General features: G+C 45.8%; 46 protein-coding genes, 1 tRNA gene, 1 pseudogene and 1 other annotated feature (1 of these 49 running past the window's edge). Of the genes and pseudogenes, 18 read left to right on the top strand and 30 right to left on the bottom strand.

Features of this window, described 5'->3' with window-relative positions; genetic code table 11:
* Positions 1–349 carry the 3' portion of a 30S ribosomal protein S4 gene (rpsD, locus tag C1T21_RS13430; protein WP_013310919.1) on the top strand. The gene continues 251 nt to the left of window position 1, outside the view, so 349 of the gene's 600 nt are visible here — the last part of the coding sequence; its start codon lies off the left edge, out of view; its stop codon occupies positions 347–349.
* Positions 350–428: 79 nt separating this feature from the next.
* Here rpsD and C1T21_RS13425 read toward each other — a convergent pair whose 3' ends face one another.
* Positions 429–1,298 (bottom strand): AraC family transcriptional regulator, encoded by an 870-nt coding sequence (locus C1T21_RS13425; protein WP_103048628.1) that lies wholly within the window; start codon positions 1,296–1,298, stop codon positions 429–431.
* 201 nt (positions 1,299–1,499) lie between these two features.
* A complete protein-coding gene (tyrS, locus tag C1T21_RS13420) occupies positions 1,500–2,753 on the bottom strand; it encodes a tyrosine--tRNA ligase (protein ID WP_103048627.1) in 1,254 nt (417 codons plus the stop codon).
* Between the two features lie 66 nt (positions 2,754–2,819).
* Positions 2,820–3,086, bottom strand: a binding site (T-box leader).
* Positions 3,087–3,221: 135 nt separating this feature from the next.
* On the opposite strand from tyrS, the gene C1T21_RS13415 reads away from it, so the two are divergent.
* A complete protein-coding gene (locus C1T21_RS13415) occupies positions 3,222–6,245 on the top strand; it encodes a penicillin-binding protein 1A (protein ID WP_103048626.1) in 3,024 nt (1,007 codons plus the stop codon).
* Between the two features lie 123 nt (positions 6,246–6,368).
* Here the strand turns inward: C1T21_RS13415 and acsA are convergent, their stop codons facing one another.
* Positions 6,369–8,084 (bottom strand): acetate--CoA ligase, encoded by a 1,716-nt coding sequence (acsA, locus tag C1T21_RS13410; RefSeq protein ID WP_103048625.1) that lies wholly within the window; start codon positions 8,082–8,084, stop codon positions 6,369–6,371.
* 239 nt (positions 8,085–8,323) lie between these two features.
* On the opposite strand from acsA, the gene C1T21_RS13405 reads away from it, so the two are divergent.
* A complete protein-coding gene (locus C1T21_RS13405; protein WP_103048624.1) occupies positions 8,324–8,956 on the top strand; it encodes a GNAT family N-acetyltransferase in 633 nt (210 codons plus the stop codon).
* 12 nt (positions 8,957–8,968) lie between these two features.
* On the opposite strand, the gene C1T21_RS13400 is transcribed toward C1T21_RS13405, so the two are convergent.
* The 4 genes from C1T21_RS13400 to C1T21_RS13385 form a co-directional block, all read right to left on the bottom strand.
* Positions 8,969–9,667, bottom strand: coding sequence for a 5'-methylthioadenosine/adenosylhomocysteine nucleosidase (locus C1T21_RS13400; protein WP_025724019.1), 699 nt, complete (start codon positions 9,665–9,667; stop codon positions 8,969–8,971).
* 114 nt (positions 9,668–9,781) lie between these two features.
* Positions 9,782–10,789: a catabolite control protein A gene (ccpA, locus tag C1T21_RS13395; protein WP_061828996.1), complete on the bottom strand. Its 1,008-nt coding sequence runs from the start codon at positions 10,787–10,789 to the stop codon at positions 9,782–9,784.
* Between the two features lie 107 nt (positions 10,790–10,896).
* Positions 10,897–11,238, bottom strand: a complete 342-nt coding sequence (ytxJ, locus tag C1T21_RS13390; RefSeq protein WP_061828995.1) for a bacillithiol system redox-active protein YtxJ — start codon at positions 11,236–11,238, stop codon at positions 10,897–10,899.
* Between the two features lie 101 nt (positions 11,239–11,339).
* Positions 11,340–11,786, bottom strand: a complete 447-nt coding sequence (locus C1T21_RS13385) for a hypothetical protein (protein ID WP_103048623.1) — start codon at positions 11,784–11,786, stop codon at positions 11,340–11,342.
* 338 nt (positions 11,787–12,124) lie between these two features.
* Here C1T21_RS13385 and C1T21_RS13380 point away from each other — a divergent pair, with 338 nt between their 5' ends.
* A complete protein-coding gene (locus C1T21_RS13380; protein WP_103048622.1) occupies positions 12,125–12,661 on the top strand; it encodes a type 1 glutamine amidotransferase domain-containing protein in 537 nt (178 codons plus the stop codon).
* Positions 12,662–12,911: 250 nt separating this feature from the next.
* Here C1T21_RS13380 and ptsP read toward each other — a convergent pair whose 3' ends face one another.
* The 4 genes from ptsP to aroA form a co-directional block, all read right to left on the bottom strand.
* Positions 12,912–14,657, bottom strand: a complete 1,746-nt coding sequence (gene ptsP / locus C1T21_RS13375; RefSeq protein ID WP_103048621.1) for a phosphoenolpyruvate--protein phosphotransferase — start codon at positions 14,655–14,657, stop codon at positions 12,912–12,914.
* Positions 14,654–16,537, bottom strand: coding sequence for a glucose PTS transporter subunit IIA (locus C1T21_RS13370; RefSeq protein WP_103048620.1), 1,884 nt, complete (start codon positions 16,535–16,537; stop codon positions 14,654–14,656). Before C1T21_RS13370 ends, ptsP begins: the two co-directional genes overlap by 4 nt.
* Positions 16,538–16,841: 304 nt before the next feature.
* Positions 16,842–17,276, bottom strand: coding sequence for a CoA-binding protein (locus C1T21_RS13365; RefSeq protein ID WP_103048619.1), 435 nt, complete (start codon positions 17,274–17,276; stop codon positions 16,842–16,844).
* 33 nt (positions 17,277–17,309) lie between these two features.
* Entirely contained in the window at positions 17,310–18,602 is a 1,293-nt protein-coding gene (gene aroA, locus C1T21_RS13360) for a 3-phosphoshikimate 1-carboxyvinyltransferase (RefSeq protein ID WP_103048618.1), read from the bottom strand.
* Positions 18,603–18,872: 270 nt separating this feature from the next.
* On the opposite strand from aroA, the gene C1T21_RS13355 reads away from it, so the two are divergent.
* On the top strand, positions 18,873–19,178 hold the full coding sequence (locus tag C1T21_RS13355; protein WP_010345522.1) for a rhodanese-like domain-containing protein: 306 nt from the start codon (positions 18,873–18,875) through the stop codon (positions 19,176–19,178).
* 247 nt (positions 19,179–19,425) lie between these two features.
* On the opposite strand, the gene gndA is transcribed toward C1T21_RS13355, so the two are convergent.
* Both gndA and C1T21_RS13345 read right to left on the bottom strand, forming a co-directional pair.
* Positions 19,426–20,832, bottom strand: coding sequence for an NADP-dependent phosphogluconate dehydrogenase (gene gndA, locus C1T21_RS13350; protein WP_013310934.1), 1,407 nt, complete (start codon positions 20,830–20,832; stop codon positions 19,426–19,428).
* Positions 20,833–21,005: 173 nt separating this feature from the next.
* Complete coding sequence (locus C1T21_RS13345; protein ID WP_103048617.1) at positions 21,006–21,605, bottom strand: hypothetical protein; 600 nt, start codon at positions 21,603–21,605, stop codon at positions 21,006–21,008.
* A 279-nt stretch (positions 21,606–21,884) separates the two neighbouring features.
* Here C1T21_RS13345 and C1T21_RS13335 point away from each other — a divergent pair, with 279 nt between their 5' ends.
* Positions 21,885–22,517, top strand: coding sequence for a YktB family protein (locus tag C1T21_RS13335; RefSeq protein WP_103048615.1), 633 nt, complete (start codon positions 21,885–21,887; stop codon positions 22,515–22,517).
* A 13-nt stretch (positions 22,518–22,530) separates the two neighbouring features.
* Here the strand turns inward: C1T21_RS13335 and C1T21_RS13330 are convergent, their stop codons facing one another.
* Positions 22,531–23,826, bottom strand: a complete 1,296-nt coding sequence (locus C1T21_RS13330) for an MFS transporter (RefSeq protein ID WP_103048614.1) — start codon at positions 23,824–23,826, stop codon at positions 22,531–22,533.
* 187 nt (positions 23,827–24,013) lie between these two features.
* Here C1T21_RS13330 and C1T21_RS13325 point away from each other — a divergent pair, with 187 nt between their 5' ends.
* Positions 24,014–25,489, top strand: coding sequence for an aminotransferase class I/II-fold pyridoxal phosphate-dependent enzyme (locus C1T21_RS13325; protein WP_103048613.1), 1,476 nt, complete (start codon positions 24,014–24,016; stop codon positions 25,487–25,489).
* Positions 25,490–25,598: 109 nt separating this feature from the next.
* Here C1T21_RS13325 and C1T21_RS13320 read toward each other — a convergent pair whose 3' ends face one another.
* Both C1T21_RS13320 and C1T21_RS13315 read right to left on the bottom strand, forming a co-directional pair.
* Positions 25,599–25,904 carry a DUF1292 domain-containing protein gene (locus tag C1T21_RS13320; protein ID WP_061828984.1) on the bottom strand — a complete coding sequence of 102 codons (306 nt, stop codon included), beginning with the start codon at positions 25,902–25,904 and terminating at the stop codon, positions 25,599–25,601.
* Positions 25,905–25,983: 79 nt separating this feature from the next.
* Positions 25,984–26,541 carry a hypothetical protein gene (locus C1T21_RS13315; RefSeq protein WP_013310940.1) on the bottom strand — a complete coding sequence of 186 codons (558 nt, stop codon included), beginning with the start codon at positions 26,539–26,541 and terminating at the stop codon, positions 25,984–25,986.
* A 201-nt stretch (positions 26,542–26,742) separates the two neighbouring features.
* On the opposite strand from C1T21_RS13315, the gene C1T21_RS13310 reads away from it, so the two are divergent.
* The gene (locus C1T21_RS13310; protein ID WP_103048612.1) at positions 26,743–27,501 is read left to right on the top strand and encodes an MBL fold metallo-hydrolase; all 759 of its coding nucleotides are present in this window, start codon (positions 26,743–26,745) and stop codon (positions 27,499–27,501) included.
* A 121-nt stretch (positions 27,502–27,622) separates the two neighbouring features.
* Here C1T21_RS13310 and C1T21_RS13305 read toward each other — a convergent pair whose 3' ends face one another.
* Both C1T21_RS13305 and C1T21_RS13300 read right to left on the bottom strand, forming a co-directional pair.
* Entirely contained in the window at positions 27,623–27,859 is a 237-nt protein-coding gene (locus C1T21_RS13305) for a DUF3892 domain-containing protein (protein ID WP_013371899.1), read from the bottom strand.
* Positions 27,860–27,946: 87 nt separating this feature from the next.
* Positions 27,947–28,390 carry a GNAT family N-acetyltransferase gene (locus tag C1T21_RS13300; RefSeq protein WP_103048611.1) on the bottom strand — a complete coding sequence of 148 codons (444 nt, stop codon included), beginning with the start codon at positions 28,388–28,390 and terminating at the stop codon, positions 27,947–27,949.
* 141 nt (positions 28,391–28,531) lie between these two features.
* On the opposite strand from C1T21_RS13300, the gene C1T21_RS13295 reads away from it, so the two are divergent.
* Positions 28,532–28,603 (top strand) — tRNA-Val (locus tag C1T21_RS13295).
* Between the two features lie 289 nt (positions 28,604–28,892).
* On the opposite strand, the gene nirD is transcribed toward C1T21_RS13295, so the two are convergent.
* Complete coding sequence (gene nirD / locus C1T21_RS13290) at positions 28,893–29,222, bottom strand: nitrite reductase small subunit NirD (protein WP_103048610.1); 330 nt, start codon at positions 29,220–29,222, stop codon at positions 28,893–28,895.
* 12 nt (positions 29,223–29,234) lie between these two features.
* Entirely contained in the window at positions 29,235–31,667 is a 2,433-nt protein-coding gene (gene nirB / locus C1T21_RS13285) for a nitrite reductase large subunit NirB (protein ID WP_103048609.1), read from the bottom strand.
* A gap of 443 nt (positions 31,668–32,110) precedes the next feature.
* Here nirB (C1T21_RS13285) and C1T21_RS13280 point away from each other — a divergent pair, with 443 nt between their 5' ends.
* Positions 32,111–32,713: an ANTAR domain-containing response regulator gene (locus tag C1T21_RS13280; protein ID WP_103048608.1), complete on the top strand. Its 603-nt coding sequence runs from the start codon at positions 32,111–32,113 to the stop codon at positions 32,711–32,713.
* Between the two features lie 19 nt (positions 32,714–32,732).
* A pseudogene (locus C1T21_RS13275) lies at positions 32,733–33,730 on the top strand (anthranilate phosphoribosyltransferase).
* Between the two features lie 127 nt (positions 33,731–33,857).
* Here C1T21_RS13275 and nasC read toward each other — a convergent pair.
* Both nasC and nirB (C1T21_RS13265) read right to left on the bottom strand, forming a co-directional pair.
* The gene (gene nasC / locus C1T21_RS13270; protein ID WP_103048607.1) at positions 33,858–36,038 is read right to left on the bottom strand and encodes an assimilatory nitrate reductase catalytic subunit NasC; all 2,181 of its coding nucleotides are present in this window, start codon (positions 36,036–36,038) and stop codon (positions 33,858–33,860) included.
* Between the two features lie 83 nt (positions 36,039–36,121).
* Positions 36,122–38,296: a nitrite reductase large subunit NirB gene (gene nirB / locus C1T21_RS13265; RefSeq protein ID WP_103048606.1), complete on the bottom strand. Its 2,175-nt coding sequence runs from the start codon at positions 38,294–38,296 to the stop codon at positions 36,122–36,124.
* A gap of 418 nt (positions 38,297–38,714) precedes the next feature.
* Here nirB (C1T21_RS13265) and C1T21_RS13260 point away from each other — a divergent pair, with 418 nt between their 5' ends.
* The 4 genes from C1T21_RS13260 (at position 38,715) to C1T21_RS13245 (ending at position 45,202) form a co-directional block, all read left to right on the top strand.
* Entirely contained in the window at positions 38,715–39,956 is a 1,242-nt protein-coding gene (locus tag C1T21_RS13260) for a nitrate/nitrite transporter (RefSeq protein WP_103048605.1), read from the top strand.
* A 379-nt stretch (positions 39,957–40,335) separates the two neighbouring features.
* A complete protein-coding gene (locus C1T21_RS13255) occupies positions 40,336–42,054 on the top strand; it encodes an NAD-dependent malic enzyme (RefSeq protein WP_103048604.1) in 1,719 nt (572 codons plus the stop codon).
* Between the two features lie 99 nt (positions 42,055–42,153).
* Complete coding sequence (locus C1T21_RS13250; protein WP_103048603.1) at positions 42,154–43,113, top strand: AEC family transporter; 960 nt, start codon at positions 42,154–42,156, stop codon at positions 43,111–43,113.
* A gap of 325 nt (positions 43,114–43,438) precedes the next feature.
* A complete protein-coding gene (locus C1T21_RS13245; RefSeq protein WP_103048602.1) occupies positions 43,439–45,202 on the top strand; it encodes a methyl-accepting chemotaxis protein in 1,764 nt (587 codons plus the stop codon).
* A 95-nt stretch (positions 45,203–45,297) separates the two neighbouring features.
* Here the strand turns inward: C1T21_RS13245 and C1T21_RS13240 are convergent, their stop codons facing one another.
* The 7 genes from C1T21_RS13240 to C1T21_RS13210 all read right to left on the bottom strand — a co-directional run bounded on the left by C1T21_RS13240 (position 45,298) and on the right by C1T21_RS13210 (position 55,851).
* The gene (locus C1T21_RS13240) at positions 45,298–46,350 is read right to left on the bottom strand and encodes a glycoside hydrolase family 53 protein (protein ID WP_103048601.1); all 1,053 of its coding nucleotides are present in this window, start codon (positions 46,348–46,350) and stop codon (positions 45,298–45,300) included.
* A 102-nt stretch (positions 46,351–46,452) separates the two neighbouring features.
* Positions 46,453–48,540, bottom strand: coding sequence for a beta-galactosidase (locus tag C1T21_RS13235; RefSeq protein WP_103048600.1), 2,088 nt, complete (start codon positions 48,538–48,540; stop codon positions 46,453–46,455).
* Between the two features lie 28 nt (positions 48,541–48,568).
* On the bottom strand, positions 48,569–49,447 hold the full coding sequence (locus tag C1T21_RS13230; protein WP_069010559.1) for a carbohydrate ABC transporter permease: 879 nt from the start codon (positions 49,445–49,447) through the stop codon (positions 48,569–48,571).
* Between the two features lie 27 nt (positions 49,448–49,474).
* The gene (locus C1T21_RS13225; protein WP_103048599.1) at positions 49,475–50,365 is read right to left on the bottom strand and encodes an ABC transporter permease; all 891 of its coding nucleotides are present in this window, start codon (positions 50,363–50,365) and stop codon (positions 49,475–49,477) included.
* A gap of 246 nt (positions 50,366–50,611) precedes the next feature.
* Positions 50,612–52,294: a type 2 periplasmic-binding domain-containing protein gene (locus C1T21_RS13220; protein WP_103048598.1), complete on the bottom strand. Its 1,683-nt coding sequence runs from the start codon at positions 52,292–52,294 to the stop codon at positions 50,612–50,614.
* Between the two features lie 136 nt (positions 52,295–52,430).
* Positions 52,431–54,056: a response regulator transcription factor gene (locus C1T21_RS13215; RefSeq protein ID WP_103048597.1), complete on the bottom strand. Its 1,626-nt coding sequence runs from the start codon at positions 54,054–54,056 to the stop codon at positions 52,431–52,433.
* Complete coding sequence (locus C1T21_RS13210) at positions 54,031–55,851, bottom strand: sensor histidine kinase (protein WP_103048596.1); 1,821 nt, start codon at positions 55,849–55,851, stop codon at positions 54,031–54,033. Before C1T21_RS13210 ends, C1T21_RS13215 begins: the two co-directional genes overlap by 26 nt.
* Positions 55,852–55,965: 114 nt before the next feature.
* On the opposite strand from C1T21_RS13210, the gene C1T21_RS27345 reads away from it, so the two are divergent.
* Positions 55,966–56,118 (top strand): hypothetical protein, encoded by a 153-nt coding sequence (locus C1T21_RS27345; protein ID WP_180984588.1) that lies wholly within the window; start codon positions 55,966–55,968, stop codon positions 56,116–56,118.
* A gap of 5 nt (positions 56,119–56,123) precedes the next feature.
* Here the strand turns inward: C1T21_RS27345 and C1T21_RS13205 are convergent, their stop codons facing one another.
* Positions 56,124–56,561: a NucA/NucB deoxyribonuclease domain-containing protein gene (locus C1T21_RS13205; RefSeq protein ID WP_023989364.1), complete on the bottom strand. Its 438-nt coding sequence runs from the start codon at positions 56,559–56,561 to the stop codon at positions 56,124–56,126.
* A 140-nt stretch (positions 56,562–56,701) separates the two neighbouring features.
* On the opposite strand from C1T21_RS13205, the gene C1T21_RS13200 reads away from it, so the two are divergent.
* Together C1T21_RS13200 and C1T21_RS13195 are read left to right on the top strand one after the other, a co-directional pair.
* The gene (locus C1T21_RS13200; RefSeq protein ID WP_061828457.1) at positions 56,702–56,896 is read left to right on the top strand and encodes a hypothetical protein; all 195 of its coding nucleotides are present in this window, start codon (positions 56,702–56,704) and stop codon (positions 56,894–56,896) included.
* Positions 56,897–57,283: 387 nt separating this feature from the next.
* Positions 57,284–57,586 carry a hypothetical protein gene (locus tag C1T21_RS13195; RefSeq protein WP_013310964.1) on the top strand — a complete coding sequence of 101 codons (303 nt, stop codon included), beginning with the start codon at positions 57,284–57,286 and terminating at the stop codon, positions 57,584–57,586.
* Positions 57,587–57,671 lie beyond the last annotated feature (85 nt).

The raw sequence follows: 57,671 nt of genomic DNA, 5'->3' as shown, positions 1-57,671 counted from the left end.
CTTTATGTTCTTGCTGGAAAGCCGCCTGGACAACCTTGTATTCCGTCTTGGCTTTGCTAATTCCCGTGCAGGCGCACGTCAATTGGTAGCTCACGGTCACGTTACTGTGAACGGTAAAAAAGTTGACATCGCTTCTTACCAAGTAAGCCCTGGCGACGTGATCGGTCTTCGTGAAAGAAGTCGTTCACTGTCTTCCATCAAAGAAGCTTTGGAAAACCGCAACCACTTGGTAGCTTACCTGGAGTACAATGACGCAGCTCTGGAAGGTAAATTCATTCGTTTGCCTGAGCGTGGCGAATTGTCCCAAGATATCGATGAAAAACAAATCGTCGAATTCTACAACCGCTAATCCTTGCATTAGCACCAAAAAGCACCCGAATTTATTCGGGTGCTTTTTTTATATTCCCTATGCATCGAGCCTGAGGGTTTTATTCAATGGGAATGTATACCTTCATACTCAAATGATCTGGATAGGAGGAATTCATCACGTCCGTAATTTCAAAATCAGGCCCCTCCCTCCGTTCAAAATTAGAATTAGGAAGCCATGTGCCATAGATAAAGTCTCGTATATTCTGAACGCGTCCATCTGAACCTGAAGCGTCAAACTCAGCATACTTCCCTGCTGGAATCTCCACATATATGAAACCTTCTGCCAGTTCTTTTGACTCTTTTTCAACTGCCTCGCCCACCACAAATGAAAATGCACCATTGTCTTCAAATCGACAGGCAACCCCATATGACATTCCCGGTGCAATTTTTTTCGGGATACACATAAAATATTCATTTGCTCCAAAGTGCCCATAAAATCCTGGGATTTCTTTATAGTGCTGCTCATTATTCAGATTTGTTTTATATTCATATCCTACAATTTTTAACGTTTCGAGCTGCAATATCACCGGCTTATTCACATCCAAATCCCCCATCGTATTTTTTTGGTAATCCAGAAAATTGATTTTACTTTGCGCAGGAAGCTCAATATCACCGTTACGATACTTCCCAGGGGTGATCCCAAAATTCTTTTCAAAAGCGCGGGTAAAAGCTTCTTGTGAGTTGTACTGATACTCAATAGCAACGTCCAACACTTTTTGATTGGATTGTTTTAGCTGTTCAGCCGCCTCGGACAATCTTCTCCTTCTTATATATTGTTGAACCGTAAAACCCGAAATGGCCTGAAAAACCCGCTGGAAATGAAAAGCTGAAAAGCATGCCTGTGAAGCAATCTCGGCAATTTTTAGATCCTCCCGGAGATTCAATTCAATAAACTCAATCGCACACTGAATTCGTTTAAAGTAGTCCATATAATCCTTCCCCGCACTTGTAATAGTTTTGGTTATCGATCCTACACCCAAATTGTGCAACCCACGTTTTCATTATGTATAACTCTTTACCTACATGTTTGATTATTTGTGCTAAGTTTACCATGACTTTTCACTTTGCAGAAATAAAAAAGCAGCGCTGAGATCGATACAATCTTAGCGCTGCTTTTGAATATATTTTCATTATCCAAGCTTGATTTTAGCAAATTTCCGTTTACCTACCTGTACAATGTCGCCTTCTTGCGGCTTGTATGCTTCGTTCACATCGGTCCACTTCTCTTCATTAATTTTAACCGAACCCTGCTGAATACTACGCTTGGCCTCACCGTTAGATGCTGCAAAGCCTAGATGAGTCAGCAACTGGATCACACGAATGCCGCCTTCTTCTAGCTGATCTGCTGTCAAGGTGAATTCTTCAATATCGTCAGGCAGCGCGCGTTGTTGGAATACGGTCACAAAATGCTGCTTGGCCGCTTCCGCCGCCTCTTCACCGTGGTACATGCGGACTAATGTTCCGGCCAGCTTCATTTTGGCATCACGTGGATGCACTGAACCGTCCTTAACATCTTTCGCCAGCTCTGCCAGCTCCTCATTGGTAATATCCGTTGCAAGCTCAAAATATTTCAGCATCAGCTCGTCAGGAACGGACATCGATTTACCGTAAATTTCGTTTGGCTCCTCATCCACACCAATGTAGTTCCCCAAACTTTTGCTCATCTTCTGAACGCCATCAAGCCCCTCAAGCAGTGGCAATGTAATAGTTGCCTGCGGCTCTACTCCGTATTCCTTTTGCAGGGTTCTGCCCATCAGAAGATTAAACTTTTGATCTGTCCCTCCCAATTCTATATCGCTTTGGAGAGCCACAGAGTCCATGCCCTGCATCAGCGGGTAAAAGAACTCATGGATGCTGATCGGCAAGCCGTTTTGGTACCTTTTTGTAAAATCATCCCGCTCCAACATACGGGCAACCGTTACTTTGGCAGACAGAGTTACCACATCCGCAAAAGACATCGGTCCTAACCATTCGGAATTGTAGTATACCTTTGTTTTTTCAGGATCGAGAATCTTAAAAATTTGTTCCTTGTACGTTTGTGCATTACGCTGCACATCTTCCTCAGTCAGTTGCTTGCGGGTCTCCGATTTACCTGTCGGATCACCAATTCTGCCTGTAAAATCTCCGATAATCAGTTGCACTTGATGCCCTAATTCCTGGAACTGGCGCAGTTTGTGCATAACAACCGTATGTCCGATGTGAATGTCGGGCGCAGACGGATCTAGACCCAGCTTAATTTTGAGTGGCTCGCCGCTAACAACCGATTTAATAACCTTACGCTTCAGCTCATCCTCAGGTACAATTTCTGCTACTCCACGACGTATCACCTCTAGCTGTCGCTCGACCTCTACCTGTTGCTCCGGCTTCAATTCTTCCCACTTCATCCTGTATACCTCCTATTTTTCATCCAAAATATTACATATTAGACAAACCAAAAAGCCCCTTTCATCCCAAGGGACGAGAAGGAGCTGCTCGCGTTACCACCCTAATTAAAGAAACGCATGTCAAAGACAGACATTTCTTTCACTTCATTCCTATAACGGGCCTACACCCGGTACTGGATTACTATGATAGCTTCGCAAACCTGCAAATGCTTTCCATTCATCCAGACAGCTCCAGACGGTAATTCAAAGGAGGGACGTTACCGATTCACACCACCCATCGGCTCTCTGTACAACGTGAATCCGCCTTCTACTGAAGTCTTTCTCTGCTTTTCACGATATTTACTTTGACCTATTTATAACACACTGCTTTTATGTAGTCAACGACACCAAAAGACAGGCTTTTTAGCATATGGGTTCATTTTGTAATTTTATGCTATAATAATGGCTGTTATAAAGGAGGAAGACTTAATGGTTGAAGAAAAAAACAATGTATCAGAGCCAAAGCCTTCCCGCTTGCGGACAACCATGCGAAGGCTCGGCCGTGTCATAAAGTGGGTCGTCATCATCGGTTTTATGGGGGCACTATTTGCAGGAGGGGCCGCCGCTGGCTATGTTGCTTCTATTGTAAAAAGCGAACCCGTGCGTTCCAGATCCATGATCCTACAGGAAGTAGATAAGAATGCAATCACAGGCTTCGCTTATTTCAATGATGGCTCTCCCATCGGACAACTCCGGACAGAAGAAGATCGAAGACCTGTCACGTTTAAGGAGATTCCACAACTCGTCATTGACGCAGTCATTGCCATTGAAGATAATCATTTTTACGAGCATAAAGGTGTCGATCTGTCGGGAACGCTGCGTGCTGTGAAGCAAAAGGCACTGCATGAATCCGTACAAACCGGGGGTAGTACCCTCACCCAACAGCTTGCGCGTCGTGTCTTTCTAAATCTCGATCGCACGGATGACCGCAAGGTCAAAGAAATTTTGCTGGCTCTGCGCCTTGAGCGCTTCCTAAGCAAGCAACAAATTATTACGGCCTATCTCAATAAAGTACCTTTTGGTAATGGTTCAAGCGGTTACAACGTCTTTGGCATTAAAGCAGCGGCCAAAGGTATTTTTAATGAGAATGATCTGAACGAGATTAATGTAGCCCAGGCCGCCTATCTGGCAGGTTTGCCACAGCTTCCTTCTTCTTATTCTGCTTACAACGGTAAGGGTGAGTTTAATGAAGCTGGCTTTAAAAGAGCCATCAACCGCCAGCACCTGGTGCTCAGTCGAATGCTGGAGGAGAACAAAATCAATAAAGCACAGTATGATGAAGCGATGGCTTTTGATATCAAAAAATCTCTCGCACCACGCACTGTTAAAGCTTATAACACCTATCCATACCTTATGATGGAAACAGAACGACAGGCTGCGCAGGCACTCATGTCTGTCACCAATCCGGGTCAAGCAGCTAATGCCAGTGCAGATGCCAAGACCAAGGATGATAACGATTTACTCAAAGAAGCCGAACAGCAGCTTCGCACAGGTGGTTATATGGTGTACACCACCATTGATAAGAGCGTATACAAATCTATGCGTCAAATTGCAGAAAATAAAAACAACTTCTCTGCCACTAGTAAAACCAAGGGTGACGAACAAGCAGCGGCTATTCTGATTCAGCATAAAACAGGCGCCATTCTTGGAATGATGGAAGGTCGGGACTTCCAAAAGGAGCAGATGAATTATGCCACCCAGATGGTACGTCAGCCGGGTTCGGCAATGAAACCGATTGCTGCCTATCTCCCTGCATTGGACAGCGGTCTTGTGCAGCCTGGTAGTATCGTGGATGATGCCCCTATTATTTTGAAAGATGGCAGTAATGGATATCACATTCCGAAAAATGCTAACAACCGCTATCAAGGATTGGTCACGGCGCGTTATGCACTGAATCAATCGCTAAATACGATAGCACTCAAGCTGTTTAACGAAAAAGTAGGGATTAGCAATGCTTGGGCTTTTGCTAAAAAACTGGGTATTACCACCTTGGAATCCAGTGATAACAACGCCCAAACGGGTGTACTTGGCGGCTTGGCCCACGGAGTGACCGTCGAAGAGCTCACGAATGCATATGGAGCCATTCCAAATGGCGGTGTGTTTAATGACGCCTATATGATCGAAAAGATTGTGGATTCGCAAGGCAATATTGTATATAAGCATCAGCCTAATCCTGTGCAGGCCTTCTCACCGCAAACCGCCTACCTGATGACAGATATGTTGCGTACAGCCGTGTCGGAAGGCACAGGCAGACTGGTGAAACGGAACTTTGATCAATCCGGCAAGATCCCGATTGCCGGCAAGACAGGCACTACGCAATCCTACACTGATGTTTGGTTCGAGGGCTTTACGCCTGACGTCACGCTGGGTGTATGGGTTGGTTACAAGCAACCTGTCAATAAGCTTGAAACGAAAGTCCAAAAAGAGCGGGCTCGTCGCTTATGGGCTCTAATCATGAATGAAGTAACAGCTAAAGATGCTCAGCTGTTCCAAACGGACAGCTTCAAGAGACCTGACGGCATTGTAAGCCGTACAGCATCCGCGTATGGTTCGGACATTTATAACAGTAAGTATCCACCTAAAAACAGTGAAAATGGTGTGAGCCGTGCGAAATATATTACCTACCAAGGTGTGAATTATATTCCACGCGATGGTACACCGGATGATATGTTATATGAACGGACCGTTAGGAAACGGGAAAAGTCAATCTCAGAATTGATTAAAGAGCTTCAGCAAGCCTTTAAGGTGATGAGACGGCATAATTCGTTGTCCTACTATCTGCCTCAGGATGCAGATAAGGAAGCTCCTACTCAGATTGATCCACGCAAGGACGATGGAGCAGCCCCTAACGCTCCATCTAGCGTCAACGTAAGCTATAGTGACGGCAAAGCCATCATCAGCTTTAGCCCAAGCGGAAATAGCGACGTCGTAGGATACCGTTTATATCGTTCTACAGATGGGGGTAGCTTCCAACGGCTTGGCAAGGTCGTTATGGCTGACGGCTCCAAGGTGTTCTCTGACAGCCCTGGAGGCAGCAGCTCCAGCTACTACGTGACTGCCGTTGATGTAGGCGGCCATGAGTCCGGGCCAAGCACGAAAGCAAGCGCAGAACCTGTGGTGCCACCTGCAGATTCTGAGTCTCCAGATGTTCCGGGCGAGGGAGATGGAACAGGTGTGCAGCCTACAGAGGTTCCTACTGCCCCTGGACAGCCTCAAGCTAAAGCCGCAGGCTCATCCGTAGCGCTCCAATGGAGCGCAGGTAAGTCTGCGGACGCTATTACAGGCTATAACGTGTATTACAGCGAAAGCGGTGCGGAGCCTTTTACAAACATAGGCTCTACCGCATCTACCAGCTTTGAATATAAGTCGGGAAAAAAGCCAAAAGGCTGGTTCCGTGTCACTTCCATGAATGCAATGGGGGAATCGGCTCCTTCCGGAGCCGTCCGTCCATAACTGAAGACAAAAGCAGAAAGTGATAGGTTGGGTGAAGATGAGATTCACCCTAACAAAAAGGGAGTCCCCTTAGCCATTAAGGCTTTGGAGACTCCCTTTTTTAATTCTAATATGCACAGCACTTCAATCCTCTATGGTGGATAAGTCACCAGTAGGAAGGTTAAGCTCCCAGGCTTTCAACACGCGTCTCATAATTTTACCGGAACGGGTTTTGGGTAACTTTTCCTTAAATTCAATTTCGCGTGGAGCAGCATGAGCAGACAGCCCTTCCTTAACGAAGCGATAGATGTCCTGCTGTAAAGCTTCAGACGGTGCATAGCCTTCACGCAGTGCAACAAAAGCTTTGATAATCTCTCCCCGCACGGTATCTGGTTTTCCAATGACTCCGGCTTCCGCTACAGCAGGATGCTCCAGAAGCTTGCTCTCCACCTCAAAAGGGCCGATACGCTCCCCGGAGGAGTTAATGACATCATCAATCCTACCCTGAAACCAGAAATATCCGTCCTCATCCATGTAAGCTGAATCACCCGATACATACCAACCGGGAAAGCGGAAATATTCCTGAAACTTGTTCGGATTGTTCCATATACGATTCATCATGGATGGCCATGGTGTACGGATCGCCAAGTGGCCCATCCGGTTAGGAGGCAACACCTGCCCTCTGTCGTCCAAAATAGCAGCCTGAATACCTGGGAGTGGCTTTCCCATCGAACCCGGCTTAATCGGCAGCTCAGGGTAATTACAGATCAACTGTGCTCCTGTTTCTGTCATCCACCAAGTATCATGAATGCGCTGTGTATACACTTGCCATCCCCATCGCACCACTTCTGGATTCAGCGGTTCCCCGACGGATAATACATGCCGAAGACTGCTGAGATCATATTTGGAAACAACCTGCTCCCCTGCGCTCATCAGCATTCGAAAAGCTGTAGGAGCACTATACCATATGGTCACTTCGTGACGCTCAATCGTGCGGTACCAGTCTTCCGGGCTGAAACGCCCCCCACGAATGACGTTCGTCGCTCCATTTAGCCATGGAGCAAAAATACCGTATGATGTTCCCGTGACCCAGCCAGGATCAGCAGTACACCAATACACATCATCTTCACGCAAATCCAGCACCATTTTCCCAGTATAGTAATGCTGAATCATTGCATTTTGCACATGATACACGCCTTTGGGCTTGCCTGTTGAGCCTGATGTATAGTGAATAATTAATCCATCTTCACGATTCAACCATTCTGGCTCAAGTTCCTCTGAGGATATAAGCATTTCTGTCTCAAAATCGATAATTCCCTGCTCGCGTGCATCCATATCACCAACCACAAAAATATGCCGCAGTTCAGGAAGCTCCTCACGTTTTACCCGTGACAGAAGCGCAGGTGTGGTCACTAATGCCACTGCCCCACTATCCTCCAATCGATCCTTAACCGCAGTTTCCATAAACGCCTCAAACAATGGACCGACAACAGCCCCTACCTTTAGAACACCAAGTAAACTAATAACCAGCTCGGGTGAACGCGGCATGAAAATAAACACCCGCTCCCCTTTACCAATACCGTATTTCCGCAGCACATTTCCGAACCTGTTAGAGCTAGCACGAAGCTGAGAGAAGGTGTAGGTTTCATGACGGTTTGCGTCACAATACAATAGTGCCGCTTTCTCACCTCGTCCTTCCTGTACATGTCGATCAATGGCTTCATGTGCCATATTTACCTTGCCTGTTTCATACCACGTAAAATGACGCTCTGCATCTTCCCACTGAAAGTTGTTGTAAGCTTGTTCATACAGGCCCATGTTGGATGTGGGAACTACAGTCTGGAGTTCTTCAATCTTCATGCGTTCAGCCTCCTCACAATGGATTAATGAGAATCACACGGAACAAGATAACGCTTACAAAATCAATAAAGCAGATGAAGTCCTTTGGTTTACTGATTGATTTAAATTGTGAACATTTTATGTCTAAAACAGTATATCATAGGTCAGGATGTGACGACCATCCTTTTCATTTAATTGTTTTTTTGCTATAAGTAGGGGATATGAGGAACGAGCTTATGGCGAACAAGGAGGGCGTACGCATGCAGCATTTAAAACTGTACCACTTGGATACGCTGGATCATAACGGACACACAATCTATGTAGAAGGCCCCGTATCCGCGGATCAACTGCGTTCATTTCAAATGCACAAGCAATTAGATGCCTTTCGCAAACCAAAGGAACAGTTCGACGCGTTAGTGGATATTTCGGAACTGCCAGAAGGGAGAATTATCGTTGCCCACAACGGGGAAACCATTCTGGGTTACGTTACTTTTCATTACCCAGATGAGATGGAACGCTGGTCGGAAGCTGGCATGAAGGATTTACTAGAACTTGGAGCTGTTGAGGTAGCCGATGACTATCGTGGTCTGGGCCTAGGTAGCCGAATGATTCGGATTGCCTTTGAGGACGGTCAGCTTGAATCCTATATTATTTTTACGACCGAATACTATTGGCATTGGGATTTAAAAGGCAGCGGTCTCTCCGTATGGGAATACCGCCGCATGATGGAACGTCTGATGAAAACTGTAGATATGGTCTGGTACGCCACGGATGATCCTGAAATATGCTCACATCCTGCTAACTGTCTGATGGTACGAATGGGAAAGGATGTGCCCCTCGCATCACAGGAGCAGTTTGACCATATCCGGTTTGTCCGAAGATTCATGTATTAAAAAATTATACCATTAGCCCAAATGCTTGAGCATGAACTCCACAATACGATGCGAACGATGTGAAGCTTCTACCGTAAATTCAGCATAATTAACGTGAGCCGATCCATCAGCCTTATCTGACATAGACCGTAGGACAACATAAGGCACAGCGTTCATATGAGCTGTCTGAGCCACAGCTGCACCCTCCATTTCGGTACAAGCACCATCCATTTCCTGATGCAATGCAGTCACTAACTCACGATTTGCAACAAATTGATCGCCAGAAAGTACCTTCCCGACAATATACCGATCGCCAAACGATTTGCAGGCTTGCTCAGCTAGACTTACAAGCTCGGGATCAGCCACAAACTCTGAGGTGTCCTGATAAGGAATGACCCCTCTGGCATAACCCAAAGGTGTTACATCCATATCATGCTGCATACATGTTGATGAGATGACAATATCCCCAATGTTTAAATCGGGATGAACTGCCCCTGCCACTCCCGTAAATATAATCTGTTCTACACCAAAATGATCAATCAGGATTTGTGTTGTTACCGCAGCATTAACCTTGCCTACACCGGATTTGCAGACAACGACTCTTTGCCCGTGAATGATTCCTGTAGTGTACGTGATTCCAGCCTTGACCGTCTTGCTCGCTTCCGTCATCGCTGCCAGCAGCAATTCAATTTCTTCATCCATAGCACCCATTAATCCGTAAAGTCGGCTCATTACGCATCCCTCTATTCTTGGTTTGATGATGATGTCCATAAGAAGCTTTATATCCGCGAAAAAAGCTCCATCAAAGGAGCTTTCATCGAAGGTATATCCTATTCAGCACTGCGTCTAGTCTAAATAATTAACTGACAACCGCAAAATAGTTTCATGCGGCAAAATAACGCGAGGGTTCTCCACGTTTTCCTTTTTCATCAGCTTGGTCAGCAAACGCATCGCTACCGCACCCAAATCGTACATCGGTTGCGCAACGGTTGTCAGCTGAGGACGAACCATAGAGGCCATACGAATATTGTCAACACTGATTACCGAAAAATCATCAGGAACTTTCAATCCCTCATCCTGAATACTGTGGATCGCACCAATTGCCATTTCATCCGTAGCAGCAAAAATCGCACTTGGCTTCTTCTTCAAGCCGAGAAAATATTTCATTGCTTCGACACCGGATTCATAACGGTAGTTCCCGATTCGCACGAGATCCTCTTGATAATCAATTCCGGCTGTTTCCAGTGCTCTCTTGTAACCTTGGAAACGTGCATAGCCGTTTGCAGGGTCTTGAAGCGTACCACTGATCATTGCGATTTGACGGTGTCCATGGCGGATCAACGTGTTCACTGCATCATAAGCAGCGGCTTCATGGTCGATATCGACCGAAGGATAGCTTCCTTTTTCATCACTCGTTGCACATAGAACAATAGGGACCGCAGCTGTATGGAACGCCTGAATATGCTCGTCCGTTACTGTACCACCCATGAACAGAAGACCATCCACTTGCTTTTCAAGCAATGTGTTGATGACACGAATCTCTTTTTCTTTTCGTTTGTCGGCATTACACAAAATAATATTATAGTGATACATATTCGCTATATCCTCAATACCGCGCGCAATTTCTGCAAAAATTGAGTTCGATATATCCGGTATAACCACGCCGACGGTCGTTGTCTTCTTGCTGGCCAGACCTCTAGCGACCGCATTTGGACGATATCCCAATTGTTCAATCGCTTCGTACACTTTCTTGCGGGTCTGAGGTTTCACATTAGGATTATTGTTAACTACGCGGGACACTGTGGCCATTGAGACACCAGCTTCGCGAGCTACATCATAGATCGTTACCGTCACATTCCTTCTCTCCATTGCCAATAAATTTTCAACCGAATCCTAGATCAACTAATTAGAACCATGATACGACAAAATACTACTTTATGCAACGACAGCACACATTCTATCTATGTGAGATGATCGTGGAGTGCACGGGCTGTAATATTCGAATGGGATGTATGCCAAACAGCCTCTCCGTCCTTGATTAAAATGGCCTGCGGGGATTCATGCTTCACCTGGAGCCTGTCCGCGGTTTCATTAGACACCGGCCGATCTTCTACTACATAAATGATACCGTATTCAATATTTTCGTTGGGAGCGCCATGCAAATAGGACTCCACTTCCTGATATGCGCCTGCACTTATTGGACAACGTGTGCTATGTTTAAAGAGAAGCAACGGCTTGTCTGATGACGCTTCCAGAGCCGTATTTAATTGTTGAACAGTAGTCATTTTTGTCATCGTCGCCATTGGATATACATTCCTTTCTGTGTCTTGTCGTATGGCCTGTTCTCATCGTAACAAAAAGAACATGTAAAATCCAATGGTGACCATGAAAATTTTCATATTTTTTAGTTTTTTGTATTCGTAAATACCGATTCACTGGTAAAACCGGATAATTGAACCAATTTTTTCTCTACATCATTCATCCAATCCTCGTCTCCCAGACTTCTCGCATAGCGATAAAGATCCAGTAAGAGATTAATTCGAAGCTCCATGCGCTCCTCCAAAGCAGATTGCCAATCCACATTGGGTTTGTCCGCTTCCTCCAGTACAAGCTTGCGAATGATTTCTGCCAGTTCATTATTGCGAGCAAAAGATATTCTCCGTGCCGTAGGTTTGCTCCCTAGACTTTGTAATAGTGCCTTAATGTCCTTCGTCACATGCTGCAAAACCTCACTGGAAAAGCATGAAGAGCATGAGAATACAGGGACGTGCAAAATTTCAACCTTGCCCGCATAGATTACCTTTCGCAGTTCCAGTCCCATCGGTTTGCCACATTGACATTGCTTATGCATTTAACCACCTCATTACGTAGGATCAAACTATACGAGGATCTCATCAGAATCCAAATATATCTATCTACTAGTCTAATAAATATTTGTTAACTCCATTAAATCTATCATACCTTGTTTTATTTCGACTTTGGGACCTCAAATCCTTCCACAGATTGCAGCTATGAACAAATTACCAAAGCTTTGGCGGGTCAGAAAATGACGACAATTGCTGTCGAAGAGCAGACTACTAACGTAAGAATCTGCAAAGGAATGGACTTCGGGCGTTCTTTTTCTTAAGATGTAAAAGTACAGATTACAAAACAGAGGTGTCATCATGTGACGCACGAAAGGATGGTTGGATGTCAAGACTTGCCGGAAAAAAGGTTATCGCCCTAGTGGATGAGGAATTCGAGGATCTGGAGCTGTGGTATCCGATTTACCGTGTTCGTGAAGAAGGCGCAGAAGTGCATTTAGCCGGTGCGGAAAAGGGTAAAAAATATATTGGAAAATATGGCGTACCTGCGGAAACGGAATATGCCTTTGAGGAACTGAATAGTAGTGATTATGACGGGATTCTCGTCCCTGGCGGTTGGGCACCTGATAAACTGCGCCGCTATCCCAAAGTAATTCAACTCGTACAGGAGTTTCATGCTGCTCATAAGCCGATTGGACAAATCTGCCATGCAGGCTGGGTACTGATCTCTGCTAAAATTTTGGATGGTGTTACGGTAACCTCCACACCAGGTATTCGTGATGATATGGAGAATGCAGGAGCTATTTGGAAGGATGAGGCAGTTGTAACGGATGGACATATTGTATCTGCTCGTCGGCCGCCTGATCTTCCACCTTACGGAAAAGCGTTCTGCGATTTGTTAGCAGATAACACCCGGAAATAAGAGAATAAGTCCTGACACTCAGGACTTGAATAACCCAATCTAATGGAATCAGGATAATTGCTAATTATGAATTTTCCGTAACCACAAGAGGCTGTCAACAAGATGAAAAAAAGAACCATCAAAACCATGAATAAAGTGGTTTTGATGGTTCTTTTTCGTTTAAACCATGCTACGCCATTAAGGTTTGCTACGACAAGCCTAACAGTAAGGAGTTCTGGCTCCTCCTGAAGATGTATGCAGACATTACATATTACTGCCGTCCAGGCCCGGCCGGAGTGCAGCTGACATTAGCTGCAGTGAGCTTGTCTTCGATCGCTGCACCAGTGGACATGCCAAAGCAAACCTGAGCGACTGTCGTTGCCTCAGATGCAGTCGTATTCAGCACACGATGCTTGACCCGCAATAAAGATTGGGGAGACATGCTGAGTTGATGTATCCCCAGTTCCAGCCAAAGAGGAACGGACCGTTCATCTCCAGCCATCTCACCACATACACTCACATCAATTCCTGCTTGATGTGCCGCTTGTGCAGTCATGCGCAGCATTCGAAGTACAGCTGGATGGTATGGATGGTACATATGTGCAATCTGCTCATTCATACGGTCTACAGCCAGCACATACTGAACCAGATCATTCGTTCCGATACTAAAAAAATCTGTTTCAGCTGCCAATAGATCAGCGATCATCGCTGCAGCCGGTACCTCAATCATAATACCTCGCTGAATGTTCGGATTATAGGCAAGCCCTCTTGCATCCAAATCCGCCATAGCCTCTTTCAAAAGAGCATCTGCCTGGCGGACCTCCTCCACGGATGAGATCATCGGATACATTACCTTGATATTTCCCGTTGCACTGGCTCTCAAAATTGCAGTCAACTGGGTTTTAAACAATTCCTCCCAATCTAGACTGATCCGTATAGCACGGTAACCTAGAAAAGGGTTTTCTTCCTCTGGTAGTTGAAGATAGTCCAACGGCTTATCTCCACCGATATCCAAGGTACGGATGACTACGGAGTGGTTTCCTGCCTTTTCCGCTATCAGCCGATATACTTCATACTGCTCCTCTTCATCTGGAGCAGATTTGCGATCCATGTATAAAAATTCCGTGCGGAACAGTCCTACACCTTGAGCGCCATGCTTCAAAGCTGCCTCCAGCTCTTTAATCGAACTAATATTGGCCGCCAGCCTCAGAGTGGTTCCATCTTTGGTCACGGCATCTACAGAAGCAAGTACCTGAAGCTGCTCTTTTCTGCGTCGCTGCTCGTCGCGCAAAATTTTATAATGATCAGTTATCGTTTTTTCCGGATTCACATAAACTTTGCCCAGGTCTCCGTCCACAACCATCATATCTCCCGTTTGAACGGGCAAATTCAGATTGCTCTCCAGTCCTGAAACAAGTGGAATACCAAGTGCGCGGGCCATGATCGCAGAATGCGATGTTTTACCACCATTCATAGTTACAATCCCTAAAACATAGCTAGGATTCAAGTGTGCCGATTGGGAGGGTGAGAGCTCCTTGGCTACCAGAATATAGGGCTGTGTGTCCTTGGGAAGAGTCACTTCCGGTGCACCCAGCAAATGCTTGAGCAGTCGGTTCCCCACATCTTTGATATCGATTGCCCGCTCCTTCATATATTCATCATCCAGTAAATCAAACATTGTCACAAAATGATCAATGGCTTCCTTCACGGCCACCTCGGCCGCCTTGTACTGACGCTCAATAATTCCGCGAATTTCATTCATGAATTCCGGATCTTCCAATATTGCAAGATGAGCATCAAAGATGCTGGATTCCTCTGGCCCCACCATCTCTCGAAACTCATCCTTAATAAACTGGATTTCACTTTTGGATGTGCGTATCCCTTCATACAAACGTTCAAATTCCTTTGCAAGATCTACAGCATCCATTTTTTGATCAGGTAAATCCCACTCCCAGCTCGGCAGGACAAATGCCTTCCCGATTGCCACACCTGCTGCGGCGCCGATGCCTTCTATCATGTTTCTACCCCTCCAACATTCCTGTCATGCAGCACAACGGACATTACCGAGGCCTGACCTTTTTTCACTGTTTTAAACGGAGCAAAGCTCCACGACTTGACGCGATCCGGATTCGTGATGACCATAGGAGTCACCAGCGATGGAGCTTGCTCTCGCAGCGCCTGCAAATCAAATTTGATCAGCAATTGCCCCGGTTCCACCGTATCGCCTGCTTCTACCATAGCAGTAAAATTCCCTTTTAGCTGTGAAGTATCAATCCCTATATGGAGCAGAACCTCAAGTCCCTCTCGTGTGGAGATGCCTAAAGCGTGCATAGTCGGATACAAGTGCATCACAGTACCATAGACTGGAGACACAAGTTCACCGCGTTCAGGAACAAAAGCAACACCGTCCCCGACCAGCTTCGTCGCAAAAATTTTGTCAGGCACTTCATGAATCGGTAGCATTTTTCCATGTACAGGAGCGTTGAACAAAATTTGAGGGAGATCACGCTCCATCAGCTTCGCGATTTCCTCACGAATCAGTTCTGAATACGTTCCGAATACAACCTGCAAATTACCCCCACCCAGATTGATAAGACCGGCCGATCCCAAAGCCTTCATCGCTCCGGTATCAATCAGCTTGTCATTGTGGACGGTCAGCCGCAAACGTGTGATGCAGGCCTCTACCTGCACAATATTTTCCTTCCCGCCGAGTGCTTCCAAAATAAGCGGAGCACTATAAGGAATATTGCCGGCCCAATCCTCCAGAACCGAACCTTCCTCGCGCCCGGGAGTTGGAATACGGAAGCGCCGGATAGCCCATCGAAACAGTACATAATACACAAGCCCGTACGCCACTCCCACTGGAATTAACAACCAGGCGTTATGTGATAGATGAAAATTAAGGACATAATCTATAAAGCCCGCCGAATAGGAAAATCCGTGATGAATATCCAGCTCAAAGGTAAGCCACATGGCCAGCCCAGACATAACCGCATGAACGAGGAACAAATAAGGTGCCGCAAACAAAAAGGCGAACTCGATCTGTTCCGACACTCCAGTAAAAAAGCAGACAAGCGCAGCCGTCAAAAAGGTTTTTTGCACCTTTGGCTTCAAATCTTCACGCGCTTCCTGAATGATCGCCAGCGCAATGGCAGGGATCGCAAACATCATAATGGGAAACAACCCGGACATGAAATAGCCCGCTGTCGGATCGCCAGCAAAAAACCGGGGTAAATCTCCCTGCACAACGTTGCCAGACGGCGTTTTATATGTACCTAGTTGAAACCAAAAAATATTATTAAGCAGATGGTGCAGACCAAAGGCCGCCAGCAACCGGTATAGAATACCGTAGATAAACAGTCCAAAGCCGCCCAAGCTCGATTCCAGACCTACTATAAATTGCAGCCCTCTCTGTATGAGTGGGGCAATAATTAGCATGAGTCCTGCAAACACAGCCGAGAAGAGGCCAATAAGCAGCAGAACAAATCGGGTACCCCCAAAAAACTGAAGCACCTCGGGCAATTTGATGCTTTTGAAGCGATTATAGGCCACCCCTGAAATGACCCCCAAAATGATACCAATGAGCGTCGCCGGTTGAATGAGTCCGTTTCCAAATCTCAATGTGACCTGATCGTATATAGCCATACCAGCCAATGCTGCCAGTCCCGCCTGACCTGCCTGATTCGACATCCCCAGTGCAACACCAACCGCAAATAAATATGGCAAAAAATAAAAAATCCCATGTCCCGCCGCATTTGCCATATCAGACACCATAGGGAATCCCCATGTGGACCAAGGAAGGCTGCCGAGACTTAGCAATATTGCAGCGGCTGGTAGCACCATCGTCGGGAGCATGACAGCACGACCGAGCTGTTGTAAGGATCCGAGCCAATTCATGGCATTCCTCTCCTTTCTATCCCTGATGGTAAGCCGAATAAATACTTTTGTCAAAGCAATGATTCCATCTGCCAAAATATTTATTTACGCTACTACAGGTCAAAAACTTTATCATCACAAAAGACAACACTATCAATCCGTTTAGACCAATTTCATCATCAAGGCATACATACATTATATGGTTTTCTGAAAGTATAATATACTGTACCATATTCCTCATTTCGCACCAAAAACCTTCACCCCTGTGAAGCAAGGGAAGAAGGTTTTTATTCATCTGCATATAGCACGGATCACTGATCCATGTTTATCCTTTACGTACAGCCTGGGTCACTGAGTCCTCCACCTTAATGCAACGATCCATAATAACCGTCATTCCATGCTCCTGCGCAATGTCAGCGGCTTCCTGGCTTATAATTCCCTGTTGAAGCCACAAAATCTTAGCTCCAATAGCAGCTGCTTCACTCGCAACCTCTGCACAGTATTCACTGCGGCGGAATACATTGACCAGCTCCACAGGCTCAGGTACTTCAGCAAGACTGGCATAACAAGTCTCCCCAAGAATCGTTTGACCTGCCGCCGCAGGATTAACCGGAATAATCCGGTATCCCCGCTTCTGCATGGCATAAGAAACCATGTATGAGGTACGGTCCGATTTATCAGACAAACCAACAACCGCAATATTGCCTACTTGTTCCAAAATGCTTTTAATCTCTTCTCTCGACGGATTTTCAAAAGCCATTCTGTTCCCTCCTATTCGCATCTTCGTTTGTTTTTATTTTACCCATTCTACAGAAGCACCAAGCGTCGTTAGATGGTCAAAATACTGCGGATACGATTTGGCGACATGATGTGCATCCTTGATTACTAGCGGCTTCTGTGCGCGCAAACCTACAATCGTCAAGGCCATAATAACACGGTGATCAAAATGCGCGTTAATTTCCACGCCACCTTCGACACCTTCCGGTCTGCCATGTACAATAATTTCCGCTTGGCGTTCTTCTACCCGAGCTCCAGCCTTGGTCAGCTCATTCAAATAATCGGTAATGCGGTCACATTCCTTATACCGTAAATTCTCCACGTTATAAAAACGGGATGTGCCTTCAGCAAATACAGCCGCAGCCACCATTGCAAGCACAGCGTCTGTGGCAGCATCACCGTCAAACTCGACAGCTTTCAATCGGCCATTGCCCTTCACAACGACGGTATCGTTCTCATGTGTCAGTGGCACTTCCATCATACGCAGCACATCTACGATAGCACGTTCTCCCTGTTTACTCTGCTCTTTAAGACGATGGATGGTAACATCGGAATTCGTTACTGCAGCCGCCGCCAGCACCGCTGCACTCCCTGGATAGTCTCCCTGTACCGTATACGTACGTGGCTGATAGGATTGCCGCCCCGGGACACGGAAAGACATGTAATCATCGCTTGCATGAATGATAATACCAGCCTCTTGCAATACCTCCAGGGTCTGCCCAATGACCACCTTAGATTTCAAATCATGCAGCACTTTGATTTCACTGTCTTCCTCCAGTAAAGGCGTAAGGAATAGCAGGGCGCTCAAATATTGTGAGCTAACCGAGCCGGACACCTGAATTTTACCGCCTTTCGCCTGACCACCCTGAATACGAATTGGCAACTTACCTTCACGATGATCTACTTTCACGCCCAGTTGCCCCAGTGCATCGATTAAATCATCATGTGGTCTCTTGCCCAATGAGTCGGGATATGTATTAACAAATGTGACATCTGGACATAGAGATGCAATACCCATCAAAAAACGGAGCACCGCTCCTGCGTTTCCCACATTCAATTCCTTCACAGCTTGAGGATGGCTACCAAAACCTGTAATAACTATTTTTTCATCATCCTCTTCCAGTACTGCACCCAGATCGGCGATACAACGACGCATAGCATCACTGTCTTCACTATGGGCTGGATAATAAATGGTACTTTGTCCCTCAGCAAGTGCCGCAGTGAGCAGATAACGAGTAGTGTAGTTTTTGGAGGACAGGGCCCCAATCTCTCCTTGCAAGGAAGGGGTAGGTCTAACGATAACATCCATAATGTACATGCTCCTTTTCGGTTCAAACCATCCTATTTTACGTTAATTATACAAGTTGTAGCATTCATTTCTCCACCCAAAAAAATAAGAAATAATAATCTAGGTCTCCGAGTTGAATTCCGTCGGTTAATTAATCTATACCTGCCTTTAGGATTAAGCGGATTGACAGCCTAGAGATAGCTTAGCTATCATACATAGAGTGTGTGTGACATTTTGCACACGTCAAAAACATACGTATCACCCATTATATATCAGAAAAGAGGTCCGGCCATGACGCAAATCGCCCTGATTGAACCTTCTGAGTTGCGCGCACGTCTGCAAGCAGGAGAGCAATTGCAATTAATCGACGTCCGCGAAGCGGAAGAAGTAGCGGAAGGCATGATTGAAGGTGCCAAGCACATTCCGCTCGGACAGCTTCCGGGTCGTCTTGAAGAAATTGAACGCACCGGTGAAATTATCTTTATTTGCCGGAGCGGTTACCGCAGTGAACGAGCCTGCGAATATTTACAGCAGCTAGGTTATGAAGGCTGTACTAACATGACTGGCGGCATGCTGCAATGGTCACAGGAGCAATAGAAAACCTACTTAACAAAAGAGACGGGAACTTCCCGTCTCTTTTGTTTCAACTCAAAGCTTAGACGCGGTAATGCATTAAAATATTCTGTCCCTATCATACCATAGCGTTAAAAGATTACACAATCCTCTACTGCCATCAGAATGATATCCATAATTATAAATTAAAAAACGGAAGCTTCTTCTACCCATAGGGCAAAAAAGCTTCCGTTGTATTACATAATGCTATTCATGCATATCCGTCCGTTCATTAGAACCATTGATGATGGAATACGCCTTCTTTGTCCACACGTTTGAACGTATGGGCACCGAAGTAGTCACGTTGTGCTTGCAGCAGATTTGCTGGCAAACGCTCAGTGCGGTAGCTGTCATAGTATGCAAGCGCGCTGGAGAAGCCAGGCACTGGAATACCTTGGGATACAGCCACGGAAATCACTTGACGCCATGCATCTTGATACGTTTCAACTACATTTTTGAAGTAAGAATCCAGCAACAGGTTTTTCAAGGCAGGATCGCGGTCATATGCATCCTTGATGTTTTGCAGGAATTGCGAGCGGATAATGCAACCGCCGCGGAAGATCATAGCGATTTTTCCGTATTTCAAATCCCAATCATATTCATCGGAAGCTGCACGCATTTGAGCGAAACCTTGAGCATAGGACACGATTTTACTTGCAAACAGTGCTTTACGTACACTTTCGATAAATTCTTTTTTGTCGCCGCTGAAGGACTCAGCATTAGGACCACTCAGCACTTTACTTGCCGCAATGCGCTCGTCTTTCATAGCAGACAAGAAGCGGGAGAATACGGATTCGGTAATCATGGACAATGGCACACCCAGATCCAGCGCGCTTTGGCTTGTCCATTTACCTGTACCTTTTTGACCAGCAGCATCCAAGATAACGTCTACCATTGGCTTGCCTGTTTCAGCATCGTACTGGGAGAATATGTCAGCTGTAATTTCGATCAGGTAGCTGTCCAGTTCCCCTTTATTCCATTCCGTGAAGATTTCATGAAGCTCTTCCGCATTCACATTCAGGACTGATTTCAACAAGTGATACGCTTCACCGATCAATTGCATGTCGCCGTACTCGATACCGTTATGCACCATTTTTACATAGTGACCAGCACCGTCAGGACCGATATATGTACAGCATGGGTCGCCTTCCACTTTAGCAGAGATTGCCGTTAGAATCGGCTCTACTAGTTTATAGGCACTTTCTTGTCCACCCGGCATGATGGCAGGACCATTCAAGGCACCTTCTTCACCACCGGATACGCCTGTACCAATAAAGCGAAGTCCTTTTTCCTCCAGCTCCTTGCTGCGGCGCTGTGTATCAGGGAAGTAGGCATTGCCTCCGTCTATAATAATGTCGCCCTTGTCCAGATGAGGCACAAGCTGTTCAATCGTGGCATCTGTTGCTTTACCAGCTTGAACCATGATCAGGATTTTACGGGGTGATTCCAATGAGTTCACAAATTCTTCAATAGAGAAAGTACCCGTCAGTTTTTTACCTTCTGCTTCTTTGATAAGATCGTGCGTTTTTTCTGGAGAGCGGTTAAAAACCGAGACGGTGAAGCCTCTGCTCTCAATGTTAAGGGCTAAATTCTTACCCATTACCGCCAGGCCGATCACACCAATTTGCTGTTTTGCCATCTGGTTCCTCATCCTTTGCAACATATTTTGTCTTCTATATCGCCGCTTTACCGCATTACACTTTATGTGAATCGGAACACGTGCACTTCTATTTTAACGTTTTTGATGTAAGAAGTGAACCCCTGTCTATTCACAGATCAAAACACCTCATTCACATGAGGTGTTCAGATGTACTACGCTTCCATCATCAGCAGTTGGTGGGATAGCGTTTGCAGGCGTTCATGGCAATTCCCGATTTTAACCTTATCTCCGTCTGTCATCGCTATAAACAGCTTCTCCAATTCATCGTCCACTTCCATTTTAAGCAGCAGCAGTCGGGTTTCTCCTTCATTGGAAGCGTACATATCCTCCATTTCCTGTGCGGACAGCACCGGCCCCTTCTGATAAATGACACGCTGCTTAAAGCCTGTAACCTCGACCAGACGAATGACCTCACCAAACAAAATATTTTCTACCAAAATATGATGATCCTTGACTCTTTTGACAATGGCATGACCTCGGGTGCTTCCAATCAGCTTCTCCAACCACTCAGCCAGCTTGGCATCGCGGATTACATAATCTCCAGCCAACTTGTAGTGTCCTGTGCGCAGCTGTTGAAAACGGAGCTTCACCAGCTTACGCCCGGTTCTCACCGACAAAACCAGGTACGACTCATCCTCGCTCCAGTACAGCGAATACCCTTCCGATATCAAATCCTTGATCAGATTATGGATATGCCGACGGCTAAACCGGAGCTCTAGATTGCAATATTCTACCTCACAGCCCTTGTTCACGGCATTCCCTCCTTTTTCAAGTCCGATTCAAGAAGTCCGGCTACAGCAAGCCTGCGGCTTTCCCGCTTGATCTTCCCTTGCTCTATTTTATACTTCATTTTATGTAAGGGTACTTGGTTATTTGACCTATTTTTATGAGTAACAGCGAACAATCCTACTTTTGCCTTATATGCTTGTTTCAAACCTAGTCTAAAGTCGGCCAAGCCCGGCGGCATTATGCTATAATTGGACATATTACGCCACACGTTATGGCTTAACCCAGTTACAGGAGGAAAAGGAATGACATTTAGTGGATTTACTGCAAAGGACTTCGATGTTTTTGAAATACCGGGATTGGAGCCTCGAATGGAAGTGCTGATTCAGCAGGTTCGGCCCAAGCTGGAGGCAATTGGCGAGGAATTAGCCCCATTTCTGACGGACTTATGTGGAGAGCCTATGCACGTTCACGTCGCCAAGCATGCACGACGCAAAGTCAATCCCCCCAAAGATACTTGGGTAGCCTGGGCGGCAAATAAGCGCGGGTACAAGGCGCTGCCGCATTTTGAGGTAGGTATGTTCGCTTCCCACCTTTTCGTTATTTTTGCAATTATTTATGAAAGTCCTAACAAAGCTACATTTGCCCAGGCACTCGAAGCCAATCTGAGCGATGTGCGCTCTAACCTGCCTGATCATTTTTACTGGTCCATGGATCATATGGCTCCGGAAGGCACAGAACAACAACATATGGATAATGAAGATTTTCAAACGATCATCCATAAGCTGCAACAGGTAAAAAAAGCGGAGGTCATGTGTGGAATCCGTATTGAACGAGAAGATCCACTCGCCAGCGACGGGGCTGCATTATTACAGGCAGTGCGTTCTACCTTTGAGCATTTGCTGCCGCTGTACCGAATGTCTTTCTCGAAAGAGTAGCCCTCGCCGCTTTTCAAGGCGCTGTGGAGGCCTCCACAGCCTTCCTACGTGGATTACGTGCCAGAGCCAGGTGGCAGCCAAACATGAGCAGCATCACGACCCCACTGATGATAAATGGAGCTGTGTGTCCGGCACGGTCCCATAGCACTCCTGAAACGAGCGGGCCTATAACCATGCCGGAGCCTTGAAGTGTTAAAAAAAAGCCCCATACCGTTGCTCGCTCGCTTTCCGGAATCAATCGGGCAAGAAACGTGTTCCATGCAGGCAAAATGAGCGCATATCCCAAACCAATAAGCGCCACGGATACAAACACCAGCGGAATAGATCGAACGATTGAGAAGAAAAACAGCGTAATTCCGGCTAGCAAAAAGCCAACATGTAGAAAATACTCCGTTCCAAGTCGGTCGACCAACTTACCGCAAGGGATCAGTGCCAGCACAGTCACCCCACCGCCTGCAATCAGAAGCACGCTGTACAGGTTTGGTGAAATCCCAAGGTCCGTCCGAGCGTATAGCGTCAGTACCGGGCTGATTAAACCGATAACAAAAGACTGCAAAAATAGCGCCGGGTAAATTAACGGATTGACGTTAAGCTTTGTTTTGAGCACACCGATCGTCTCCTGGATTCCTTTCAGAATTTGCTGTTTTTGCTTTTTGTACTCATCAGACGACACTAGAGCGCTTTGTTCGAAGTCACCTTTATCAGCAGACCTTTTCGGTCCTGGCAGCATAAGAGCAACCAACAACAATACAATACTGCATCCTATCAAAATCATGAACACCATGCCGTAAGAATGCCCATAGTGGGATATGGCGAAGTTCATAATGAGCGGACCCAATCCCGTTCCACCCATAGACGCAATTTCCAGTGTGCCCATCGCCGCGCCATTACTGTTATTAGGCCCCGACATTTCGGTCGTTCCGGTCATAACACAAGGCCAGAGCGGAGAAGTACCCAGACCGAGCAGCAGACACGCGACGACGAGCCACACGGGCTCTGTCAATACGCTCAGCATAATAATCGCTACAAGCGTAAACAACAGCGCGGTCGACATCGTTCCACGGTAGCCGAGCCGTTCAGCCATCCAACCCGCCGGTGCCCGAAACGCATTGTCTCCAAAATACTGAAGCGAAAAGGCCAAACCAATAATCCCGGCCGACAAACCAAGCGTTTCTCCCATATATACCGGCAGGATGGATACCAGAAGAGATCCTTTCATAAATTCGACCAGAAATACCATAATCCACAATTTGCTAAAAAAAGGAGTCCACAGCCGCTGCGGAGCTTTTTTTCGTCCTTTTTGCCTCATCTAATCCACATCCTCCACCTTTGTTTTTTGGCTGTATAGACCGGGTTATTAGCCTACTCCACTCTTTCGCAAATAAATGCGCCCTCAATCGCTTGCATTCCTACTTCAAACTGCTATACTCAATTTTGTTCTATTATCACTTGCACAGGATTGTCGAAATCCTGCACGAAAGGTTGTGACAACACTAATGAATCAAAGCAACACCCCGCTTTTTACTGCTTTGAAAAAGCATGCTCAGAGCAACCCGGTTCAATTTCACATCCCAGGTCATAAAAAGGGAGTGGGAGCAGATTCGGAATTTCGCGAATTTATGGGGGATAATGCCTTTTCCATAGATATGATCAACATCGCTCCATTGGACGATCTTCATCAGCCATCAGGCGTCATCGAAGAAGCTCAAAAGCTTGCAGCAGAGGCCTTCGGAGCTGATTATACGTATTACAGTGTACAGGGAACAAGCGGAGCCATCATCACCATGATTATGTCCATTTGCTTGCCAGGTGATAAAATTATTGTACCCAGAAACGTACACAAATCTATAATGTCTGCCATTATCTTTGCTGGTGCAAAACCAGTATTTATTTCTCCAGTCAGTGATGAAAATCTCGGTATTCACCACGGGGTTACAACCAAGTCCGTACGCCGGGCATTGGAACGCCACCCTGACGCCAAGGGCGTCCTTGTCATCAACCCGACATATTACGGTGTGTGCGCCGATTTGAAGGAAATTGTAGATCTCGCTCACAGCTATAATGTGCCGGTCCTGGTCGATGAGGCTCATGGAGTACTGATTCATTTTCACTCTGATCTACCGATGTCCGCCATGGAGGCGGGAGCAGACATGTCAGCTACAAGCGTTCACAAGCTGGGTGGTTCCTTGACTCAAAGCTCAATTCTGAATGTAAATACGAAAAACGGATACGTTAACCCACAGCGTGTACAAACGATTTTCAGTATGCTGACAACAACGTCGACTTCGTATATTCTGCTGGCTTCGTTGGACACATCCCGACGTAATCTGGCCCTTAACGGTCATGAAATAGCACAACGTGCTCTGGAATTGGCTGAATATTGTCGTTCAGAGGTCAACAAGATTGAAGGGCTATATTGCTTTGGCAGCGAAATTCTTGGCACGGAAGCTACCTATGATTATGATCCGACCAAAATTACGGTTCATATCCGCCATTTGGGCCTTACCGGATACGATGTGGAAAATTGGCTGAGAGATCACTACAATATCGAGGTTGAGCTTAGCGATATGTACAATATTCTCTGTTTGGTGACCCCTGGTGATACCAAAGAGGAAATTGAAATTTTGTTGAAAGCTCTGCGTGAGCTGGCTTCTCTGCACTATTCCACAGGTCAGGAGCATGAGCTGGTTGTAAAGATACCGGATATCCCTCAGCTCTCCCTCATTCCGAGAGACGCTTTTTATGGAGATACGGAAATCGTGCCTTTCAAGGAATCTGCAGGTCGCATTATTGCAGAATTCATCTATGTGTATCCACCTGGTATTCCGATCTTACTGCCAGGAGAAGTTATTTCGCAAGACAATATTGATTATATTGTTGAACATGTAGAAGTAGGCCTGCCTGTAAAGGGACCTGAGGACCGAACAGTACATCAGGTGAAAGTTATCGTCGAAACTGACGCTATTTCATAATATTGAACTGTCAACACATGCTTACAAAATATGTTGATAGTCAAGAAAAAAAAGCCCCCGAATGGGGGCTTTTTTTTCTTGAAGAGCTATACAGCTGCTACATCCAATTCTATTCGTATTGGGCAACAAGCTCGCTATATGCGGCTTCTACACGTTTCCACTCATCTTCGTCCTCAATATTGTAAAGCACCATTTCTTCGTTTTCTTCTTCCATACGAAGAATAATGCCATCCGCTTCGGGATTGCCTCGCTCAAGCAGAAGAGCATAAATGTGATCTTCTACGTCAAAGGTCTCTACCAGCACCATTTCTACATCTTTACCATTTTCATCAGTTAGCGTAAGAACCATTTCTTCATGTTCGTGGTCATGATCGTGGTTGCAGGCTTCACCGTGTTCATGTTTGTGATCACTCATGGAAATACCTACCTTCAAATTGTTTTATTTTCCCCCGTATCGTAACATGATCAAGGGTGCAGGTCAATTTGTGGTATGCCTAATTTATCGCTGTAATGACTTTTTCGGACACCAAGGTATAGCTGCCGTCTTTGCTCTCTTTAATATAGAAACCAACCCGGTAATTCCCTGCTGTTTTGAAATCATACGTAAAGTCGTTCGTACGGAACCAGAAGTTATCCTTTTGCGCTCCTTTGATATCTTGAGACTGAATATCCTTCACGTTGCCCGAAGGGTCGGTGATCGCTACCTTCACTCCGGAGATATCTGTTTTCAAGGTATCAATTTGACTAAATACATTAAATTTCACTTTATTGCCTTTATTCACGTTACCAAACACAGTATCTCCCTTGAACAGGAACATATGCACGTTAGGCTGGTCGAAAACAACTTTTCCACCGGATGGATCAAAATTTACAAGTCCGTTAAAATCACGGATGGGCACATAGGTTTTCCCATCAATGACAACTGCACCATCTTTTGACACTTCTCCATTAATAATCAACTGCACTTGGTCCTTGGCGGATTCCGCCGAAATGGCGGTCCCTCCCATTATTGAAAAGGCCATCATTAGGGCCATCACTCTTCTCCATTTCATAACTACTAATCCCTCCATCGTCATCTGTTTAAAACCTTCTGTCGTACATTTATACCTAGCTCAGCCGCACAAGTTGCGCTGTGTTTCACAAATTGTCCAAAGTTTTTACATAAGGAGCCAAATCTTTAGTTCCAGCAGCATAGGTGATAAAATACGACTGTAGAATGTCCTAGTACACAAAGTCTGGAGGATAAATCCATAATGAGCCTAACGATACAAATGCTTGGCACAGGCAGTGCCTTTGCCAAGCATTATTACAACAACAACGCGCTGCTGGACAGCGGAGAAGGCAAACTGCTGATCGATTGCGGTACAACCGCTTCTTTAGCATTACACCAAATGAGCGTCCCTTTGCCTGATATTGACGCAATTTTAATCACACATATTCACGCAGATCATGTCGGAGGTTTGGAGGAATTCGGTTTTCAAATGAACATTCTCCATCGTCGCAAGCCTCTACTTTATATCGCCGAACCACTAATCTACCCTTTATGGGAGCATACACTCAAGGGCGGAATGTCACAGCAGGGTATGATTGACAAGCTTGAAGATGTATTCGAGGTAAACGTAATAACGCCTGGTGTACACACTACATTAGTATCCGGTATCCAGGTGGAGCTAATCCCTACACGGCATATTCCTGGTAAAAACAGTTATTCCATATTCATTAATGACCGCCTTTTTTATAGTGCAGATATGGTTTTTGACCCTGATTTGCTTCATCATCTGGTGCATGAACGAGGATGTCGGAGTATTCTTCATGAGGTTCAATTACAAGGCGCTGGAGAAGTCCATACGACGTTGGATGAGCTGCTAAGCTTGGCGCCATCTCTTCAAGAACGGATACATCTAATGCACTATAGTGATGATATGGAACAGTTCAGGGAGAAGGCAGGGGTCATGTCCTTTCTGGAGCAGCAACGAGTATATCAACTTACAGAGTTGGAATGTGCAGAGTAGCATGCTAAATACAGCTTGAACAATTAACAAAAGCCGCCTGGCTTTCCTACAAAGGATAGCCAGGCGGCTTGCTGTTCTTGAATATAATGATGAACTTGCATTCTAATGTTGCGAGTTAAGGTCAGAACAATGGCAGTTGATCCAGGTTATTAGAAGGATCTCCATCGGCATCTCCCCGAATTCGTTTGCTTCCATCCTTGGCCTTGAACACGTTAACGCCTGCAATTGAGCCTGCCTCAATCTCATTCAATGCTTGGCTATAATCTAAAATCCGACCGGTAGATGTCTGAAAAGACGTAAGGTCGCCATCCCCGTTTTTACGTACTGCTGTAATTTGCTCCCGTTCTGTATTAGCCATGCTGTATCGCTCCTTATCCATAGTATAGTGGAGGAACTTTTACTAGCATGCACATTGTACAGATTTGTATGCACCTTATGCTGTCGACTACAACTTTTTGCGCATACGTACATGCGGTATTCCCGCATCGTCAAAAGGTTCATCAGAGATCGTCTCATAACCGAGCTTTTCGTAAAACTTCTCGGCTTGACATTGGGCATCTAGCAGCGAGTATCTTAGCCCCAATTCACGTGCACGTTCCTCCAGTGCTAGCAGTAATACACGTCCATAGCCTGAGGCACGATGCTCCTTGAGAACGGCAATACGTTGCATTTTAGCTGTATCTTCCTCATAGTATGTCAACCGACCAGTGGCCACCATTTCGCCATGTTCACAAATTAGCAAATGATGGGCCGTATCTCCCAGCTTGTCATAATGGTCAATTTCTAAATCGAGAGGAACCTTTTGCTCTTCGACAAACACTTTAGTACGGATCGATATCGCCTTCTGTAGCTGCTCCTCTGTTGTTACACTTATAATTTCTGCGGCCATCATCTGTTCCCCCTATCATTAATTCCAAATTGCAAACTCGCTAAATTCGAATTATATATATAAATGGTCATGAAGTACAGGCTGATTTCTATTTTTCCACTTTACATATATGGTTAATACATGATATTATCTAGTAACCGCAGGACGGTAGCTCAGCGGGAGAGCATTATCTTGACAGGGTAAGGGTCATGGGTTCGATCCCCATCCGTCCTATTCGTCAAAAGCCTTGATACTCAAGGCTTTTTTTGTTTGTCTAGAGATAAATCCAGTTATCCTGTGAAAATAAAATAGGTTATTGACTAAGATTTAGTCAATAACCTATTTTTTAATCAAAATGATACTTATAAGATAAAAAATCCTTCCGGAAAAATAGGGTCGACTTTTCTGTATACTCAGATCATTGCACTTTAACAACCCGCTTCTTCAGCAAAGCCTTTCACCTTGATCCTTCTATATATAGAAGGAAAAAAGCAGAACCCACAGCACAATACGCATAGAACTCTTAGATTACGATATAAACCGCCCCGCTCTCACTGTCAATCTCCGTGGGGTAAGCAGTCACACATCCAGTATCCGGCTCTTGTACACGGCCAGTGGAAAGGTCAACCTTCCAGTCATGGAGCGGACAATGGACCGCTGAGCCACATATCATTCCTTCGGATAACCGCCCCCCTTTGTGCGGACAACGATTCTCAAGCGCATGCACGCTGCCATCACTCAGACGGAATACAGCTATTTCTGTATTATGAATGCGAACTGTCCTTGCTCCACGTCGGTCAATTTCGTTCAGATCAGCTATTCTGATTCTGTTGGTTGTCGTATTGGTCTCCATTTTGTCAGCCCCCTATTCCATTACTGGCTTAAGTTCCGGCAACTGCACAAAATTTTTGCGCAGCTCTTCGTTGTGAATAATTTCGTGCCACGGATCAGTCGTCGTGCTTAACGTCTCCTCAATTCTGGTCACCAGTTGTTTCCTCGTCTCTGCATTCGCAAGTGCCTGTTTGATGGATTCAACTCCGACCCGTTCCACCCAATGGGCTGTGCGTTCGTTCCAATTGGCCTGCTCGCGATAATACTGCAGATAGGCACCGGTCCATTCCATCACTTCATCCTCGGTTTTAACGGTACAAAGCAGTTCAGCTGCCCGAACCTTAATACCGCCGTTACCTCCAACGTAGATCCCCCAGCCACCGTCAATAGCAACGACGCCCAAATCCTTGATCGTCGCTTCAGCGCAGTTACGCGGGCAACCAGATACAGCCAGTTTGACCTTGGATGGCGCATTCAGACGTTCAAATGCCTTTTCCAACCGGATGCCCATACCCATAGCATCCTGAGTGCCAAAGCGACAAAAGGTGTTACCTACGCACGTCTTAACCGTTCGCAGCGTCTTTCCATAGGCATATCCAGACGGCATATCCAACTCGGCCCAGATCCCCGGCAAATCCTCCTTCTTCACACCAAGCAGGTCAAGACGTTGGCCACCCGTAAATTTAACCAGAGGCACATTGTATTTCTCTGCGACAGCAGCAATTTTCTTCAAATCGGCAGGTGAAGTAACTCCTCCATAAATGCGGGGCACGACAGAATAGGTGCCATCTTTCTGAATATTGGCATGGTAACGTTCATTCGTGAATCTGGATTCCTTCTCATCCTCATAATCCAGCGGCCATAGCATACCTAGATAATAATTGAGGGCCGGCCGGCATTTGGTACATCCTTCTGGCTCGTTCCAGCCCAGCACATTCATCACTTCTTTAACGCTCTTCAATCCCATCTCCCGAATGCCATCAATGATCGCTTCCCGGTCAAGCGTCGTACAACTACAAATTCCCTCTTTCATCGTTTCTCCGGCTTCTGCGCCTGCGTATAGCTGTAAGAGACCCTCCACTAATGGCTTGCAGCCGCCACATGATGCCGATGCCTTCGTGCATGCCTTAATCTCCCCGACACTCCGGCAGCCAGCCGCAACCGCCTCTCCAATATCACCCTTGGATACACCATTACATCCGCATACAATTTCGTCATCAGGCATCTGCTCCAGCATCATGGCGCCACTAGGTTCAGGTTGACCGGGATTAAAGCCAAGTAATAACTCTTTCTCTCGGCCAACCACCGACTCGCCACTTTTGATCAAAGAAAACAGCAGGGCTCCGTCAGACGTATCCCCAAACAGAACGGCTCCGATCAGTTTTTCTTCCTTGATCACGATTTTTTTGTAGACGCCGCCAATATCATCCTGATACCGCAGGGAACGTGTTCCCGGTTCATCCTTGTAATCCCCTGCTGAAAACACGTCGACACCCGATACCTTCAACCTTGTCGAGGTAACAGAACCACTGTAGCCAGGAGTCTCCATTCCCGCGAGCCGCTGAGCCAGTACACCACCTTGCTCATATAATGGAGCAACCAACCCGTAAGTGATTCCCCGATGTTCTGCGCATTCTCCAACGGCGTAGATTCCGGGGATATCCGTTTCCATGTAATCATTTACAATGATGCCGCGGTTTACAGGGATTCCCGCCGACACTGCCAGTTCAATGTCTGGTTTGATGCCTACCGCCATAACGATCAGATCTGCTTCCATCTCGCTGCCATCGGCAAATTTCAACCCTTCCACGCGGCGACGCCCCGTGATAGCCGCCGTCCGCTTATTGACCAGAAAAGTCATTCCCTGCTCCTCCAGCTCGCGCCGTAGCATAAGGGAAGCAGCCTCATCCAGCTGCCGATCCATAATATATCCGTTAATATGAATAACGGTGACGTCCATCCCCAAGTTGAGCAGCCCCCTGGCTGCCTCTAGTCCAAGCAATCCGCCGCCGATGACGGCTGCTTTTTTGTGCGTCTTTGCTGTCTCCATCATCGTTTCACAGTCACGAATATCCCGAAAACCGATAACACCATCCTTGTCGGCTCCTGGAAGCGGCAGAATAAAGGCTTTAGAACCTGTTGCCAACAACAACAAATCATAAGAGATGCATACGCCGGAGCGCGACGTCACCTGCTGCTTTTCCGTATCGATGGCTGTGACAGGATCATCGGTAAACAACCGAATATTGTTGTCTTCATACCAACTCCAGTCGTTGATGACAATATCCTGCAAACCAGCCCCTCCCGCCAGAACGGAGGACAGCATGATTCGGTTATAGTTTGGATGGGGCTCGGCCCCGAATACCGTAATCTCATAGCTACCTGGTGCAAGCTTCAGCAAATGCTCGAGAGTGCGTATTCCCGCCATTCCGTTGCCGATCAACACTAACTTTTGGATATCCTTCATCAGGTCACTCCCCTTCCCTTTGTATCCTTAAAACATAAAAAGCCTGCTTCACATATGGGGATTCAAAATATCCCTCACATGAGAAAACAGGCTCCATTGCCGTTTCATCGAATACGCCGTTGTATCCATCAGAGTATGGAATTAAAAAGTACTGTAGCTAATATATAATGGTTCAAATGATATGTCAACATTCCTTACGCAATATCTTATAAAAAATTATATTTTATCACCATGTAACAATCTATGACGTATAAAATATCACTCTCCTACAAAATTAGGATTGATTTTCAGACCAAAACACGCCAAAATGGTTTAAAAGTCCGTTTTAATTTGATGATGGTGAAAAAAATAAGCAGACTGATAAAATTTCATGTCATATTTGTTATCAATGAATACCATCCCCATCCCTAACTACCCTTATGTTACAGAGAGGAGGAGCCCGCTTGCGTTCCTTGTTGGTAATTCACTTACATTCTGACCATGTATCTGCGCAGACACACGCCGTTTCCTCATGGCAGGCAGGACCTGAGTACCTTTTAGAGTCCAACGGATACCTAACTCTGCCCTGCCGCAATGAATCTGAAATCAAACAGCTAATCCTTAATGCAGATGCGGCGGTACTAAACATACCTGTCGGCACTATCAGCATATGGGGTGACAGGCTGGAGCAAGCCAAAGCGGTCCCATTGCTCTGGTGGTGCAGCGCAGAATCAGCGCTATCATCGACAGAGGCTTGTGAAGCTGATGTCACTGTCGATGGCATTCTAACCCCTTCAATGGCAGCCCATGAGCTGAATTGGGCTCTTCATTTTAGTGCCAAACGCTTTTTTGAACGCCAGCATTGGCAAAGTGAACGCAAGCAACTGACCGCTCGACTGGAAGAACGCAAATGGATTGATATGGCCAAAGGAATACTGGGGGAAGTAAACGGCATCCCGGAAGCGGAAGCATACGATGTGCTACGCAAAAAAGCAATGAACGAACGCAAACGTATCGTTGATGTGGCCATCTCCATCGTCAAAGCACAGCAAATGCTAAAAGCATAAATCTGAAAGGGGCCTGAACATGAATATCATTGAAATATTAAAAGAAGTGGGTCGCGGCAAAAGAGGCGCCCGAGATCTGAATTATGCCGAAGCCGAAGCTGCTGCCGAACTTATTATGACCCAGCATTCGTAAACGTCTGCCGTAAATATACCCATCGCTTCCCGATGCAGGAAGGTATTGATTTTGCCGGTCCGTACGATGGCAGGAAGTCATCGTTTATCGCCACCTTCGCAACAGCCTTCGTACTCGCCTCATGCGGAATACCTGTAACGATGCATGGCAGCGCACCTCTCCCTCCCAAATGGGGGGTTACGCTGCCGCTTTTACTGCAGGAAATGGGGGTTACGTCCCGGAACATGACACGCGAAACCGCCATTCATGCCGCGAAGCTGACTGGTGTACTATTCATAGCCTCCGAACAGTGGTGCGCGCCCCTGCGAGATCTGCGGTCCATTCGCGAAGAGCTGGGGCTTCGCACAGTGCTGAATACTGCCGAAAAACTGATTGATTACGGTTCTTCACCGTATATTGTATTCGGCGTTTTCCACAATACTGTGTTCGAAAAGACGGCGAAACTCATGCAAAATCTGAATTACCACAGGGCTCTGATCGTCCAGGGGAGCGAAGGATCGGAGGATCTGTTCATCGATCGGCCGACCCGGACTTACCTGCTTGCTAACGGCGAGGTATCACTACAGGTTATTAATCCGGAAATGTACGGGCTGGATTCGGTGGTACCCGAGCATAACTGGACCCCCGCTGAACAGCTGCGCATTACGGAGGAAGTGCTACAAGGCACAGCTTCTATAGCCTTTTCGAATCAGGTGTTACTCAACAGTGCAGTCCGACTGTTCGTTGCAGGACGAGTCGACTCCATAGAGGAAGGTTTATATACCTGCAAACCGCTGCTAGAAAACGGGGACGCCTGGGGTTTGTATTGTCACTGGCGGGAAGCTATGCTCAGAAAAGAAATAAAAACGGGAGCAAGCATATCCGAAACCCGATTGCATTTATAATTATTAGCGTCACACAGTCTAGTGATCGCGGGTTCTAAACTATCCAACCCAAAAAGGCCAGCTCCCTCACTCATACAAAGGGGGCTGGCCTTTTATGTAAAGAAAAAGTCACTTACTCAGTCCTGCTCTAGAACTCAGACCACTCCCCATTATCTGCACTGGTTGCGGCTGCGGCCAGGTGAAGGGGACGGATGCGTACAGCAGCCGTTTTGAAGCCAGGCATCCGGCAGAACGGATCAAGATCGGGTCGGGTCGCCCGATTTACATTTTGTATCCCACCCCAATGCATGGGTACGAAGAGCGTGTCTTCGCGGATATGTGGTTTGATCCGGCTGCGGACAGTGAAGCTGCCGCGCTGTGATGCTATTTCTACCCACTCTCCGTCCCTGATATGCCAGCGTCGCGCTGTCCGCGGATGAATTTCTACATAATTCTCAATCTCTCGCGCGGCCAGCGACGGACTTCTGCGCGTTTGTGCACCGGTCAAATAATGAGCCAGTACACGGCCGTTCGTCAAAATAAGCGGGTACTCCTCTGATATCTCCTCTCCTGCTCCACAGCTTTCAACCACCGTAAAAACAGCCTTTTGATCGGAATGGGCAAAGGTTTCCCGAAACATCGTATCCATACCGACTCTGTCCGTAGACGGGCATGGCCAATATACTCCTTCTTCACGACGCAGCCTGTCATATGTGATCCCATAATAATCGGCAGGACCGCCCCGGCTGGCGAGCCGCAGTTCTTCAAAGATATGTTCAGCATCCCTGTAAGAGAAATAGCTGCCCTTGTTTAGCTTTGCAGCCAACTGACACAAAATGTTCCAGTCATCTCTAGCCTCGCCCGGTGCGGGCCTCGCCGCTTCTCGTAGCAGAACGCGGCCCTCCAGATTGGTCATCGTCCCCGTATTCTCCAAATAAGACGTCACAGGCAAAACAACGTCGGCCATCCGCGCGGTTTCAGTGAGAAACATATCCGCCACAACCAGCAAATTCAGCTTTTTGAGGGCTTCCTCCACCAGCCGGACATTCGGGTTAGATACAACAGGATTAGAGCCCATCACGAACAAAGCTTGGATTTCTCTCTGATGGACAAGCTCCATCATTTCATAGGCGGACACTCCCTTACCCGGCAAACTGCTTGGTTTTACTCCCCACACGGACGCCACATAGGCTCGATCCTCTTCATTCTCAATTGATCTATAACCAGGAAGCTGGTCAGCCTTTTGGCCGTGCTCTCGCCCCCCTTGCCCATTTCCCTGACCTGTGATAGCTCCATAACCGCATCCTTCCCGTCCAATCTTTCCAGTGGCCAGCACCAGATTAAGAAATGCACGCACCGCCATATGTCCATCTGTCTGCTGTTCAACACCCCTGGCCGTAAAAACAATGCCGGTCTCCACACTGCCAAAGGCATGTGCTGCCTGCCGGATCATTTCTACTTCAATTCCGCACAACGCAGCCGATTCTCTCAGATCCACACCCTTCAAATGAGTCAACAGCTGGTCATAGCCGTTGGTCCGCTTGCGGATAAACTCTTCATTCGCAAATCCTTCGTCCACGATGACCTTTAGCATGGCATTGGCCAGCACAGTATCCATACCTGGCTTGATTTGCAGGTGCAAATCGGCGGTCGCCGCCGTTGGTGTCGCGCGCGGGTCAATTACAATGACAAACGCGCCGTTTTCCTTCGCCTGGTGAAAGTAAGGCATTAAGGTCGGCTGGCATTCAGCGATATTCGTGCCTGCAAGCACAATACAACGAGCCAACGGAATATCAGCCAGTCTGCAGGTCAGTCCGCGATCAACGCCAAACACTTTACTGCCAGCGGATGCCGCTGCCGACATGCAGAAGCGCCCGTTATAATCGATATATCGCGTACCTACAGCTACTCTTGCAAATTTACCGAGTAAATAAGCCGTTTCATTGGAGAGTGAACCTCCACCGTAAATTCCGATTGCATCGGGACCCTGTGTGGAGAGTAGCGTAGAGAAACTGCTAGCTATAGTATCCAACGCCTCCTCCCACTTGACGGGAACAAGTTTGCCCTCTTTGCGTATGAGAGGCTGTACCAGCCTTTCCGCATGAGTCGCATGCTGATGCGCATTCATTCCCTTGATGCACAACCTACCCTGCGAGGCTGCATTGGGCTTCCCTTCCGCCTTATACACTGTACGGATGATGCCTGCGAGTGTCTCTGTACCCGTGCTAACGGTCATCTTACATTGCACGCTGCAAAACGGGCACTGCGTATCCATTACTGACGCTACATGTAGCCCAGCTTCCGGTTTGCCTTCTCCTGACTGACACATCAAAGTCACCTCCCCTTCGCCATTTTTCGAAATTTTATTGTCTGCACACGAAAGCTATATCGCCACAACTCCAACTCAACCCGTCATCCTGTCAGCATTGTGGTCCGCAGGCTGCCCGCCAGTTCACTTCGAAGAGCAGCATCAAGCACACTTTCCCGTAGCGCCAGAACGCCAGTCCTTTCAATCCACTCCCACATTTTCTCCCCGTACCGGGCACTATGTCGGTATATTCGCAAGCAAACTGCAGCCAGCAGGACCGCTTCTGTCGGGTCCTCCTCCAATCCAAGCAGCTGCCCCTGGCGAACCGGATGCTCAGCATGACCACCGGCATAAACCTCCCAGCCTGCTGGAGATCGGGATATTCCAATATCGTGGACAAGTACACCTCCGGGATACTCCGATCCAGGACAAACAGAAACTGTAACCAACGAGGGCAATGCGAGACTTCCCCCTAAAGTTGCCAACCGCTCTCTTAGCCAGGCTACTTCTACAAAAGCCTGATCCATCAGGTCCGACTCAACAAAAGCCTGATTCTCGGCATTTAGGTTCGTAAAGCGCAGACCCGCAGAGGGCGCTTCTCCACCACACTGCGGTGTGACCTGAACCGTAACAGCAGAACCTAATGGATTTGTCGCAGATCTGTCGCGCAACCCGAGAGATTCCAAGTAATAAAGTACAGCCGGACGACATAATTCACACCCCTGCTGTCTGGTCCAATCGAGACGGGACACTACTTCATCTGGCGTCTGACAGGCTGCGTCCACCATAGCTGTTTTAAGCGAATCATGATCGTAATGCGTACATCCACACACAGGGACAACTTCTTGGGCGGTCGGAGTAACTATAGGTCCGGAAACTGTCGATCGGGACAAACTATTTTTGACCAGTGCAGCCACCAGCGGTCGACAGCCTCCACAGGAACCGGATGCTTTGGTCCGGCTTTTCACTTCTTCCACCGTCTTCAGCTTATCCGTGGCAATCGCTCGCAAAATAGCCCCCTTGCTCACGCTATTGCATGCACATACCGTTTCCTCTTCCGGCAGTGCGGCTGCCGCACCCTCTGCTCTGCTTCCGCTGTTATCCCGGGATGTAAGCTCTGTAGCGGGCGCGCCGCGCCGTACCATTCCGAGCAGCGAGGTGCTCTCCGCCGTATCTCCGAACAAAATGGCGCCAGTGACAGCACCGCGGTGCATCATTACTTTTTTGTAAACCTCCAGCATCCCGTTATATTCCATAACTGCCGTCTCGTTTCCCTCATCGCGAATGTCTCCTGCGGAAAACACATGGATCCCCGCTACCTTGAGCTGTGCATACGGAACCGTCCCTTCATAGGGAGCCGTTTCACGCCCACAAATAACTTTTGCCAGCACTTTACCCTGCTCATATAGCGGCGCCACTAGCCCGTATGAAATCCCCCGATGCTCAGCACATTCGCCGACGGCATAAATACCGGGAATACTCGTGCGCATATAATCATCCACGACAATGGCACGGTTTACGGTCAGACCGCTGTCCTGAGCTAATTCGATATTCGGTCGGATACCAACCGCCAGCACAACCAAATCCGTTGCCAACCTGTTCCCGTCCGCAAACATCAGTCCTTGCGCCCTGTTTCGGCCTATGATGTTGACCGTTTCCTTCGCCAAATGAAACCTCATGCCCTGTTGTTCCAGCTTTCGCTGCAGAAGCACAGCCGCCGTCCGGTCAAGCTGACGGTTCATAAGATACTGCGCATTATGAACAACCTCAGTTTCCATCCCTAGATTCAGCAGGCCTTGAGCGGCTTCAAGTCCTAACAGCCCCCCTCCGATAACCGTGGCCTTACGGTATGTTTTGGCATATCTCGCCATGGTTTCACAATCATTCACATCACGAAAAGCGATTACTCCCTGTTTTCGAGCTCCGGGAATGGGCGGCATGAAAGGCAATGAGCCCGTTGCCAATATGAGCATGTCATAAGGTTCTTTCATGCCGGATTCCGTTTCCACCATCCCGACTGCAACATCAATACGACAGACGCGTTCACCCGCGTACAGCTTTACCCCGTTCTCTTCATACCAGTCCCAGTCATGGGTAACGATATGTTTAAATGAGCACTCTTCCTGAAGCATTTTGGACAGGAGCACTCGGTTGTACCCGGGACGGGGCTCTGCACCAAATATCGTGATTTGGAACCGCTCTGGCTCCAAATCGAGTATTTCCTCCACACATTTGATGCCGGCCATACCGTTGCCGACGACGACCAGTTTTTTCATCATATTAAACCAGCCCCATTCTCCGAATAAAATAAGACAGAAAAAGCCCTTCTCCATTCCATGGAAAAGGGCACCGTTGCCGTAAATGTCGGCACATCGTTGTGCCGATATGTATCTAAGATTACTGAATTGTGAATGTCATGTCAATATTCAATACATGAAAGCTATATTTTTCACCTTATATTTAATTTTTTTCGATTTTGTGTTACGTATATTGACATAAAACAAATCCTTTTTTATAATTTGATTAAAATCACTCCAACGTGATCATACCAAGTCGACTCACAATGAGGTGTGTCAACCACGGCAATGAAGCCGCAAACCGTTTCCTAGATACCATGTAGGGGCGATTTGCGGCTTTTTCATGTTCAAATTACATTTTGCAGACAAAGAACAACAATTAGAACAGGAGAGATGGAGAATGAACAAAAAAAGTTTCTGGAAAAGCGGACACAAGCCCACCCTATTTGGCTCCTTTTTGTATTTTGATATCAGTTTTATGATCTGGGGAATGATCGGACCATTGGCCGTTGTAATTGCTAATGATTATCCAATGGACCCTGTACAAAAAGCCAATCTTGTCGCCCTACCTATACTTGGTGGTTCCCTGCTGCGGCTCCTGCTCGGATTCATGTCGGATTATATCGGTCCGAAGCTCACGGGACAGATTGGTATGCTTGTCACGATAATCCCTCTCTTGCTCGGCTGGCTGTGGGTTGATTCGCTAGAGCACATGTACGTTGTTGCCCTGCTCCTGGGCGTAGCCGGAGCATCATTTGCAGCTGCGCTGCCGTTGGCCAGTCAATGGTACCCCAAAGAGCATCAAGGCTTGGCTATGGGAATTGCCGGTGCCGGGAATAGCGGTACCGTCCTTGCGACATTGTTCGCCAACCGCATTGCTCAACATTTTGGCAGTTGGGAAGCCGTTTTCGGATTGGCTATCCTCCCCATCTTAACCGTCTTCGTTCTGTTCAGTATTTTTGCCCGCAACAGCCCTCACCGCCCAGCACCAAAAAGTCTGTCGCAATATGCTTCGGTGCTCAAACAGAGGGATGCCTGGGTATTCTGTGCCTTTTACTGCGTGACGTTTGGCGGATTCGTTGGCCTTTCTAATTATTTAACTATTTTCTTCAATACCCAATATGGCCTCTCCGCGGTACATGCCGCCGATTTTGCGACCGTTTGTGTGATTGCCGGAAGCTTCTTTCGTCCTGTAGGTGGCTTTTTGTCTGATCGGATTGGTGGTTCACGCATGTTAATGTACTTGTATGCGGGAGCCGGGATTATGCTTGCAGGCATTGCGTTTTTACCGCCACTTACCGTGGTAGTTGTGCTGCTGTTCGTAGGCATGATGTGCCTTGGCGCTGGCAACGGCTCCGTATTCCAGCTCGTTCCGCAGCGGTTCGGCAACGAAATCGGACTCATGACCGGTATCGTCGGCGCTGCTGGTGGCATAGGCGGGTACTTTCTTCCCCTTATACTGGGTCATCTATACAAATCAACAGGTTCCTATATGCCAGGCTTCATCTGTCTGAGCCTGATCACATTCTGTGCCTTTACCCTCGTCATCATAATGCAATTGAAATGGCGTAACAGCTGGATGCGACGCTCTGCTACAGTTACTGATGAAGCCGTCAATCGCATCGGAGAATTAAATATCTGATGCTCATTAAACATAGAGCTGCGAAGCATTGAATTGTCCCTCACCCATCCCTATAGCCAAAAAAATGGCTTAACTTCGTTTATATAAAATGAAGTTAAGCTATTTTTCATGCACACTCAATCGAATCACACCTATAAAAACTATGATAATAATCACATTAAATCAATATTTTCCGAAAATATTATGAAAATTAAATGAAATTTTCATTCGAAAAACATTGAAAACCGCTTTCATTTTCATAATATTTCTTATGTAAACACTTATATAACCATTTTTCACACAACATACTTGTTCACTTGGTTTAAAATAAGGCGTATACTTGTTCACGAATTGTTCAAGGATTAACTAAATGTAATTTTTTAGAAAGAAGGAATTGGAAATGCGTGCTTTTCATTTTACGGAAGACGGATCTATCGAAACTAAATTAACCGGAAAAGATCTACTTGCCAACCCCCTGCTAAATAAAGGAGTGGCTTTTACCCTGGAAGAACGGAAACAGCTTGGACTTGATGGTCTCCTTCCTCCTACGATATTAACTATTGAGGAGCAGGTTCAGCGGGTTTACGAGCAATTTCAGAGCCAACCGGATAATTTGCGTAAAAATGTTGCGTTAAATGATCTTTTTAATCGGAATACCGTCCTTTATTATCGTTTGCTCTCTGAGCACCTAAGCGAAATGCTCCCGATTGTTTATACACCAACAGTAGGCCAGGCTATACAGGAATACAGTCATGAATATCACAAGCCAGGTGGTATGTATTTATCTATCGATAATCTTGCGGGTATTGGAGAGGCTTTTAAGAATTTGAACCTAGACCCTGATGATATCGACCTGATCGTAGCCACAGATTCCGAGAGTATTTTGGGAATCGGGGACTGGGGAGTCGGAGGTATTAATATCTCTATTGGTAAACTTGCTGTGTATACAGCTGCTGCTGGTATAGATCCTAGCCGGGTGCTGGCAGTTGTTCTTGATGCAGGTACAAACAACGAGAAGCTATTGGAAGATCCTTTATATATGGGGAATCGTCATAAACGTGTACGTGGAGAACAATATGACCAATTTATTGACGCTTATGTTCAAGCTGCACTTTCCTTTTTCCCGAATGCCCTGCTGCACTGGGAAGATCTGGGCAATGTCAACGCACGGAACATTATCAATAAATACGGAAATAGTATTTTGACTTTTAATGACGATATTCAAGGTACTGGAGCGGTTACGCTCGCGGGTGTGATGTCTGGTGTTCAATTATCCGGAATCCCACTGAGCAAGCATCGGGTTCTAGTCTTTGGTCCAGGAGCTGCTGGAATCGGCAATGCAGACCAAATTAGCGCCGCCATGATGCTGGAAGGACTGTCAGAAGCAGAAGCAAGACGTAACTTCTGGGCTTATGATTACCGTGGACTGCTTACCAACGAAACAGAAGGACTTTTTCCATTCCAGGTCCCTTATGTGCGTGATGTTGCAGAATGCCGTGACTGGGAACATGCTGAGGATGGCAAAATCCCTTTGCTTGAAGTCATTCGCCGCGTGAAACCGACGATTATGATCGGTACTTCCGGTGTTACTGGGGCATTTAGTGAGGAAATCGTTAAAGAAATGGCCAAGCATACAGAACGTCCTATTATTATGCCTATGTCCAACCCGACTCCACTGGCAGAAGCAACTCCGCAAGACTTGATCCACTGGACCGAAGGTAAAGCCCTCATTGCAACAGGAAGTCCTTTTGAACCAGTGATCTATAACAATATTAAGTTTGAAATTGGGCAATCCAACAATGCTTTCGTGTTCCCGGGTCTGGGTCTCGGCGCAATCGTGGTAAAATCCAAAATTATAACAGATAGCATGTTCGCAGCAGCTGCCCATGCAGTAGCTCAAATGGTTGATTTGTCGCAGCCTGGTGCTTCCCTGTTGCCAAAAATCAGCGAGCTACGAGAAGTATCTGAAGCGGTAGCCGTGGCTGTAGCTAAGGCAGCAGTTCAGGATGGAGTAGCGCGTCATCAACCAGACGATATCGCACAAGCGGTTCGAGATGCGATGTGGGACTGCAAATATAAACCCATCAAACAATATGGTCAGGAAGCCGTCCTGGTTTAAAAAATAGCGAACAACATCAAATTTGTACTTGCATACGCAAAGTGATTATTAAACTGATGTCCGCCATTTTTGGCGGACATCTTCATTGGAGGCGACATCATGGCTACAGGTCATATTTTTATTATCTTAATTCCTATTTTCTTTGTCATTTTAATTGGTTATTTTGCAGGATTGTTTAAGGCTTTTAACCCTGCTTCTTCTAAAGGATTAAATACACTAGTGACCAAGTTTGCTCTACCTGCACACTTGTTTATTGGTATTACGACGACACCAAGAGAAACGTTGATTCAAAAGTGGCCCTTTCTTGTGGCTTTGCTACTTGGTGTGATCGGCTTTTATATTGTATTGCTCATCGTTTATCGCTTAATCGCCAAAAAAGGCCTAACTGAATCCTCTATGTTCGCATTGAATTCAACACAGCCTTCTTTTGCATTCATGGGAATTCCAGTTCTGGGCAGCTTGTTCGGAAGTGCGGCAGTCGCCATCCCGATTGCGATTACTGGGATCGTCGTTAATGCCATTCTTGATCCGCTTGCAAGTATTTTGGGAACGGTCGGTCAGCGCAAAACAACAGAATCCGACGGCACTAAAGGCAACTTATTTAAAGTCACTATGAAATCAGTCCTTCATGGACTCAGCGAGCCGCTTGCCTGCGTACCCTTGTTTGGAGTCGTATTGACTCTATGTGGATTCCACGCTCCAAAACTTTTGCAATCCATGTTTGATCAAATCGGCAATATTACTGCTGGTACAGCCCTATTTGCCATCGGGGTAACCATTGGTATCAAAAAAATTACGTTCAGTCCAAAAGCACTTAGCATTGCTGTGCTGAAAGCCATCGTGATGCCTATTGTTATGCTCAGTATTGCTGTCCTGATAGGACTGTCCCATGAAGATGTAACCAAAGCAGTATTGCTTGTCGCTTTTCCCGGCTCGGCCGTGGCCGCTATGATTGCTACCCGTTATGAAACACTGGAAACGGAAGCTGCATCTGCATTTGTTATTAGCTCAGTCTTATCGCTCATTTCACTACCCTTACTCATTTCACTTCTTTTATAGGGACAGAAACTTAAGAACCCTCAATGCAATCCAGGTATTTATAGGTATAAAGCATACCCGTTTGCTCTCATTTATCTTATTTTTTAAATATTGTTTGAACAATAAAGTGATTTAGTAAGAATTGAGTTGGAAAAACAACATAAAATCCAGTTTTGCCGACAAGCGGCGGTCCCATCGTTTCATTCACTAGGGGCCGCCGTTCTTTTTGAATAACCTTCTACTCTCCCTTTTAATAAATACCTAACATTTAGAAAGCAAATTGTCGAAATATATAAGGGATAGGTCGTATATTAAACTAAATTTCAATTCAAAGGAGAAGAAACTCGTGAAAAACTTGAAGTGGAGCACTATGTCCTTTTTTGGTAAAAATCTATTAATCTCTTTTATTAACATCGTATTAATAGGTGCTATTCTCATCACATCTAGCTATATACTTCAAAAGAACATTCTCACCACGCAGCTACAAGACCAAGTTAAGGTATTGACTAAAAAATGGGCAGAAGATGTTGATAAAACGAAAGTGCAACAAGCATTGAGTGAAAAAGATTATAACGGCTCTGTTCAACAAGATTTACGCAAATTCCTAGATTCTATTCACACATTTTATCCTAATGTTGCCCAAGCTTACATATTCGGCACAGAACTAACAGAAGGAAATCAAACCTCCATTATTGGCGTTCCCACAAATTTAGTCCAAGCTTTCCAAGACTCGAAAATGAATATAGGGGATATGTACACTCTTCCTGACGAAAATGTACAAGCCGTAAATAAAATGCTTCAATCCAATGAATCAGCGTTTAGCAGCTTTTATACTGACGATTTTGGCACATGGACAACCATTGTTTACCCAATTACAGATGAAAGCGGTAAAATCACAAGTGCGATATACTTTGACGTAGACGCGAGCTCTGTACCTAACGGACTTCATAAATTGCTTGTATATGGTGTTTCATTGCTCATTCTGTTCCTTGCGATCTTCTTAACGGTCCAATATTTACTGGTAAAACGTACCCTCTCCCCGATTCGTAGCCTGATGAAGGGCATTGAAGAAGTCAGCGAGGGGAATCTGAATGTAAAAATCAAGACAGGCGAGGACGACCTTGGCATTATCAATCAAAAATTTAATTCTATGATCAAACGCCTTAACGATACAATGGTGAAAGTACAGGATACGACGCAAGAAGTTACGGGATCTGCCCAGGAATTGTTAAGCATTAGCGAGAAAAACAGTACGAATACGAACGTCATTAACAGCAATATTCAGGAAATAACCCAGGGGCTTGAAGCTCAGGATCACGCAGCACTTGAAAGCTCCAGAGCTATGAATGAAATGTCGACAGTTATCCAAACGATTGCCGAGAGCTCCTCTTCCGTAGCGGATCAAGCTTATTCTATGGAAAAACGCTCCGTTGAAGGCAATCAGGTAGCCCAAAAGCTTTCCGCTCAAATGGACTCCATCTCCACAACAATGGAAAGTACAGCTGATTCCGTTAATGCGCTGCAGAACCGTTCTAACGAAATCAGCAATATCGTCAGCATCATTACAGGCATTGCCAGTCAAACGAATCTGCTTGCACTGAACGCTTCTATTGAAGCTGCCAGAGTCGGTGAAGAAGGTAAAGGTTTTGCAGTAGTAGCGGGAGAAGTGCGTAATTTGGCTGAACAGTCTCAAGAATCTGCCAAACAGATTGCAGAGCTTATTGAAGAAATCCAAAAAGAAATTGAGCAGACTGTAAAAGGCATCAGCCTTGGTACAAAAGAAGTTCACATTGGGCTAGAAGTTACGAAGCAAACAGGCGAAATGTTCTCTGAAATTTTAGATGCGTCTAATAAAGTGTCGTCACAAATTCAAGAGGTATCCAGCGCAACGGAGCAGATTTCAGCCAGCACGCAGGAATTGTCAGCTACCTCTGACGAGCTGTCTTCGACAGTTAGCAAAACAGTCGACAGCAGCAAACAAATCGAGCATACCATTGGAGAACAGGCTGAGTCTATGGCTTCTATTGTCCAAGCTTCTGACAAGCTTACATTGATGTCCGGGGAGCTGGAAGAGCTCATTTCGTTCTTCAAGGTGAACCGGGAAGCCTAATTTTATAACTTCCAAGTAACTCAAGATAACAATAAAGAACCTCTAGTCTGCATAGAAGCGAACTAGAGGTTCTTTGATATACTCTTACATACTTCTTAATTTATAAATCCTTCCAAAGCTGAGGTTGGTTTACCGTCAGCCTGCCAAGCACCTTTGTTATAACCTTGATTGTAACCTGGAGTTGCAGCCGGCTCCCAATAAAATACCCCTGTACCCTTGCCGCCTCCAATGTTACGAACCTTTGTTTTGATTGCAGAAATAAATGCCTTGGAAGCAGCGGGTTCGTTATATTCCATTCCGATTTCACTGATGACAATGCCTTTGCCGTATTTGGCAATGAGGTTATTGGCATTGGTAATCGTCTGGTCCACCTTACCCTGCCAGTCAGAAGGAGACGGATACAGAGACAGCCCGATGAGATCAAACTGAGCTCCATTATCAATCAACCCACCGATATTCCAGTTCAACACGGAACCGTTATCCCCGTTGGCTAAATGTACGATCGTTTTAGTACTGCTGCTAACCGATTTTACAGCATTATTACCTGTATTGACGAGCCAGGCATAGTTTTTCATGTTCACCGAAGCTTTGCCGTCTTCCCAGAGCATTCCATTGTTCGTCTCATTACCGATCTGCACCCAGTCCGGTGTTACCCCCTTGCTTTTCATCGTGTTCATAACATAGACCGTATGAGACCAGACTGCATCCATAAGTTGTGTAAATGTGAAATTGCGCCACGCATAAGGTTTGTTCTGTTGCCCTGGATCTGCCCAGGAATCACTATAATGTAGAGTCAGCATAACGCTCATGCTCAATTTTTTAGCTCGCTGTGCCAGTTCTGCTGCCTTTTCGGCATTCATGTATCCGCTTGCATAATCTTTCATGTCAGGGTTTACCCACACACGGATACGTACCGAGTTGATCTGATAGTCATCTCGCAAAATTTGCAGTATATCTCGACGAACACCCTTTTTATCCTTCCAAGTCATACCTTGCGCTTCCATTCCTGCTACCCAGCTTATATCTGCTCCTTTGGCGAAAGCAGGGGCGGCCGAAGCCGCACCCAACCCTACAGAGCCGAACGGATACAATAAGCTGGATAACAAGATCAACATCGCAAATACCATCGTGCGGTTACCTGTTTTCATAAGTCATCTCCCATCCGAATTGTATACTCCTCATTGCCTCTGACCAATCTACCAGCTCCCTCACTCGGGAAAACGATAGAGATCACACTTTAATATCATGTTCTATTTATTGCGCTCTGTCTTTAAAACCTTAACAGCGTAGGCATCCAATTGAACGCTACCGTCTTCTATCACATGATTTTCAAGCATATCCGCATAAGTTCGTCCATCCAACGTAATCTTTTGCGGCTCATGCGTGAAATTCAGTATAAAAATATAATCATGAACCCCATCGGTACGAATCGCCGTATTCACTCCATGAGGCAACTTCACATTGAGCGCTTTACTGATTCCTGCATCATCAATTAAACTTCTGTAAAAATGACTGTGGAATAGTCCGATGTTGCGTGATGCGATGTAATAAGCCTTTCCCTGTCCCAAACGGTTCATCGTCAAAGCCGGACGTCCTGCATAAAAGTCTGAGCCGTACACAGCCAGTACCTCTGCACCCTCCGTATGAATGAGATCACACAATTCTACAGCTTCATACTCCCCTTGCAGATCCAGCTCATTGCCTTCAACCGGCAAAATGTGATTACGATCATGATCATGCAATCCGTCAATCTCTTCCGACCAGATCCCCAGCGTCTTACGAAGCGGGCCCGGAAAGCCTCCAAGGAAGCACAAATCATGTTCATCTACGATACCAGACCAATAGGTTGCTACGAAAACGCCGCCATTTTCAACAAATTTCTGTATACGCTCCCCCACACCGCTGCGGACCATATACAACATCGGAGCTACCAAAAGTTTGTATTTGGAGAAATCTGCATCCATATGAATGACATCTACGGGCACTCCCTGCTCCCAAAGTGCCAAATAATGCGCTTCAGCTGTCTCCTCATATTTCACACCTTTGTTGCGTGGTCCCTGTGAATCGTTGATTCCCCAACGGTTCTCCCAGTCAAAAATGACTGCCGCCTCCGCCGGTACAGAAGTACCGATTACCTCCTCCAGTTTTTCCAGCGCATTGCCGACCTCTGTCACATCTCCGAATACACGAGTGTGCTCATGTCCGACATGATCGACGACTGCACCATGCAGCTTTTCACTCGAACCGCGGCTTTTCCGCCACTGAAAATATTGAACGGTGTCTGACCCGTGTGCCACAGCCTGTAAAGACGATAGCAGATGCATTCCTGGTCGCTTCAGCTTGCTTACGTCTTGCCAGTTCGTCAAACTCGGCGTACTCTCCATAAGCATCCAAGGCTTGCCTCCCTTGATTGAACGAATAATATCGTGCATCATGGCCACTTTAGCAGCCTGACGGCTATCATCCCCCTCACGGTCATGCCACGTTGGGTAACTATCCCAGGATATAACATCGAGCAGATCAGCAAACTTCCAGTAGTTCAATCCTTCAAAAAACTCCATCAAATTGGTTGTGACCGGAATTGCTGGATTTGCAGCCTTGAGCGGCACAATCTCATGCTTGATAAAATCTGCGGTCTGATCGGTCACAAACCGTCTCCAGTCCAAATTCATGGCATGGACCTGTGTTTCACCGTGAGGTGCCGGGGACTCAACTTGGCTCCAATCCGTAATCGTATGACTCCAAAAGGTCGTCCACCATGCGTGATTAAGCTTGTCCAGCGTACCATATTTATCCTGGACCCAAGCGCGAAATGCCTCCTGACAATAATCACAGTGGCAATCTCCACCAAATTCATTGGAAATATGCCAGCCAATAACAGCCGGATGGTTAGCATAACGCTCGGCTAGCTTCGTATTCATGATACGTACTTTTTCCCGGTAAACAGGCGACGTAGCACAGTGATTATGGCGAAACCCGTGCAGATTACGGACACGATTAGCCTCCACACGCAGCACCTCAGGATATTTTTGTGACATCCAGGCTGGTCTTGCTCCACTAGGAGTGGCCAAAAATGCATAGATTCCGTTCTCAGCAAACGAATCCAGAATACGATCCAGCCACTCAAACGTAAATACGCCTTCCTCAGGCTCCAATGAAACCCATGAGAAAATACCGACAGACATCACGTTACATTTGGCTAGTTTCATTAGACGGATATCCTCCGCTAACACCTCAGGGTAATGCTGCCATTGCTCCGGGTTATAGTCCGCTCCATGCAGCATACGTGGAACTCGCTCACTAATGGGAGGGTACTTGATTATGTTTTGATTCGTCACTACAAATCATCTCCTTCTATGAATTCTATTACTCTTTGACGGAACCTAGCGTCATACCTTTAACAAAATACTTTTGTAAAAATGGATATACAATTAGAATAGGCGCTGCACCAATGAAAATTTGCGCAGCATTAACCGTCGTTTGAGAAAGTAATTCCATCTCTTTCGGACTCATGCTCATGGAACTCATGTCCTTCTGAATAATTACAGTTTGCAGGAACGTCGCCAGCGGATAATCCTTTGCATTGCTCAAATAGAGCAGACCATCAAACCAGGAGTTCCAATGAAATACCATACTAAACAGCGCAATCGTCGCAATGGAAGGCATGGATATCGGTAAAAAGATACTAAACAATGTCCGAAAATGTCCTGCTCCGTCGATCAATGCGGCCTCTTCCATCTCTTTAGGAATTCCTCTAAAAAAGTTCAACATAAGGATGACCAGAAATGTGTTGACCGCTCCTGGCAAAACAAGTACCCAGAAGCTGTCCATGAGGTGGATCTTTTGAATAACCATATAGAATGGAACCAGACCACCGTTAAAAATCATGCTGAATACGAACAACCATGAATATACGTTTCTGCTACGGAACACAGATGTTTCCTTTGAAAGTGGATAAGCAGCTAAAAAGGTAATAAGCAGTGTCAAGCCGGTTCCCAATACAGTCCGACAGACAGAAATCCAGATGGAGTGCAGAAAAATCGGGTTATTCATCGTCTTCTTATAGGCTTCTAATGAAAATTGCACCGGCCACAGTCCAACCAGATTGGCATCTGCTGCTGATTTAGCACTAAATGATACCGCCAACACATGAATCAGCGGAACGATACACATGATGGACAAAATCACAAGCAAGCAAATATTAAACACATTGAAGATGCGGTATGGCGTTGTTTTATGATACATGACTCTCCCTCTTTCAGCCTCGTGGAATCAAAATATGCGGTAACCTGCCCATTTGTAAGCAAGTCGATAAGATATCAGAATGAGAATCATACTGATAACGGATTTGAACAAGCCGATTGCGGTGGCAAAGCCCATTTCCCCATTGATTAACGCTGTCCGGTAGACGAATGTATCAATAATATCGCCTTTTTGGTAAACCAGCGGATTATAAAGGTTAAAAATCTGGTCAAAACCGGCATTCAGAACATTGCCAAGTGCAAGCGTTCCAACAACGACTACCATCGGAATTAACGAAGGTACAGTGATGTGCAGCGTCTGTCTCCAGCGGCTCGCTCCATCCATTTCAGAAGCCTCATACAACGAAGGATTAATTCCCGCCAATGCAGCAAGAAATACGATGGTGTTGTATCCGAACTCCTTCCATATATCCGATACAATGACAGTAAACCGAAACCAGTTATTATCTCCCAGAAAAAAGATAGGCTGAATCCCGAAACTACCGAGAATACGGTTCATAAATCCATCTGAAGCCAACAGGTCAATCAGAATTCCGCCCAAGATGACCCACGACAGAAAGTGTGGCAGATAAACCAGTGTCTGAATGGATCGCTGTAGTCCGACCTTGCGAATTTCATTCAGCAGTATAGCAAAAACAAACGGAACCACCAGATTGAAAAACATCTTTAACACAGCAATAATTAGCGTATTCCAGACGACTTGTAGACTGTCCTCCCGTTGAAACAAAAAGCGGAAGTTATCCAGTCCAACCCACTCGGAACCAGTTATGCCTAGCCAAGGCTTGTAATTTTGAAAGGCCATCACGATGCCGCCCATCGGAATATAGCTGAACACAATTAAAAAAATGATGGCTGGCAGCAGCATGATATGAAATGGCCACGTACGTTGCAGACTTCTCATTGCAGTTCCTCCTGTAACTCTCATGGTATACTTCAATTATAAAAGCGTTTTCGCTGTCCCAACAGTTCAAAAAACCAACATACATGGCACAAAAGCAATCATTTTTCAAGCTCGCCAAACGAATAAAACTTTTTTTCAAACACACCATGATAGCGCATTCATTTCCACTCGATACGGGTGAAGCTGTAGTAAAAAGGCTGCCCACCTCGGGACAGCCCTCCTACTCTGTTACAACATCACTGGTTTTTACTTTTCGACGCTTTTATACCATTCGTTTACTTCATTAGTAATTTGTTCGCCACCAGCTGTTTTCCACGTCTGTACAAAGGTTTCAAAAGCAGAGATCGGCTGCTTGCCATAAATAATTTCATTGAAGGTCTGACTTTCAATCTTATCCAGATAGTCCTTTTTAGCCTTCATGGTTGGCGTAGTAGGGCCTGTGAACTGATCTTTCATGGAGATATCCTTCTGTTCCATAAGCACTTTGGCAGCTGCGGGAGTATCTTTCCCGTAGTTCACCATTACATCTTTCTCCAGACGGGTCTTCGGTTCTGCGCCGTTAGCTAAACTTAACAAAGCCTTCATTTGGGCATCAGGTATACGCGCACCATCACGAACCAGCAAATAACGAAAAGAGTTTACATAACCGCCTGGTATTTTATCGATAGACATTAGCTTTCCGCCCGCATCCAAATCATAATCGTAGCCCTTAAACAGCCCATTCGACAAATCGCCGTCCGGTTTGGCATTAGCATAATGGTCAAACAAATAATTTTGATAAGTGAAAAAAGCTTCAGGATGCTGCATTTGTTTGTTGATTAATACAACACCATTGGTATATTGCGTTCCGTGACGCATGGCTTTATTGTCAGGACCCGCTGGAATCTTGATCGGCTTCCACACGGCACCCGGCGCATTTTTGACTGTATCCTGAAGCGGCCAGCCGCTCATCCAATATGGTCCAGGAATCATACCGGCTGTGCCTGCGACTGTAGGTTCTGCCGTTTTATTTTCATCCCACAATGCTGCTTCCTGAGGGATGTATCCCTTTTTGAGCCACTCGCTCAGCTTTTGCAAACCCGGCTTCATGCCAGGCTGAACGGAGCCATATTCCAAGCTGCCATTCGTGCCTTTGTTCCACTGCTGAGGTAGTGTGCCATATGCCCCGAAAATCCAGGACGGGTCACCCATCCAAGTGTTCATGGATGTTTTGAAACCGATGCTGAGCGGAATCACTTTGTTCGGAGCCAGGCCGTCCGGATTTTTATTTTTAAAGGCATCCATCACTTTTTCTAGATCATCCATCGTCTCAGGAGCCTTCATACCCAGCTTATCCAACCAATCTTGTCGTACCCACAATACATAATCATGGTTATAGGCAAAATCAAGCACAGGAATGCCCATTTTTTTGCCATCTCGGCTATACTGATTCCATACGTTTGTATCCTGATTCATCGCCTGCTTCCAGGAATCCGAAGCGTACTTGTCAAACAACGGACCTGCCTCTGCAAACATACCAGAATCGATCATGTCCTGTGCCAGTTGCTCATTCTCCGTCCCCAGTACAACGACGTCCGGCATCTCCTGACCGGAGGACATAGCCAAACGTAGCTTCGTGGCAAATGCGCCATTCGTATCTGTGACGGACCAGAGTGATTTGATATTAATACCGAATTTCTCTTTAGCCCATTTTGTCGCAATGTTATTTTCGATAGATTCACCATTTTTAAATTTTAAGGCGGGATCTACACCCCATACCGTGGAAATTGTGACTTCTGGATTGTATTTTTCTTTGTATACGTTTTCAGTTTTAGCTGTGCTATCCGCATTCCCATCATTTCCCGCTCCTGAGCAGCCCACAAGGCCAACTCCTAATACCATAGTTGCGGCGAGCAACGACAATAGCTTTTTCTTCGAATGAACTCGCATATTGTTCCCCCTCTAAAAATCATTTTCTACTCTTTTATTATAAGAGGGCTTTTCTTCACAGCCTATGTCACAAAATAAATATTTCTGCACCTTTCCCAACTGATCTTTACTGGTTTCGTCCTTACTGGTCCCATCTTTACTGGTCCCGAAATTCATGCGGAGTCATTCCGTAATGCTTTTTGAACATCTTACTGAAATATTGGGGATTCTGATAGCCCAGTTCCGTTGTAATTTCGTATATTTTTTTGTTGGAATATTTGAGCAAATAAAGAGCCCGCTCCATTCTCATTCGAATAATATAGTCACCCAGACCTTCTCCGGTTTCAGCTTTATAAATTTTAGACAGATAGACTGGATGAAGATAGACCTGATCGGCAATCGTCTTAACAGACAGCTCCTGACCTTTATCCTGGGAGATGAGCTCCTGAACCTGCTTGACCACATAGCTTTTAGCGCTTTGCTCGCTTGCGGACCATTCAGATTTAAGTTTGTTCATCATGGAAAATATCCACTCTTTGAGGTGGGGGAACGAATGAACCATTTTCTGCGCATGTACCGGATCGAAGCCTACTTGATCCATCTGTGTAATGAAACGTCCTTGTTTGTGCGCTGTATACATAAAGGCGCTCGTCACCGAAATAAACAGTTCATATAAATGCTCGCGTGTATATCCCACCTCTTCCATTTTTCCAAATACACGGCTCACTTTCGCTTCGGCCTCTTCCCATTGCCTGGACTCTAGCAGATGAGTAAGCGTAGGGTGCATATAAAGCCCCTCCAGTGACTTAACTGAGCTGTGTGGCTGTTCTGCCTGTTCTTCTATGAATAGCAGTGTATCCGTCTCCTCCTGATGGTTCCAGTATAAGGATCTAATCGCTGTCTGATATAGCTTAGGTAGCTCCTCTGGAAACTTAAACCATCCGGTTAATGCAACGTAAATTTCCCCTTTCAAGTAATTGCTCACATTTTTTCGAAAGGTCTCAATCGCCGCACTCAAAAAACGATTCTGCTCGTCCGCACTCCGTTCAGGAAATGAATTCCAATTCCCTTCTATTAATACAATTAAGCAGTCATGCGGCGCTTTGCAATGCCAAACGTGAAAATCAGGTGCGAACACTTCTTCGGCAATATTTCCAATTGCATACTCAATTAAGGAGACTGAATGATAGTCCATATCAGAAAAATGCTTCCCTAGCTGAATAAGCAGCATACTGGCAGGATGTCCCGTGCGTAGCTTGATTTCGTACTCGGACATTTTGCTCTCTATTTTTGGTACTGGCAAATCACGCCCGAGTAGCAAATCATGCATCAAATGGGTCCGCAGTACACCAAAATCGTTTCTGCGGCTATATTGTAATTGATGAACCTTGTCAAATGCTTCCCATTCTTCCTTTAGCGAATCCATGGCGGCTGACACACATTTGATAAACTCTTCATCATCCACCGGCTTTAAAATGTAATCAAAAGCCTTAAGCTGAAGCGCTTTTTTAGCATATTCAAAATCGGCATAGCCTGTCAGTAACAAATTTCGGATATGCGGCCATCGCTCGTTTACTTCAACAATCAACTCCAGTCCCGTCATACCAGGCATACGAATATCCGTAACCAGAATATCAATATCGTACGCTTCCAGCACATCCACTGCTGCTAATGCGGAAGCCGCTTGATGAATCCTCTCGATGCCTAGCGTCTCCCACGGAATGGTAGCTGCCAAACTTTCTGTTACATAACTCTCATCATCTACTAGTAATATCTGAACCATCTGGTCCCTCCGTTTTAACTATATTCGAATCTGGCGAAGGCTCAATTAAACCATTCGCATGCTCTCCTTCTGTTGAGATCGACCATTTTAAAACTGCACGCAATCCTCCCAATGGAGACAAAGAGAATTCCAGTCCGGCATCTTCCCCAAAATGTAATCGCATGCGTTGATGCACATTCCACAAACCGTATCCATGTTCCTCTTCCACTGGCTTGTCAAGCGTTGATGTCAGGGCAGTTATAGCCTCTCTACTCAAACCGAGTCCGTTATCATCCACAATCAGGTACATATACGAGCCAACACGCTCGGTTAAAATATGAATTACACCATCCTCCGCCTGAGGCTCTATCCCGTGCAGCACCGCATTTTCCACCAGTGGCTGCACTACAAGCGGCGGAATCAGCAGACTGCTGGCCTGTGAAGAATCATGAATTAAGAACGTTAGCCTTGGCATACGCATCTGCTGTATGTTCAAATAATATTGAACAAATTGGATCTCCTCCGACAATGGAACCAAATCCCGCTCCTGTCTTGTTGTATATCGATAATACCTGGATAAATTATGAGCCATGGCCACGACCGCCTCATGATTGCGCAGCTTCGCCATACTTGTAATAAACGAAAAACAATTATAAAAAAAATGCGGATTGATTTGTGACTGGAGCTGCTTTAGTCGCGCTTCCTTGACATGTAGCTGCTCAACATACACCTTCTCAAACAGCTCCTGAATCTGTTCGACCATCAGATTAAATTGACTAGACAGGAAAGCAAACTCGTGACTCCCCCTTAGACTTAATCGAACAGCATAGTCTCCGTCCTTTAATCTCCGAAATGCCCGCACAAGCTGAAGAATCGGCACTTGTACCTGTGAATGAAGCAAGTAAGCGCCAATCAAGCCTACCAGCAGCGAGCCAACAACAGTTATATAAAACAGTCGATTCGATGAGTAAATCGGAGACATCATATCGGATAAAGGCATATAATCAATCAAATACCACCCAGTCGTTTGCGAAAGAACGGCATGAACTAGGTAGCTTTCTTCTCCAATTTTCACAGTCAGATTATCAACTTCATGGAGCCCCATTTTTTCTAATTTTGAAATCAGCTGTCCAGACAGCTCTTCATTGGCAGTACGATTATAGATCGCTCCTACGCCTTTTTTATAATAAAAAGGCTCCTTTCGACCATCACCTTTGAAGCGGTCAAGCATGTCCTGAATATTACTGCTGTCAAATTCAACTTTAATAATCGTGTTAGCGGTTTCTGGATTACCAAGTGAAGAAAACGGGGATAATGTATACAATGAAAATATAAATTGGTCTTTCCCGTATGATCTTTTTTTGGATACCTGCCAGCCGTCTTTTATCAGCTGATTTAGTCTTTTCTGGTCATATAAACCTGCTCCATTCTCCGATACAACCCGTTCAAGCGAAGGAGAATAGATACTCAGCCCGGTTCTCCAATTAGAAGAGCTTTCCTGAAGCCCAAGCTTGGTTTGGATCCGTTTGACAAGGTTAATTCCATCCAGATTGAGAACCTTGTCCTTCAAAAAAATCGCTTGAAAACTGGCTACATCGGGATCATGAATCAGCAGATGCGGCCAGGAGGAAATCATTTCAATATTCGTATTCACCTGGTTTTGAAAAAAAGTTAGCTGATTATAATTAGATTGATTCAGTTCCTCCCGTAATACACCTGTCGTTGTCTGATTAGAATAGACATACAGGATCAGCATAGGTATAAGCAATACGATAACGATGGAGACGATTTTAGTATAAAAATTAAATTTAAACATGAGTTCTACACATCCTCTGCACAAAAAACAGGCATACTTAAATGGTATGCCAGAGCCCTGACCTTCGTTGCCGTCAGTACATACTATACATTATCAATGGTTGGCGGTGATAATATGTTTGATGCTAAGCAAATGGAATGGTTTAACCAACTATCCGCTGAAGACTTGGCCATTTTAGGTGCCGGCTTCAATACACTAGGTGATTTTTTTGATTTTCTGGCGTTGGTTAAGGCCAAACAGGAGACAGCCCAAGGTAATAAAAAGTAATAGCACTATTTCACAACAAATTTCACACGAGTTCCATCCTCATACTCATCCAATTGGTGACTGACCCATGATCCTGCCCCACGATTATCCTTAGGGGCTATGTATTTGATATTTGCACCTTTGCCACCTTCTGAGCACATAGCCATCGGCCATTCGTCACGATCGTATCCTTTACGAGTGGGAACACCTGCAAGCGAATGCTTGCGATTTTGCTCGGCTCCTTCACGGTCAATTGTGCATACCGGTGATTTTCCCGCCTGAATGGCTTCCTTAATATGCTGCGCCGTTTCAGGGTAACGACCTGACGGGAATTGCAGCGTAACCTGAGCCGATGAAGGCGGGTTCTCTCCTGTCATTTTCGTAAGAAGATTGCCTCCTTCAAACCAGTACGCGCCCAAAGCTAGCAGCACTAAAGCTATAAAACTTAGCAATTTTTTCTTCAATTTCCCTCTTCCCTTCAAGCTATTCCAGTAGATACCTTCAACTAAGGTAATCCCCGGATTTTATTTTTTGTAACCCCTTACTGACTATAAAAAAAGGTTGAATATTCGACGACAAATAGTATAGAGAGGAGGTTGTACGAATGAACGATGAGATCAAACTGGCCGTGAGCCAAATGCAAGCCGTTGTAGTCCGGTTACTGAATGGAAGTACCTTAATTGGCTGGCCTAAGCTCCTATCTGACCAAGAAACTCAGCAATTCAAGCTCTACGATGACGAACACGTATATACGATTTCCGTTAATGACGTGGATACGGTCGCAAGAGTTATTGTATAAGATACAGGGAGCGACTTAATGAGACATCCAGTGGACAAGCCCGAACAAAGCACACCACAGGAGAAGACTGATCAAAATCCCCCAAAATAAACCTTTAAAAAGCTTCATACCTTACTGACAACCTTTCCGACTGGGCTTTTTCCCCATTATAACATGTCAGAAAGACAGCTGTCGCAGCTTGCTCTTATATCATCTTCGTATCATATATATTAAATTTTAAAATCACGACACAAAGGAAATAACGAAATAATTCCGAAAATTATGCCTGATCACCAGTGAAAATGCAATCATGACATAATAAAAGTCACATTTTAATCAAAATTTAATGAAAGTTTTCCGAAAATGATGTATAATTATTGACATAACAAAACGCACGAGGTGATCATCATGGCATTATTAAACAGAGTTCATGAATTAAAATTGCAACTGCCTAACGAGCATCATAGCATTTCCCAATACGTGGAGCATGCATTGCATTCGATTGACAGTTTTGTGGAGCAACATCGTCAGTTTATAGCCGCTCAGGCTCTATATGGGGAAAAAATCAATGGTACGGAAGAAAGACTGTTCCGAGACACAATTTCTGAGATTAAAGCCCAACTGGTAGCTACTTTGGAAAAGACAGTTGAAGACTTCGCACACAAAGGCGATAAGCACTGGAAAAATCATTATCAGGACGGCGTAGAATAAGCTGAAAATAACCCCCGGTCTTTGAAGTGCACCCCTTAGAATAGACATTGGAATAAACCCCTGGTTTATCCGATGAAATCTAAGG

It is taken from the genome of Paenibacillus sp. F4 (assembly GCF_002894905.1).
Taxonomy (GTDB): domain Bacteria; phylum Bacillota; class Bacilli; order Paenibacillales; family Paenibacillaceae; genus Paenibacillus; species Paenibacillus polymyxa_B.
The sequence above is the reverse complement of the archived record's forward strand: the minus strand, read 5'-3'. Positions and strand labels throughout refer to the sequence as shown.

Excerpts from the sequence above, each read along its gene's own strand:
- C1T21_RS13300 (WP_103048611.1), bottom strand. The coding sequence starts at position 28,390 with ATGGCCGCAGAAATTATAAGTGTAACAACAGAGGAGCAGCTACAGAAG.
- C1T21_RS13370 (WP_103048620.1), bottom strand. The coding sequence starts at position 16,537 with ATGAATTGGCTCGGATCCTTACAACAGCTCGGTCGTGCTGTCATGCTC.
- C1T21_RS13250 (WP_103048603.1), top strand. The coding sequence starts at position 42,154 with ATGGCTACAGGTCATATTTTTATTATCTTAATTCCTATTTTCTTTGTC.
- C1T21_RS13255 (WP_103048604.1), top strand. The coding sequence starts at position 40,336 with ATGCGTGCTTTTCATTTTACGGAAGACGGATCTATCGAAACTAAATTA.
- C1T21_RS13210 (WP_103048596.1), bottom strand. The coding sequence starts at position 55,851 with ATGTTTAAATTTAATTTTTATACTAAAATCGTCTCCATCGTTATCGTA.
- C1T21_RS13215 (WP_103048597.1), bottom strand. The coding sequence starts at position 54,056 with ATGGTTCAGATATTACTAGTAGATGATGAGAGTTATGTAACAGAAAGT.
- C1T21_RS13385 (WP_103048623.1), bottom strand. The coding sequence starts at position 11,786 with ATGCATAAGCAATGTCAATGTGGCAAACCGATGGGACTGGAACTGCGA.
- C1T21_RS13325 (WP_103048613.1), top strand. The coding sequence starts at position 24,014 with ATGAATCAAAGCAACACCCCGCTTTTTACTGCTTTGAAAAAGCATGCT.
- nirD (WP_103048610.1), bottom strand. The coding sequence starts at position 29,222 with ATGGAGACCAATACGACAACCAACAGAATCAGAATAGCTGATCTGAAC.
- C1T21_RS13365 (WP_103048619.1), bottom strand. The coding sequence starts at position 17,276 with ATGGCTTTTGAAAATCCGTCGAGAGAAGAGATTAAAAGCATTTTGGAA.
- C1T21_RS13200 (WP_061828457.1), top strand. The coding sequence starts at position 56,702 with ATGAACGATGAGATCAAACTGGCCGTGAGCCAAATGCAAGCCGTTGTA.
- ytxJ (WP_061828995.1), bottom strand. The coding sequence starts at position 11,238 with ATGGCGACGATGACAAAAATGACTACTGTTCAACAATTAAATACGGCT.
- C1T21_RS13415 (WP_103048626.1), top strand. The coding sequence starts at position 3,222 with ATGGTTGAAGAAAAAAACAATGTATCAGAGCCAAAGCCTTCCCGCTTG.
- C1T21_RS13355 (WP_010345522.1), top strand. The coding sequence starts at position 18,873 with ATGACGCAAATCGCCCTGATTGAACCTTCTGAGTTGCGCGCACGTCTG.
- C1T21_RS13330 (WP_103048614.1), bottom strand. The coding sequence starts at position 23,826 with ATGAGGCAAAAAGGACGAAAAAAAGCTCCGCAGCGGCTGTGGACTCCT.
- nasC (WP_103048607.1), bottom strand. The coding sequence starts at position 36,038 with ATGTGTCAGTCAGGAGAAGGCAAACCGGAAGCTGGGCTACATGTAGCG.
- C1T21_RS13400 (WP_025724019.1), bottom strand. The coding sequence starts at position 9,667 with ATGAGCCGACTTTACGGATTAATGGGTGCTATGGATGAAGAAATTGAA.
- C1T21_RS13220 (WP_103048598.1), bottom strand. The coding sequence starts at position 52,294 with ATGCGAGTTCATTCGAAGAAAAAGCTATTGTCGTTGCTCGCCGCAACT.
- C1T21_RS13405 (WP_103048624.1), top strand. The coding sequence starts at position 8,324 with ATGCAGCATTTAAAACTGTACCACTTGGATACGCTGGATCATAACGGA.
- C1T21_RS13225 (WP_103048599.1), bottom strand. The coding sequence starts at position 50,365 with ATGAGAAGTCTGCAACGTACGTGGCCATTTCATATCATGCTGCTGCCA.
- acsA (WP_103048625.1), bottom strand. The coding sequence starts at position 8,084 with ATGAAGATTGAAGAACTCCAGACTGTAGTTCCCACATCCAACATGGGC.
- tyrS (WP_103048627.1), bottom strand. The coding sequence starts at position 2,753 with ATGAAGTGGGAAGAATTGAAGCCGGAGCAACAGGTAGAGGTCGAGCGA.
- C1T21_RS13240 (WP_103048601.1), bottom strand. The coding sequence starts at position 46,350 with ATGAAAACAGGTAACCGCACGATGGTATTTGCGATGTTGATCTTGTTA.
- nirB (WP_103048606.1), bottom strand. The coding sequence starts at position 38,296 with ATGATGAAAAAACTGGTCGTCGTCGGCAACGGTATGGCCGGCATCAAA.
- C1T21_RS13335 (WP_103048615.1), top strand. The coding sequence starts at position 21,885 with ATGACATTTAGTGGATTTACTGCAAAGGACTTCGATGTTTTTGAAATA.
- C1T21_RS13260 (WP_103048605.1), top strand. The coding sequence starts at position 38,715 with ATGAACAAAAAAAGTTTCTGGAAAAGCGGACACAAGCCCACCCTATTT.
- C1T21_RS13320 (WP_061828984.1), bottom strand. The coding sequence starts at position 25,904 with ATGAGTGATCACAAACATGAACACGGTGAAGCCTGCAACCACGATCAT.
- C1T21_RS13425 (WP_103048628.1), bottom strand. The coding sequence starts at position 1,298 with ATGGACTACTTTAAACGAATTCAGTGTGCGATTGAGTTTATTGAATTG.
- nirB (WP_103048609.1), bottom strand. The coding sequence starts at position 31,667 with ATGAAGGATATCCAAAAGTTAGTGTTGATCGGCAACGGAATGGCGGGA.
- C1T21_RS13195 (WP_013310964.1), top strand. The coding sequence starts at position 57,284 with ATGGCATTATTAAACAGAGTTCATGAATTAAAATTGCAACTGCCTAAC.
- C1T21_RS13310 (WP_103048612.1), top strand. The coding sequence starts at position 26,743 with ATGAGCCTAACGATACAAATGCTTGGCACAGGCAGTGCCTTTGCCAAG.
- C1T21_RS13315 (WP_013310940.1), bottom strand. The coding sequence starts at position 26,541 with ATGAAATGGAGAAGAGTGATGGCCCTAATGATGGCCTTTTCAATAATG.
- gndA (WP_013310934.1), bottom strand. The coding sequence starts at position 20,832 with ATGGCAAAACAGCAAATTGGTGTGATCGGCCTGGCGGTAATGGGTAAG.
- C1T21_RS13380 (WP_103048622.1), top strand. The coding sequence starts at position 12,125 with ATGTCAAGACTTGCCGGAAAAAAGGTTATCGCCCTAGTGGATGAGGAA.
- C1T21_RS13305 (WP_013371899.1), bottom strand. The coding sequence starts at position 27,859 with ATGGCTAATACAGAACGGGAGCAAATTACAGCAGTACGTAAAAACGGG.
- C1T21_RS27345 (WP_180984588.1), top strand. The coding sequence starts at position 55,966 with ATGTTTGATGCTAAGCAAATGGAATGGTTTAACCAACTATCCGCTGAA.
- aroA (WP_103048618.1), bottom strand. The coding sequence starts at position 18,602 with ATGGATGTTATCGTTAGACCTACCCCTTCCTTGCAAGGAGAGATTGGG.
- C1T21_RS13230 (WP_069010559.1), bottom strand. The coding sequence starts at position 49,447 with ATGTATCATAAAACAACGCCATACCGCATCTTCAATGTGTTTAATATT.
- ptsP (WP_103048621.1), bottom strand. The coding sequence starts at position 14,657 with ATGATAGAAGGCATCGGCGCCGCAGCAGGTGTGGCAATCGGGAAGGCA.